This is a genomic window from Mesorhizobium sp. M0016 (assembly GCF_040324035.1).
Taxonomy (GTDB): Bacteria; Pseudomonadota; Alphaproteobacteria; order Rhizobiales; family Rhizobiaceae; genus Mesorhizobium.
On record NZ_JAMYVM010000006.1, the window covers coordinates 1 to 55,475 of the forward strand.

The following is a 55,475-nucleotide window of genomic DNA, read 5'->3' on the forward strand; positions in this document are numbered from 1 at the left end:
GCGCGCCGATGTTGTCGCCGGCCTGGCCCTGATCGAGCAGCTTGCGGAACATCTCGACGCCCGTGCAGGTCGTCTTGGTCGTCGGGCGGATGCCGATGATTTCCAGTTCCTCGCCGACCTTGACGATGCCGCGCTCGACGCGGCCGGTCACGACCGTGCCACGGCCCGAGATCGAGAACACGTCTTCGATCGGCATCAGGAACGGCTTGTCCAGCGGACGAACCGGCGTCGGGATGTAAGCATCGACCGCAGCCATCAGCTCGCGGATCGCGTCTTCGCCGATGGTCTTGTTGGAATCTTCCAGAGCAGCCAGCGCCGAACCCTTGACGATCGGAATGTCGTCGCCGGGGAACTCGTTCTTCGACAGAAGCTCGCGAACCTCGAGCTCGACCAGTTCGAGCAGCTCGGCATCGTCGACCTGGTCGACCTTGTTCAGGAACACCACGATCGACGGCACGCCGACCTGACGGGCAAGCAGGATGTGCTCGCGGGTCTGCGGCATCGGGCCGTCGGCGGCCGACACCACCAGGATTGCGCCGTCCATCTGCGCAGCACCGGTGATCATGTTCTTCACATAGTCGGCGTGGCCGGGGCAGTCGACATGGGCGTAGTGGCGCGCAGCCGTCTCGTATTCGACGTGCGCCGTCGAAATGGTGATGCCGCGGGCCTTCTCTTCGGGCGCCGCATCGATCTGGTCGTAGCGCTTGTATTCGCCAAAATACTTCGTGATCGCCGCCGTCAGCGACGTCTTGCCATGATCGACGTGGCCAATCGTGCCAATGTTCACATGAGGCTTGTTACGCTCGAATTTACCTTTTGCCATAGTCTCTTTCCTTGGACGGCCTTGACCTTCAGTTCAGTCGAATGCGGGGCGATTAGCGACTACGGCCGAAAAACACAAGTGCCTTGTGGCCGGGTGCGCTGTCCACTCGGTGCGAACCGATGATCCGATTGCGGGGATGTGGCACTGATATAGGAACGCGCGAACGGAAATGAAATGGGGGCTGCGGGCTCCAGCACCTGTTTGCTATTCCCGCTCATGTCCTGTCCCGCCCATGTCCTGGCCTTTGCCTGCCGGATGTGCAGCCGGCGCCTGGCCCATTGCCGCTGCGGCGGCGGTCTGATTTGGTTGCCCCATGCAATTCATACCGACCTCCATACGCGGCCCGCTGTTCATGATCGTTTCGACGGGGTCGTACCTCGTCAACGACACGATGATGAAGCTCGCCACAGCGGGATTGCCGTCCTATGAAGTGCTGTTCCTGCGCGGGGTCGCGGCCACGCTATGGGGCATGCCGCTGCTGTTCCTGCTGGGCTATGGCAGGCAGATCCCATTGATCTTCGACAAACGCGTGCTGCGCCGCAACCTGCTCGAGCTGGCGGCCATCCTTTGCTACGTCGTGGCGCTGGCCAACATGCAGATCGCCGATTCGACCGCGCTCGGGCAGATCACCCCGCTTTTGATGCTGGTCGGCTCCTCCATCCTGTTCGGCGAACGGATCGGCGGCGTGCGCATGGCGCTGATCGGGCTCGGCTTCATCGGTGCGCTTATGGTGGCCCAGCCGACCATGCAGGGCATCTCGGTCTATGCGTTGCTGGCGATCGGCAACGCGGCATTGGCGGCGGCGCGCGATCTTGCCGGCAGGCGGGTCGCGGCCGAGGTGCCGGGCATGATCGTCGCCATTTCCGCCGTCGTGGTGGTGCTGATCGGCGCGGGCGCCGCGCATCTCGTTTCCGAGCGCTGGGTGATGCCGGAAGCCCGGCACCTGCTGCTCATGGCCGGCGCCGGATTCTTCCTGATCTTCGGCCATTTCTTCATCTTCATGGCCTATCGCGTCGGTCCGACCGGCGTGGTGGCGCCGTTCTACTACTGCTTTACCGTCTGGGCGGTCATCTCAGGCGTGCTGGTATTCGGGCAGTTCCCGAATGCCCTGGCGGTCTGCGGCATCCTGCTGGTGGTCGCGAGCGGGCTGACCATCGTCTCGCTTGATGAACGCAAACGCAGGCTGACCGTCGTCGCCTGACCTTCAAGTCAACGCGTCGAAGCAGGTTTGGCCGTCCTGCGGTCAGCCAGTCGGCAGACTGGCGCCTAAAGCGTTCGCTTGCCGGAGAACTGGTGATAGGCCCACAGCACGACCACCGCGCCGATGACGGCGACGATCAGGCTCCAGATGTTGAGGCCGGTCACGCCCGTGGCGCCAAAGGCGCTGAAGATCAGCCCGCCGACGATGGCGCCGACAATGCCGAGCACGATATCCATGATCAGGCCCTGGCCGGTCTTATTGACGATCTTGCTGCCGATAAAGCCGGCGATGACGCCGAGGATAATCCAGCTGATAATGCCCATTTTTCCTCTCCATTCCCCCGCCGGCCGATCATGGTCACATGATTGTCAAAAGCTCAAGCCAACTTGAATTTCCGCCCGCATGCTCCATTGTAGCCGGCGGGACGGGCTTGGCCGTTATGGAGGATTGACCTATGGGACTTTTTGACAACGCCGTACCCGGCGGCAACATCACCAAACCGCTGATGATCGCGCTCGGCGCGCTGCTGGTGGGAAAGATGCTGAGCGGCAGAAGCGCCGAACAGACGAGTGCCGAAGAGACGGGCGAGCCCGCCCAGCCTCAAACGCCAGCCCCCACCGGAACCACGGCCTCAGGGGATGGCGGCCTGCTTGGCGGACTGGGCGGACTGCTCGACAAGCTCAAGACTGCCGGCCAAGGCAATGTCGCTGACTCCTGGGTCGGCACCGGACAGAACCAGCCGATCAACGCCAATGATCTCGGCAAGGCGATCGGCCCGCAGGTCATTCGAGAGATCGCGCAAAGGACCGGACTGGACGAGCAGGAGTTGCTCAAGCAATTGTCCACAGCCCTGCCCGGCATTGTCGACAGACTGACGCCGAACGGACAGGTGCCGCAGCAACACCAGGTCGCGTCCGCTTTCAACAGCTAGACTTCTGCGCCTGCATCACGCGCAAACACGCCCGGCACCGCCTTGCGGCTGTCGGGCGTTGCTGCGACCAGCGCCGCGAACCGCCTGGCAGTCGACGCATCGACCGGCGTGTAGACGGAAACCGAGAAATCACTGTCGCGGCCGCCCGGCTGCAGCGTGGCGAAATCGAACGACATCGCGCCGGCGACAGGGTGCCGGATGGATTTCCGCCAGATCGGTGGCTCGGCGATGTCGCGGCTGTTCCAGCACGCGACGAACGCTTCGCTTGCCGCTTCCAGTGACGAAAGCAGCGCGGCCAGCACCGGATCGCGAGGCATGGCGACTGTGGCAAGCCGGAACTGCGCGACCGCCGAGCGCGAAACCTCCGGCCAGTCGACAAAGCGCTGCCGCCATTCCAGGTCGAGAAACAGCCGGGCGAGCAGGCTGCCGGACCACTCATCATCCGTCTCGAAATCCCCGAGCAGCACCGCCGCCGGGTGGTTCCAGGCGACGACCTGCCAGTAGCGGTTGACGACATATGCCGGGTGCGGCGCCAGCCCGTCGAGCAGGCTTAGCAGCGGCGCGCTGGGCAGGCCTTGCTCGCCGAGCCGGTTTCGCCAATCGAGATCGGGCCGCGCCAATTGGAAGAGATAGGCCTGCTCCGACCGGCTCAGTCTCAGCACCCGCGCCAGCGAGCGAAGCACCTGCGGCGACGCGTTCACCTCCCGTCCCTGCTCGAGCCAGGTGTACCAGGTGGTGCTGATCCCCGCCTCGGCGGCGACCTCTTCGCGCCTGAGGCCCGGCGGCGGCCATTGGCGCCATCGATCCGCGGCAAGCGGCCCCGCCGCTCGCGCAGGAAGCGGGCAAGCTCATCGCGCCGTGGGCCGTCGTATGGCATGCAGTCACCTCCGATACCAGTATAAGCTATAGTCTTGTACTACTTTAAAGGAAAGCTAGGTTGCGGGCGACCGAACATCAGCCCACGGGACTTCGACAATGAACGCGCTCAATGAAATCCGTCAGATCGACTACACCGTCATCTTCGCCCGCGACATGGCCGCCATGCGGCACTTCTACGGGGATGTGATGGAATTTGATCTGCAGCGCGAACTCGGCGACAGGTGGATCGAATATCGGGTCGGCCCGAACACGCTGGCCTTGACCAGCCTCGGCATGATGTTCAACGACACGCCGCAGCAGCGGGATGCGCTGTCGCTGCAGCTGGCATTCCGGGTGGCGCCGGAGATGGTCGCTGCCTGCGCCGAGGCGCTTCAGGCCAAGGGCGTGCAGCCGGTCCTGCCGCTCACCGACCAGGAATGGGGCCACAGAACAGTGTTCTTCCGCGATCCGGACGGCAACGTTGTCGAGATATTCGCTGAGATCTGATGCGGAGTGGGGAGTTTGGAGCGGGTAGCGGGAATCGAACCCGCATATTCAGCTTGGAAGGCTGCTGCTCTACCACTGAGCTATACCCGCATCGTCCTCAAGGTTCGCGGGCTGGCAGTGGTGGAGAGGGTTGGATTCGAACCAACGTAAGCTAAGCTAACGGATTTACAGTCCGTCCCCTTTAACCACTCGGGCACCTCTCCAGCCTGCCGTCGAAGCCTTGCAACGAGGCATTCTCGCCGATCAGGTCGAAACCAGGGTTTTGTCCGAAATCAGCGAAGCGCCTTATGGCGGCAAGGCCAGTGGGTGTCAACCGCACCCCAAGGCAAAATGCGCTGAATTTGACAGCCTGCCCGGCAAGCTGGGTTTCTGCCTGTATCCACAGCCCGGCGACGCGGCTATAGAAGCCGGCCATGAGCAATGACAACACGCCCAAGACCGCCAAAGACACCCATTACGCCAAGCTGCGCCGCGCCCATCGCGACGAGAAGGCCGGCGGCGCGCCCGCCTTCCGGCCGCGCCAGCCGGTGCCGCCGGGCGAGAACGCCGCCGACGGGCTGGTGCGGCTTTATGGCCTGCACACGGTGCGCGCCGCGCTCGACAATCCGCGCCGGCGGATCAGAAAGATGTTGGTGACGCGCAATGCCGCCGAGCGGCTGGCGATCGCCGACCTCGCCGCTTTGCCGTTCAAGGCCGAACTGGTCGAGCCGAAGGACATCGACAAGATCACCGGTTCGGACGCCGTCCACCAGGGCGTGCTGATCGAGGCCGAGCCGCTGAAGCCCAAGCGCCTTGACGCGCTCGGCGATACCAAACTGGTGCTGGTGCTCGACCAGGTCACCGACCCGCACAATGTCGGCGCCATCCTGCGCTCGGCGGTCGCCTTCGGCGCCGGTGCGCTGATCACCACGGCCCGCCACAGCCCGCAGGAATCCGGCGTGCTGGCCAAATCCGCCTCCGGCGCGCTGGAACATATCGACCAGATCGAGGTGAAGAACCTGGCCGACGCGCTGGAACAGCTGCACGAAGCCGGCTTCCAGACCATTGGCCTCGATTCCGATGGGCCGGCCGAACTCGAAACGAGTTTTTCAGGCGAAAAGATAGCGTTGGTGCTCGGCGCCGAAGGCAAGGGCCTGCGCCAGAAAACGCGCGAGACGGTGACGACACTCGCCCGCCTCGACATGCCCGGCGCCATCCGCTCGCTCAACGTGTCGAACGCCGCGGCGGTGAGCCTTTATGCGGCACGGAAATTCCTTGGAAAGTGAATAGTGAATGCTGAATGGAAAGCGTTCTTACCGTCACCGTTCACTATTCACCCACTTCATGCCCCGCCATCCGCTCCAGCGCCCGCACCAGCGCCGAATGATCCTCTTTCGCCCCGCCATTCGCCGCGCACGAGTTGAACAGCTGCTGCGTCGTCGAGGTGTTGGGCAATGAGACGCCGAGCGCCTTGGCGCCTTCCAGCGCCAGGCTGAGATCCTTCTGGTGCAGTTCGATGCGGAAGCCCGGCGCGAAGGTGCGCTTTATCATGCGCTCGCCATGCACCTCGAGGATGCGCGATGCCGCCAGCCCGCCCATCAGCGCCTGCCGGACCTTGGCGGGGTCGGCGCCGGCTTTTGCGGCAAAGACCAGCGCCTCGGCGACCGCCTCGATGGTCAGGGCTACGACGATCTGGTTGGCAACCTTGGTGGTCTGGCCGACGCCGTTCGGGCCGACAAGCGTGACGTTCTTGCCCATCTTTTCGAACACGGGCTTGGCGCGCTCGAACGCCTTGTCCTCGCCGCCGACCATGATGGTCAGGGACGCCGCCTTTGCGCCGACCTCGCCGCCCGACACCGGCGCGTCAAGATAGTCGCAGCCGAGATCGTTGATTTTCTTGGCGAAAACCTTGGTCTCGATCGGCGAGATCGAGCTCATGTCGATGACCAGCTTGCCCTTGCTCAGGCCGGAAGCGACACCGTTCTCGCCGAACAGCACCTCGGCTACCTGCGGGGTGTCGGGAACCATGGTGATGATGATATCCGCGGCCTTCGCCACTGCCGCGTGGCCGGTGATGCTTCTCAAGCCCTTGGCGACGAGATCGGCCGGCGGCTTCGAGCGGTGGTCGCTGGCAATGACGGCGTAGCCGGCATCCAGGAGATGCCCCGCCATCGGCGCGCCCATGATGCCAAGGCCGATGAAGCCGATGGTTTCCATTGTTTTCTCCTTTGTTGAGGCTGAGTTCCTTCGCGCCCCCTCTGGCCTGCCGGCCATCTCCCCCACTTGTGGGGAGATTGGCAGTTTCGGCGCCTCGCTCACCCTGCAATGTTGGGGAGCGAAAGCCGGGATGACGTCCGATCTCCCCACCTGTGGGGGAGATGGCCGGCAGGCCAGAGGGGGGCGCGAAGGAACGCGACTTCAATCGTAACAGCTAAGCCGCGGCACTCCCCTGCCCGTTAAGCTCCCGAAACCACCCCAGCCCAGCCTCCGTCCCCGCCTTCGGTTTGTATTCCGCTCCGACCCAGCCGGAATAGCCGATCCTGTCGATATGCTCGTAGAGGAAGGGATAATTGATCTCGCCCGTCCCCGGCTCGTGACGGCCGGGATTGTCCGCAAGCTGGATATGCGCGATGCGGCCGAGGTTGGCCTCGATGGTACGGGCGAGATCCCCCTCCATGATCTGCATGTGATAGATGTCGTATTGCAGGAACAGGTTCTTCGAACCGACGCGCTCGATCAGCGCCAGCGCCTGCTCCGAATAGTTCAGGAAAAAACCCGGTATGTCGCGCGTGTTGATCGGCTCGATCAAAAGCCGGATGCCGGCCTGCTCCAGTTTCTCGGCTGCAAACGCGAGGTTCTCGGCTAAAGTATTTTCCAGCACCGAACGATCCACGCCCTGCGGCGCGATGCCGGCGAGGCAATTGACCTGCTCGCAGCCGAGCGCATGGGCATAGCTGATCGCCTTGGCGATGCCTTGCCGGAATTCCGGCGCGCGGTCGGGCAAAACCGCGATGCCGCGCTCGCCGTTGCCCCAGTCGCCGGCCGGGAGGTTGAACAGCACCTGTGTCAGGCCGTTCTTCTTCAGCCGGGCCGCGACCACGTCAGGCGTATGATCATAGGGGCCGATATATTCGACGCCCTTGAAGCCGGCGCGGGCTGCGGCATCGAAGCGATCGAGGAACTCATGCTCGCCAAAGAGCATCGACAGATTGGCTGAAAAACGCGGCATTCTTTTTCTCCTTCTTCTGCTTGGCCCTAGGCGTGTTGAGATTCAGGTCGGGCAGAGTCGAAAACGGTGACTTTCGAAAACCGGAGCGGAACGTACTTTCTGTACGTGAGCACCGGAAGCGCAGGAAGGCGCCGTTTGCAGGCCTGTCTCACCTGAATATCGGCGCGCCTAATCGAGCAACACAATCGCCGTTGGCGCATCCTCATGGCTTTCGGCAAGGTCCTCGAATTCGGTGATCTTGTCGATTTCCGTGCCCATGGAAATGTTGGTGACGCGCTCGAGGATGAATTCGAGCACCACCGGCACCTGGTATTCCTTCATCAGCCGCTGCGCTTCCTTGAACGCGCCGGCGAACTCTTCCGGTTTGCGCACCCGGACCGCCTTGCAGCCCATCGCTTCTGCGACCGCGACATGATCGACGCCGTAGCCGGCCTCCGGATCGTTGGCGCGGTTGACGTTCTCGAAGGCCAGGCTCACCTCGAAATCCATCGCAAAACCGCGCTGCGCCTGGCGGATCAGGCCGAGATAGGCATTGTTCACGACGACATGGATATACGGCAGTTTGTGCTGTGCGCCGGCCGCCAGTTCCTCGATCATGAACTGGAAGTCGTAGTCGCCCGACAGCGCCACGATGGTGCGATCCGGATCGGCGGCGCGCACGCCAAGCGCTGCCGGCAGCGTCCAGCCGAGCGGGCCGGCCTGGCCGCAATTGATCCAGTTGCGCGGCTTGTAGACATGCAGGAACTGCGCCCCGGCGATCTGCGAGAGGCCGATCGTGGTGACGTAGGTGGTGTCACGGCCGAACGACTTGTTCATCTCCTCATAGACGCGCTGCGGCTTCAGCGGCACCTGCTCGAAATGCGTCTTGCGCTTCATCGTCTTCTTGCGGGTCTGGCATTCCTTCGCCCAGCCCGACCAGTCGCGCAGCTTTCCTGCCGTCTTCCATTCGGTGGCGACGTCGAGCAGCATCTTTAGTGCCGCACCGGCGTCCGAGACGACGCCGAGATCCGGCGCGAACACCCGGCCGATCTGGGTCGGTTCGATGTCGACATGGATGAATTTCTTGCCCTTGGTGTAGACATCGACCGAACCGGTGTGGCGGTTGGCCCAGCGATTGCCGATGCCAAAGACGAAGTCGGCTTCCAGCATGGTCGCATTGCCGTAGCGGTGCGAGGTCTGCAGCCCGCACATGCCGGCCATCAGCCGGTGATCGTCGGGGATCGTACCCCAGCCCATCAATGTCGGTATGACCGGAACGCCGGTGATCTCGGCGAATTCGATCAGGAGATCGGACGCATCGGCATTGATGATGCCACCGCCGGCAACGATCAGCGGCTTTTCCGCGGCATTGAGCATCGCCAAGGCCTTTTCGGCCTGGGCGCGCGACATTGCCGGCTTGAACGGGACAAGCGGCTCGTAGGCATCGATATCGAATTCGATCTCGGCCAGTTGCACATCGACCGGCAGGTCGATGAGCACCGGGCCCGGTCGCGACGAGCGCATGAGATGAAACGCCTTCTGCAGCGCCATCGGCACGAGATAGGGCTCCATGACCGTGACCGCCCATTTGGCGACGGGTGCGGCTATGGCGGCGATATCGACCGCCTGGAAATCCTCCTTGTTGAGCCGTGCCCGCGGCGCCTGACCGGTGATGCACAGGATCGGGATCGAGTCCGCCGCCGCCGAATAAAGCCCGGTGATCATATCGGTGCCGGCCGGGCCCGAGGTGCCGATGCACAGCCCGATATTGCCGGATTTGGCTCTCGTGTAGCCTTCGGCCATATGCGAGGCCGCCTCGACATGGCGCGCCAGGATGTGGCGGATCGAGCCCCTCGCCTTCAGCGCCGAATAGAACGGATTGATCGCCGCGCCCGGCACGCCGAAGCCGCAGGAAACGCCTTCCTTTTCGAGAACGAGAACCGCTGCATCTACAGCGCGCATCCTGGCCACGTCCAGCCTCCGCAAATTGTTGGTCGACCGACAATGCCAGTATGGTTTTCATTTTTCAATTTTTTCAGAATAATTTTTCATTTCTAGAAAACGGCTCCTGTCCACTGATTTCGCTGGCTTTTCCGTTTTTCATGAATCCGGGCACCAGAATCTGTGAAAAAGTTTTTCATTGCGATTTCGGCGAAACCGGCGACAATGCCGCCATGGAAACCAGCGAAAAACGCCAGCGCGGCCGGCCGCGCGCTTTCAACGGTCCGTCCGAGGCCGGTTCTGTACAGTCGCTGGACCGGGCCTTGCGCATCCTGGCCATCGTCGCTGAAGGCAGTGGCCTGTCGCTGAGCGAGATTTCGGCGCGTAGCGAGCTCGCGGCGTCCACCGCCTACCGCATGCTGACGACGCTACAGAACCACGGCATGGTCGAGTTCGATACATCGGACCAGCTGTGGTCGATCGGCGTCGAGACCTACCGCATGGGTGCCGCCTTCCTGCGCCGCCGCAAGCTTGTCGACCGGGCCCGCGTGGTCATGCAGGAATTGATGGAGAAGACCGGTGAAACCGCCAATCTCGGCGTCGCCGAGGACGATTGCGTCGTTTTCGTCAGCCAGGTCGAGACCCATCAGGCGATCCGCGCCTTCTTCCGCCCGGGCACGCGCAGCTCCTTCCATGCCTCGGGCATCGGCAAGGCGGTGCTGGCGCAGCTCGAGCCGGAACGCGTCGCCGCCATCCTGCGCAAGTCGGGCCTGCAGCGCTTCACCGACAAGACGCTGTCCGACATTTCGGCGCTGGCCCATGACCTGGCTGTCATCAAGCACCGCGGCTGGTCGGTCGACGACGAGGAGCGGCATCCCGGCATGCGCTGCGTAGCCGCCGCCATTTTCAACGAGTTCGGCGAGCCGATCGGCGGTGTCTCGGTCTCCGGACCGACGGTGCGGGTGACGATGGAGCGGCTGGACGAGATCGGGCCGCTGGTGCGCGACGCCGCCGCTGAGGTGACGAGGATGATCGGCGGGTTCCGATTATAATGCGGAGAACGCTTCAGCTTTTGCTCGCCGCTTCACTGTGCGGATGCGTGGCGACGGCGCCCGAACCCGCCCCTGTCTCCCAGCAAGTCAGCGAGATTCCGATCTCGCTCGCTTTGGAGGAGACAATCACGATCGGCATTCGCCAGCATTTGCAGGATCCTGTATCCGCCAGATTCGGGCAGATGCGTGCCGGCGAGCGAACGCTCGACGGCCGCCGCGAAATCCTGGTCTGCGGCCATGTCGCTGCAAAGACGTCGTCCGGTGGTCATACAACAGACCAACCGTTCGCCGCCAAGATCTATCCGGATGAAGGAAGCAGCTTCGAACTCATCGCCATGGGCGATCAATCGCAGAATGCGAGTGTTGCCCGCATCTGCCGTGCAGCGGGATTGCCGATCTCCGAACCGTAGCCCGCACCGCGGCGCGCTCAAATCAGGAAGGAGGGGCTGCGTACAGCCCCTCCTTTCCGTGTGGGGGTGCCTCCTCCTAAAGGCGGCAATAGTGGCGGTAGCCGTCATAGCCGACATAGGTGTCGGAGTACGGATCGTAACTGGCGTAGCGGTTGGCGCAGCGGCGGACGTGCCAGGAGCCACCCTCGTCGTCGACATAGACGGTGCGGGGCTGCTGGTTGAGCAGGCTGCCGAGCACGAACCCGCCGACGCCGGCGGCGATGCCGATGCCGATTTCGCGGTTGTGGTGATGGCTGTGGGCGGCCGACGGCTGGACGGTGCCGACCAGCGAGGTGGCGGCGACAGTGCTGGCGATAAGAGCGGAAGCGATTTTGCGCGTGAACATGACGATCTCCTTGTTTCGTTGCGAGAGGCGATCCATCCGCCTCTTGATGATGGGTCGTCGCGACGAGAAAAAAGGTTCGAAGGTTTTTGAGATTTCTTCTCGGGTCCGGCAAAAATCTGCTGCGTGCCGGTTTCATCGCTATCGAGGCCAAGCAAAAAAGGGCGGCCGAAGCCGCCCTTTCCGCGAGGCGGTCGTCTCGCTCAAAGGAAGATGATCACCTTGCCATGATGATGCTTGTGGTGGTGGTGCTTGTGGTGGTGGTTCCACCACCACCAAGGCTTGTCGTGGTGGTGGTGCTTGTGGTGGTGGTTCCACCACCACCAAGGCTTGTCGTGGTGCTTGTGATGATGGTGGTGGCTGTGAGCGGAGGACGACTGCACGGTGCCGGCGAGCGCGCCGGTGGCGACGAGAATGGCGACGAGGCCTGACGTAAGAGTGCGCTTCAACATGATGATCTCCCTGGTCGAGGCGACCATTCGCCTCTGGAGATCAGTCGTCGCGGTGCGGCGAAAGGTTCGAAGGTTTCAGCGAGTAGCGAGTAGCGAGTAGCGAGTAGCGAGTAGCGAAGTGGCTTTCGGGAGTTAAGACTTCCCTATTCGCTACTCCCTATTCGCTATTCGCTCCCGTCACCCCATGCCCGTAACGTGCCGCAGCCAGAAGGCCAGCACGATGAAGCCGATGATGGTGGCGACGCCGGTCCAGTCGATCTTGGCGCTCTTCACATCCTTGATGAGCTTCACCACGAGAAACCAGGCGATGACGACAAGCGGCAGGATGATGACAAGTCTGATCATGCGACACCCCGTTCGATGCGTTTGCACCTGAGAGATATGTAGGGATCGCATTGGCGGTTTTCAGCATGGCGGCCCGCCCACCTCGGCGGCGTCCATCAGCGATCGAAAACGGAGTTTTGTCTTTACTGGCGCACCAAATATGCTAACCGGAGCGCCGTGCCCTTGTAGCTCAGCTGGTAGAGCAGCGGTTTTGTAAACCGAAGGTCGGCGGTTCGATTCCGTCCGGGGGCACCACCCCTTCGCTCTTCGAGCTTCGGGTGGCAGGCCACCCAAAGCTCGTTAGACGAAGGAGGACTGCCGACGGATCTATTCGGCGGAGCTGGCAGCACGACATCAGGCCAACTCGCAGCCGTCGGACCTTCTAGGAAAATGTCGCGGCCTGTATGGCCGCCGTATCGCCGAACGTGTTTCTCACCCTAACCGACCTGTAGACGTAGGCGGCCCAGATCCCTGTGACTATGAAGGATGCCAAAGGTGTAACCAGAGCCCCTCCGGCAAGCAAACGGTTTACCGGGACACCAAGCACAATCGATATCCAAACTGCGTCCAGTATGAACAAGAGAGGGATCGCAAACCACAGACATATGAACAGCTGCGGGAAGCGGTGGCTTCGCCGCAGCATCGAAACAAGCACGACCAGCTGAAGCACCAGAAATGCCAGATTGAGGGCTGCCTCGCCATAGATGGCCAAGGCCCCGTTGGGCACTGTAACAAGCTGTTGGTAGGTTTTGACCAGACTGGCCATATCGATAAGTGTGCGCAACGGCGAAAGGGACAGACTGATCGCCAGCAGGATCAGCCAGCCGCCGAACCCCACGAGGTCATCTGGGCTCTGTGAGGATTTGCGCGACGACCGGACGGCGAAGAAAACCGGCACACCAATCAGCAACAGAAGTATCAGCCAATGCCACATCTACCCACCCTCGAATGCATCCTTAGGTTGTTTAAATCGCACCTCTGGATTGTGCAAGCATTTTTACAGAGATCAAGGCATCGTAGAGATTTTCGGGTTTAGGTTTGCAGAGGACGCTTTCCGTCGCTCGCAATGGCCGCATCTCACCCCAAGTCAAAAATGCCGCGGAAAGGCCTGGTGCAGCAGGAGCAGCATGGTCTTGCGCAGCACGTCGGTGTCGCGGCTGGACGGGTTGAGATGGTCCCAATACCAGGCGCCGTGAACCAGATAATTCAGGCTCTCCGACAGCGTGTCTATGTCGACGCCGGTGTAACCGCCGCTGCGCGAAATCTCGATCAGCAGTTCGCGCGCTTCGGCCGTGTAGGCGAGATCGCTCGGCAGGCCGATTTCATTGTAGATCTGCATGCTCTTGCGGTCGCTGGAAAAGACGACGAAGACCGAAACCCATTTTGGATGCTGCCGGGCAAAGCGCTGCGCGCAATCGACCGCGCCCAACACCCGCTCTACCGGCGACAGGCCGGGCGCCCGCACCAGCGTCAGCCACACCGCGTCATATTGGTCGCTGAGATATTGCAGGACGGCCCGAAACAGGTTCTCCTTGCTGCGAAAATGAAACACGACCAGTGCGTTGGACGAGCCGACATGCCCGGCAATGCGCTGCATGGTGACGCTGGCCAGCCCCTCCTCCGCGATGAGCTCGATGGTGGCGTCGATGATGCGCTGGACGCTCGCTTCGCCGCGCTCGCGCCGGCGGTCCTTGGGCGCGGCGTCGTTCGCCGCACCCTTGGCCGCCTTGCTTTTTCCCGCATCCGGAGTGGCTATGCGTTGCGCCATTGTCGTCAGGCCTTTCCCCGGCGGCCGAAACATCCCGCCGCTGCCTTGGCATGCCGGCGCCCTGCGGACTCACAGCGTCGGGCGTGTCCCGGCATTCGTGTACCACTGACCACGAGCCGTCTCATAGGCCATACCCGCCCGGAACACGTCAGCGTCGCTATAGGTGCGGCCGACAATCTGGATGCCTGTCGGCACGCCGTTGGCGGCGCGGCCCGACGGGATCGACAGAACCGGGCAGCGGCTCAGCATGTTGAACGGCGTCGTCATCACCCAGCCCAGCGACGGGTTCACCTCTCGTCCATTGATCTCGACCTTGCCTTTGGTCTGATCGAATTCCGCCGGCACTGCGGGAAGCGCATTGGTCGGGCAGATCAGCACATCGTATTTTTCCAGCAACGGCCCCAGCGTCTGGTACATCCTGGCCGCCACGTCCAAAGTTGCGACAAAGTCCGTGGCCTTCGACTTCTGGCCGTCCTGCGCAAACTGCCTGGCATAGCTGGTCATGTCCTTGCCGTGCTTGGCGAGCAGCGGCGACAGCGAGGCGCCGAAGAGATGTTCGAGATAGGCCATGCCGGCCTTGAGCACCTCGTCGCCCCAGCCGAGGTCCACCTCCTCGACGGTGGCGCCGAGCGAGCGGAACACATCGCAGGCAGCGAGCGTGTTCTTGCGCACGTCCGCATCCACCTCGAAGGACCCGAGATCCATGGAGAATGCGATCTTCCAACCCTTGATCGGCTTGTAGTCGAGCGGCAGGCGCAGTTTCGGGCGCAGCGTGGCGATGTCGAGCGGGCTCGGCCCGGCCATGACGTTCTGCAGCAGGATCGCATCCCCGACGTTTCGGGCCAAGGGCCCGGTGTGGCAGTAGAAATCGAGATTGAACGGCGGCTCATCGGGATTGCGGCCGTAAGGCGGCTTGAAGCCGACCAGGCCGCAGGCCGAGGCAGGGATGCGGATTGAGCCCGCTATGTCCGAGCCGGTTGCGATCGACGACGTGCCGGAGGCCAGCGTTGCCGCCGAACCTCCCGACGAACCGCCCGGCGTGAAATCCGGGTTCCAGGGGTTGCGCGTGACGCCCCAGCGCTTCGACCAGGTATAACCGGCGCAGCTGAATTCGGGCGTCGCCGTGCGGGCGTGGACGATGCCGCCGGCCTTCATGACACGCTCGTTCATCGTCGAGGTATGGCCGCCAAGCGCGTCCCCGGACAGCAGCGAGCCATGCGAGGTCGGCTTGCCCTTGATGTAGCTCTCATCCTTGATGCCGATCGGCAGGCCCTCGAGCGCGCCGGTCCTGGCGCCTCTGGCGTATTTCGCCTCGGCTTTTCTGGCGAGATCCATCGCCTCGTCGAAATGCGTGAAGGTGAGGCAATTGATCGTTTCTTTCGTCGCCTCGGCGCGGCGGATGGTGGCCTGCATCAGTTCCACAGGCGACAGTTTCTTCGCCTTGAACAGCCGCAACGCCTCGCTGGCCGGCATGTAGCAAAGGTCGAGATCGGACATCGAAAATCTCCCGCGGCGGCTTTACGGCATCTGGCATTGGCGATGGCAGGGCCGCGATCCGCGGCCCGATGTTTGGTGGTCAGCTTCGGCTGGCGGGGCCGCTATTTCTGCAGATCGGTCCAGATCCTGGTGTAGAGCGCCTGGACGTCTGCGGGACAGGCCGGCATGAATTGGCCCTTGTCGGCAAATTCGGCCGGAACATCCACTTCGGGCGCGCCCTTCATATCGGCCGGCAGGAAGGGCTCGGAGCCCTTGATGCCGTTGGCGTAGTGCGCGAAGGCCGAGATCATCGCTGCATTCCTGGGGTCCATGATGAAATTCTGGAAGAGCTTGGCGTTCTCGACGTTCTTGGCATCCTTGAGCACCGCGACATTGTCCATCCAGATTGGAAAGCCCTCCTTGGGATAGCCGTAGACGATCTTGTCGTTCTCCAGCCGCTCGCGCAGCGATATGCCGTTCCAGTTGACGCCGGCGGCAATGTCGCCCCTGCCGAGACCGTCAACGGCAGCGTAATCGAGCGACAGCCATTTCGCTTTCGCCTCGATGAGCTTGTCATGCACCTTCTTCAAAAGCACCTTGTCGTCGGTGCAGTACTTGCCACCCTCATAGGCGATGGCGAGGAACATGATGTCTCCCATTTCGGGCACGACATTGATCTTGCCGACGAGTTCCGGCGGCGGATCGAGGAAAATCGCCGAGGTGTTCGGATCGCCCGCATAGACCGATTTGTTGACCGAGATGCCGGTCGTGCCCCATTGCCACGGCACCGAATATTTGCGGCCGGGGTCGAACGGCACGTCGACCCATCTCGGATCGACGTTTCTAAAGTTCTCCATCGTGTTGGGATCGGTTTCCAAGAGCAGGCCTTCGCTGATCCAGATCGGCATCACGCTGGCCGATGGAACGACGATGTCATAGCCGGAAGCGCCCTGGCGGACCTTGGCCAGAGCCGTGTCGTTGGAGTCGTAGTCGGTGACGGTAACCTTGACCTTGTAGGTTTCCTCGAACTTCTTGATCAGGTCCGGGCTGGTGTAGTTGCCCCAATTGTAGACTTGGAGTTCGCCCTCGGCGCGGGCAATGCCGGTCATCGCCAGCAGCGACAGGCCGAGCGCCGTCGCGGTCGATTTCAACTGCATGCTTGTGTCTCCCATTGTTGGGACCGGCGGGATTGCGCCTCGAGTCCCTAAGTTCCCTTCGTCCTGGTGATCATTCACCGGCGAATGCCGGCTGACCAACTCGGTATGTCGGGCAACGGTATTAATTACTAAACATACAGTCAATATCTTTTAGCGACACAACTGCATCATCGGCACCGGCAGTGCGCCGGCGAAGCCGACATGATATGGTCAAGGTTGGGCCATTGATGAATTGGGCAAGCCGTGGCGTGAGCGCCGCAGCCTGCAGGGCTTGGATCACGGTCATGCGCCTTTTTCTGGCGGTCGTGCTGCTGATGACCATGGCGCTCTTCTCCGCTGCGCGCGGCGAAGAGCGGATAGCGCTGGTTGTCGCCAATCCGGCCTCTGAGGGCTCACCGGCAATCGCCAACGCCGACCTCAGTGCCGAACTCGTTGCAGCGACACTACGATCGCTTGGCTTCACCGTCCGGCAGGTGTCGGATGGCGACCGCGCCGATGTCGCGCGCGCCATGCATGATTTCGCCCAATCCCTGGCCAAACCGGACTCCGTCGGCATCTTCTACTATGTCGGCCACACCGCGCAGGCCAACGGCAGGAACTATTTACTGACGCGCGGCACCCGGATCGATTCAAAGGAAACGGTCGACCAGACGGCATTGCCCCTCGATCTGTTCATGCAGGCGCTCGAGGCAACCCCGACATTGAAGGTGGTTCTGCTCGACAATCCCGGCGATGGCCACAACCCTACTTCCGGCGTGATGCAGGGTCTGGCGGCGGTCGATCCCCTCACCCACGCCATCGTCGCTCTGTCGGCCAAACCCGGAACCGTTGCACTGGACGAAGCCCGCCCCGTCACCGTATTTGCCGATGCGCTCACCGCTGCGCTGGTCAAGCGCGGCGCGGACATAGCCATCATCCTCGCCTCGGTCAGGCAAACCACTATCGACAAAACGTCAGGCGCCCAGTGGCCATGGATGGCATATGGCCGCTCGGCAGACGCTGCCTTTGTGCTGACGCCGGACCAGGTGGCCGGCGCGGCACCGGCGCTGCCGCTTGTGCCGGAACCGGCACCGCCGGCGATGGCGAGCGGCGGCTACATCTCCGGGAGTGGCGGTTGGGAGCCTGATGGCAGCGACTACGCCGATGGCAGCGGTCAGGAGCCCTACCCCATGGACGTTGTACGGGGCTCCGGCAGTCCCGATGCCGCGATGGGCGACAGCGCCAAGGAGGCGGCGCTCTACGAGGAATACAAACGCCAGGAACAGCAGCGCCAATTGCAGGAAGAGCAGGCTCGGCAACGATACGAAGAGGAAAAGCAACGTCTTGAAGACGCAGCTGTGGCCGCTGCCCAGAACAATCTCGGCGGGACCTATCCGCAGGATGGCGGAGCCACCGGCGCCGAACCGCCCCCCGATAAGGCAGGGATCCCCCCTGAGGACGGCATGACATCGGCCCCGCCACCCGCGACCGGCGCCGAAAGTCCGCCGGAGGCGCAGGCGCCACCGAAACCAGCGCCGCCGCCCATCGACCAGGCGCAAAGCCCTCCTTCCGGCGGCGCCCTTCCACAACCCGAGACGGGCGCTGTCGAGGTGGTGCGCCATCCAACCATCGATGCGCCGGATGAGATTGTCGCCGGCGAGACGGTGACCGTTTCGATCGCCCTTACCGAAGAGCAATTCACGCCCGAAGTGAAGGTGAAGGCAGCGCCGGGCTCGTCGGTGACGGAAGATGGCGCCCTGGCCATGGCGATGCCGGCGGGAACCGAGCAATGGCCGATCGATATCGATCTGTTCGCCTCCGGCTTCGATCTCGCTGACGGCGGCAAATGGAGCCGACGGACGACGCTCTACCGCCAGGGCGACAGCGACTTCGTCCGCTTCGACGTCAAGGCGCGGCCGATCGCCAAGGACAGCAAGCCGGCCCAGTTCATCGCGCGCATCTACAGCGCCGGGAGGTTCCTGGGATCGGCATCGCGGTCGGTTATCATTCGCCGCACCGCGCCTGTCGAGGCAGCCGCTCTGAGCGCCACAGCCGAACGCTCCGCAGCACCTGCCATGCTGATGCTGGCCGCAGCGGCGCCGCAGCCGGCGGTAACTGGCAATGTGACGCTCGGCGGCGCAGCCGGCGATGACGTCCCCGATCTCGACGTGACCATCCTCTATGACGATCCGAGCGGGCTGGGTTCGGGGCAGATCATCATCCATTCGCCGCATCTGGCCGGTCCGGTGACCGATACGTTCTCGACGCCACCTGAGATGGCGGCATGGCTGGACTCCGAATACCGCCGCCTGCTGCAGCTCGGATTGAGCCTGCGCGGCGCCGTTTCGCTGCAGCAGCCTGCCGCAAGCAGCGATACGGGGGCGCAAAAGCGCTTTGTCACGCTCGCCGCCGAAGGTTTTGGCGATGCGCTCTACCGCGACTATGTGCCGAAACCGTTCAAGGACGTGTTCTGGTCGCTGCGCGGCAAAGGCGAACTCCATTCGATCCAGATCACCTCGAACAGCCCGACGCTGCCCTGGGAATTGATCCGCCCGCGCAGCGCCGACGGCGCCGTCGCCGACGGTTTTCTCGGCATGGGCTACCGGCTGGCGCGCTGGGCTCCGCGCAGCAGTGCCTCACAGGTCGACAACCCGCTCGACCGCATGACCTTCACCGGCGTCGCGGCCGTCGCGCCCTCCTATCTCGACAAGCGCTCGCTGCGCTTTCAGCAGGACGAGATCGCGGCGCTGAGCAAGCTTTACGGCTACCGCCGCTTCGATGGCGATTTCACCCTCTTTCGAGAAACTGGTCGGTGAAGTCTCGACCGGTTTCATTCATTTCTCCGGTCATGGCGAGGTCAACCAGCCGAGCAGTGGCCGGCCGGTCTTTGCCATCGATCTCGTCGACCAGTCGCTCGACCCCGATACATGGGCCGCGCTGGTCGCGGCCGCGCATGGCAAGGGCAATCCGTTCTACTTTTTCAACGCCTGCGACACCGGCCGTTCGCAGATGCTCGGCGGCTTCGTGCAGGGCTGGGGTCCGGCAGTGCTGGCGGGCGGCGCTTCCGGCTTCATCGGCGGCATGTGGCCACTGACCGACCGCGCGGCAGCGGCCTTCTCGACCGATTTCTATGGCGGCATCAGCACGCGGATCAAGGACGGGCCGGTCTATCTGGCCGAGATCCTGCAGGATGTCCGCAGAGAATTCTACCAGACCGGCGATCCGACCTATCTCGCCTACACATTCTACGGCAACGCCAACCTGAGGATTGTCGCGCAGTAGGCGACGGATCGTCGTTGGCAGATTGGCTTCAGCCTACAACGCGTTTTGGGGGCATGGCACGCCGGCGCCGCCGCAGCGTGAGGCCATCGGCCTGGAGCTCATGTCTTCGGACTGCCGCACAAGCTCCGCAAAGAGAAGGGCGAAACTTCCCATCACAAGGAAGACGATAATCAGGCGTGTCACCGGCAATAGACAGGTCTCGACTGGCTAGCCCCCCAGCCACCCATCCTCTGTCGGCTAACATGATCGATCAGGCTTTACGAGTGTTTAAGCTCGCTCTTAACCATCACATTCGCCGTTCCGGCGACATGAAGCGCGAGCCGCCGATTTCGTTTCGCCGCGGCCGCAACTGGCCCGGACGATGCCTCCCTTTGCAGATGCGCTTGCCCATGCTACCCCACGCAACCGCCGCCGACCGCCATCGGCCGACCGCCATCGGAATGTCATGAGCAAAGCCAATCTCGCCTTCGTCTCCTCCGACACTGCCGATGCCAAGGCGGCGATGGAGAGCCTGTCGGCCCGCTATGGCCAGGCATCCTTCGACGACGCCCAGGTGGTGGTGGCGCTGGGTGGCGACGGCTTCCTGCTGCAGACCTTGCGCGACACGATGAGCACGGGAAAGAAGGTCTACGGTATGAACCGTGGCACCATCGGCTTCCTGATGAACGAGTACCGCGTCGGGGGCCTCACCGAGCGCATCGCGGCCGCCGTCGCCGAAACGATCCGCCCGCTGGAAATGCTGGCGTTGACGCATGAGGGCGAGACGGTTTCGGCACTCGCCATCAACGAGGTGGCGCTGTGGCGTCAGTCCTACCAGACGGCAAAGATCCGCATCACCGTCGACGAGCAGGTCCGCATCGAGGAACTGAACTGCGACGGCGTGATGATCGCGACGCCGGCCGGCTCCACCGCGTACAATCTTTCGGCGCACGGGCCGATCCTGCCGCTGGATGCGCCGTTGCTCGCGCTGACCCCGGTCAGCCCGTTCCGGCCGCGCCGTTGGCGGGGTGCCTTGTTGTCAAACAAGGCGACCGTACGCTTCGATATTCTGGAGTCGGAAAAGCGCCCGGTGAACACCGCCGCCGACCACACCGAGGTCAAGGCGGTGGCTTCCGTAACGGTCCGCGAATCGCCGACTGCGACGGCAACGCTGCTGTTTGATCCCAACCATTCGTGGAACGAACGCATTCTCGCCGAGCAGTTTCGCTATTGAGCCGGCGCAAAGAGTGACTACCTAATTAAGCATCGCGATTAAGCTTACGTTTTCACAATCGTGCCAATCCCGCCCGTTTCTGTTGACAAATCGCGGGCTTGCGCCTAATCGCAATACCAATCTTGCAGGCACGCTGTGCTTGCCGCGACGGATGCCGTTGCGCTTCCCCGAACCAGCCAAAGACAGCAACTCTTGTCCTCAGACACCACGACCGCTCTAGAAGCGTTGACCTTTTCAGACCTCGGCCTGTCGCCCAAGGTCCTTTCCGCAGTCACCGATGCGGGCTACACCGTGCCGACGCCGATCCAGGCTGGCGCCATCCCGCATGCCTTGCTCGGCAAGGATATTCTGGGCATAGCACAGACCGGCACCGGCAAGACGGCTTCCTTCGTGCTGCCGATGCTGACCCGCCTCGAAAAAGGCAGGGCCCGTGCCCGCATGCCGCGCACGCTGATCCTCGAGCCGACGCGCGAGCTCGCCGCGCAGGTCGAAGAGAATTTCATCAGATACGGCAAGAACCACAAGCTCAACATCGCGCTGCTGATCGGCGGCGTCTCCTTCGACGAGCAGGACAAGAAGCTGGAGCGCGGCGCCGACGTGCTGATCGCCACGCCCGGCCGTCTGCTCGATCACCGCGAGCGCGGCAAGCTGTTGCTCAACGGCGTCGAGATCCTCGTCATCGACGAGGCCGACCGCATGCTGGACATGGGCTTCATCCCCGACATCGAGCGCATCTGCGAGATGATCCCGTTCACCAGGCAGACGCTGTTCTTCTCAGCGACCATGCCGCCGGAGATCACCAAGCTCACCGAGAAGTTCCTGCATGCGCCGGTGCGCGTCGAGGTTTCCAAGGCGGCATCCGCTGCCACCAACATCATCCAGCGCCTGGTCAAGTCCGGCTCCAAGCCGTGGGACAAGCGCGAGACGCTTCGCAATCTGATAAAGGCCGAAGACGCCGAGCTGAAGAACGCTATCATTTTCTGCAACCGCAAGGTCGAGGTCGCGGAGCTGTTCCGCTCGCTGCTGAAGTATGATTTCGACGCCGGCGCCCTGCATGGCGACATGGACCAGCGCGCCCGCATGCAGATGCTGGCCAATTTCCGCGATGGCAAATTGCGCTATCTCGTGGCGTCCGACGTCGCCGCGCGCGGCCTCGACATTCCCGACGTCAGCCACGTCTTCAACTACGACGTGCCGATCCACGCCGAAGACTATGTCCACCGCATCGGCCGCACCGGCCGCGCCGGACGCTCGGGCAAATCCTTCACCATCGCCACCAAGTCCGACACCAAATACATCGACGCCATCGAGCGGCTGATCGGCAACAAGATCGAGTGGCATGACGGCGACCTGTCGACCGTGGTCGCCAGCGAAGGCGGCGAGGACGAAGCGCCCCGCCGTGGCCGTGGCGCTCCGCGCCGCGCCGGCCGCAAGGACGAGGACCGCAAGGCCCATGATCGCAAGGAGGGTGGCGAGCGCAAGCCGCGCGAACGCCATGCCAAGCGCAGCGACGACGCGCCAGCGGCAGATGCCGCGCGCGAGGAACAGCCGGTGGTAGCCGAGGCCGCGGTCGCCGACATCGGCGAACGGCATCAGCGCAAGGAAGCGATCCGCTCCGAAAACAGCGACCGCAAGGTCTCCGATCGCAACAACGAGAACCGCGCCCCGGAACGCGGCGACACAAGGCCGCAGCGCGCCAGCAACAGCCGCCCTGCCCGCGGCAACAACCGCGGTGAAGACAATGACGGCACCGTCGGCTTCGGCGACGACATGCCGGCCTTCATGAAGATCGTCGCCAAGGTCTGATTCCATGAGCCGCGGCGTCCCGAGGACGCGCGGCTTTCCTGGACGCGATTGGGATGCGAGATCTGGAGCCCGCTCAGGATCAATCAGCGCCATGCGCGGTAATCGCAAGACAGGCTCGATCTGCCCGATCTCTTCCGGCCTGGAGCGCTTCAAATACCCGTCGATGCTACAGGCTTTTGAGTTCCAGGCGGGATGCCAATAAATCCAGAAATGCCCGAACCTTGGCCGAAGATGACCGGCCTTCCTGCCACAAGGCATGGATCGGCACCGGTGCCGGCTCGAATTCCGTCAAAACCAGTTCGACGAGACCGTCGTCGACCAAATGTCTTATCTGCCACAGAGGCGAGAAGCCCAAACCCAGTCCGTGGATTGCGGCGGCATAGACCGAGGTCATCAGATTGGAGCGAAAAGCGCCTGCGACCTTCACGGTCCGGGGTTTCCCGTCGATCTGAAACGTCCATTCACCTGGACGCTCGTTAGCGGTTCTGATGATGCAACTGTGCTCACTCAGCTGGAAGGGATGGGCCGGCCGGTCGCACCGCGCGAAATAGGAAGGCGCGCCGAACACAACGCGCCGCAACGCTCCCAGGCGTTTGGCTTTCAAGTTGGAATCCGGCAAATCGCCGATGCGTATTGCCAGGTCGAGACCTTCGGCGCCAAGATCGGCAAATCCATCGGAAAGTTGAAGATCGACCTCGACCCGGGGAAATGTCCGCATGTATTCCGCGATGACAGGCATCAGGACGTTCGGGCCAAACAGAACCGGCGCCCCGATGCGCAGGACGCCTGCCGGCTCCGATCGTTGATTGATCGCCTGAAGTCTTGCGTCGTTTATTTCGTCGACCGCGGGTTTGATCCGGTTGAAAAAGGCTGCTCCGACTTCACTTGGTGTCGAGCGACGCGTTGTCCTGTGGATCAGCTCGACGCCGACTGATTGCTCCAGTGCCGCCAGGGACCGGCTGACCGACTGCAGCGAGCGGTTCAGCCGATGTGCGGCAGTCGTCAGACTTCCATGCTCGACGATCGCGATGAAAGCCTCGAAATCGTCCATCCGGCTCATGCATTCTCCCGACATTCGACATAATATATCGCAAAAACGGGTAATTGTAACGACAATTGCGACGTCGTACCTCTCTGCAAGTTGTCCCGCGAGGACAGGCTTGATGGAAGGAAATCGTCATGCAAGTAGCCAATCCAACTGTTCTGGTTGTTGGTGCCACAGGCCGAGTTGCGGGACTTGTCGTGCCTGAACTTGTCCGCCGCAATGCCAATGTTCGAGCGCTCGTTCGCGACCCTGCGAATGCCGAAAAGGCCCGGAAGGTGGGGGCATCCGAGGTTGCGACAGGAGATTTGCGAAATCGTCAGAGCCTCGAAAGGGCGGTCGCGGGCGTCGACGGCGTCTTTCACATTGGGCCGGCTTTTGCTCCCGATGAAGCAGCCATGGGCGTTGCCATGGTTGAGGCCGCCACGCGAGCAGGAGTTCGAAAGTTCGTCTTCTCGTCGGTGATCCAGCCTACCAATACGCGACTGAAGAACCATGCCAGCAAGGTGCCTGTCGAGGCTGCTCTCTACTCGACGACGATGGAATATACGATTCTGCACCCTGCCAATTTCATGCAGAACCTCGCAGCGGCCTGGCCGTCCGTCGTTGAACATGGTGTTTTCTCGGAACCGTTTCCAAAGACGGCGAAGCTGGCCCGCGTCGACTACCGCGATGTCGCTGAGGTGGCGGCGATCGCCCTAACCGAAGCGCGATTGTCCTACGCGACCCTCGATCTGTGCGCTGACGGCATGCACAGCCGGGAAGACATCGTTGCGATGATGAGTGAGGAACTTGGCAGACCCATCTCTTCTGGTGAGCCGACATTTGGCGAGTGGGCGGCCGAGGCACGCCTTCCCTACAATGACCGCCAAATGCAGGTGCTGGCCAAAATATACGCCCACTATGCCCACTATGGCCTTGGCGGAAACAGTCTGACATTGCGCGCCGCCCTGGGCCGCGAACCGCGTTCGTTGCGCGGCTTTATTCGAAACCTTGCCCAGCAAATGGCGCAGGCCGCCTGACTGCGCCCAGCCGCGCATACTTCCACTTTTCGAGAAGGAGATAGGTGATGCGACCGTCATCCCACAAGGTTTTGAAATCGAGGAAGCTACCGGCCTCCTACAATGCGCTGGTAATGCCATTCGTACTTTCCATCCTGATGTCGTGCATTGTTTCCGCGGTAGCGACGCTGATCAATGCGGGCTGGACAACCGGTTTCGTGGCGACCTGGCCGTATGCATGGGGAGCATCATGGCTAGTGGGCTTTCCAAGTCTGCTGCTGGTCTTGCCGATCGTGCGCCGTATCGTTGCGGCAATTGTCGATCAGCCGACCTCGTAGGCCTTGATTACGGAGTCCGACATGCCAAACAAGAACGGCCCTTGCGGGCCGCTTTTACCTTCGACTGACGGCTCGCAGCGCCATTGTCGACTGCCGCGACCAGATACCTGTCTTCATGCGGGCAGCCTTCATGCGCGCCGGCCCTCATGCCGATCGTCGTCCGAGCCTGACTCCCGAGCGCTCTCAAATGCAGCCGGCCAGCTTGCACTCTTGGCACGCTCCTATCCTGGCCCGTCCGTCACATCGGGCCGGGCATCATCTTGGTCGGGTTTTCCAGCATCGGAAACTCTGCCTTGCTGCATTTCACGTTCGGGTTGGTCGGACTGAACATGCCGTTCGGATTGTCTCTGAACAGCCAGGCATGAAGGTCGTAGTGGACGAACTCCCTCGGAATGAGCGGATAGTGCCCTTCCATCGGTCCCATGAAGGTCTGGCCAAATAGTTTTGGAGGTTCCTTGGTGTCTGGCGTCAGGGGCACCAGCCATTCCACGCCAACCAATTTCAAGCCTTTCTTGGTCGGCTCGTAGATCAGCACATTGGGGCGCATCGGATCGAGTTTCTGACCGACACTCGGGACGTTGACGAAATGGATGCCCATAGCGCCCTTCGGATAGTCCATTGCGCCCTCGATCCTGTCCCCGCTGTAATAGACGCACCCGACAGTCGACAGATAAAGGTCGCGGACGGCGACCGTGTAGTCTTCATATTTGGCGAGCGATTTCTTCAACGCTTCGATGTCGGCTTTGTTGGCGTCCTCGGCTCGAGCCGTGGCCGCCGCGCACCAAGCAGAGACCAGACCTGTCAAAATGAGGACGCCGCAACGCCCAAGACGAGCTGTTCTTGTCATGCATTCCTCCCAGATTTCCTTATCTGGCCGTGCAGGACCGGGGCCGACTAAGTGACTGCGCGGCCGTTTGTACCGCCCCATCCCCTCTGGAACCGCACCAATGCTAATCCCTTCCAAGGCCTCCGGAAAGGGATTATTAGAAATCTCTAATGCGTTAGACCTTTTGGCGGACCACAGGAGCCCAAAAAGAAAGCGGCCCTTGCGGGGCCGCCTTCGCATTTCGATGCCGAACAATTCAGGTCAGCGGCGAAAGCTGGATCTCGACGCGCCGGTTCTGCGCACGGCCGGCCGCCGTTCCATTGGACGCGATCGGACGGGTCTTGCCGAAACCGGTGACGGCGAAGCGGCGCGAATCGACACCTTGGCCCGAGAGATAGTTGGCGACCGCCAATGCACGGCGCTGCGACAGATCGAAATTGTGTTCGTCGCCGCCGGTCGAATCGGTATGGCCGAACACATCGACCGTGGTCTGCTTGAACTTCTTCAGCACCAGCGCAACCGAGTTCAGCACCTGGTAGAAGCCAGGCTTCACCGCATCCTGGTCGACGTTGAAAGTAATGTCGGACGGCATGTTGAGGATGATCTGGTCGCCGGTGCGGGTGACGCTGACGCCGGTGCCTTCGAGCTGGCGGCGCAGTTCAGCCTCGTTCTGGTCCATGGTCGCGCCGATGGCGCCGCCGGCCAGCGCGCCGATACCGGCGCCGATCAGCGCGTTGCGGCGGTCATTGCCGCCGGCAAGCAGGCCGAGGCCCGCGCCCGCCAGGGCGCCAAGGCCGGCGCCGGCTGCGGTGTTCGAAACCTTCTGCTCCCCGGTGTACGGATCGGTCGTGGTGCAGGCACTCACCAGCACAGCCGTCGCAACGGCGACGAGCACAGTCTTTTTCATAAGGATCGTCCCTCTCCAAAGCGCGGCCTTTGCGGCTCGCGCATATAAGCCCTTCTCCGGTCTTGTAACATGAAATGCGGCGAAAAACCGAGCGGCGAAAGCGGCTTCTCCCCGCTCGCGCCACACTTCCGCTTCGGTGGCTGGTGCTGGCCTACCAGAGGTTCTTGCCGTCAATGACGACCACCTCGACCTTGTCGAGGTCGAAATCGTCGAACAGCCGCGAATTGACTGAGATCTTGGGATTGTCGAAGTCCGGTTTTCCGGTCGACCAGTCCGGCGTTTCGGTGAAGGTGCCGCAGCCGCAAATGGCGCAAAACCCGTGTTTGACGGTCTTCGATCCCCATTGATAGAAGGAAACGTTTTCCGGCGAGCTGGTGAGCTTGAATTGCGACGGAACGTAGTAAGCCCACAGCGAACCGCGCTTGGAGCAGAACGAGCAGGTGCATTGTGTTACCGTCTCGGGCGCCTGCGAAACCTCGAACGTCGTCGCCTTGCAATGACAGCTGGCCTTGATGGTCATGAAAAGCTTTCCTCTCCGTTGCCCGCCACCCATGCGGCAAGGCACCATAAAGGAAGGCTCCTGACAACTGTCTGTCAGCAGGCTCCGGTCGATCGAGCCGAGCGGCGCTCTGGCTGAAGCAGGCCCGTCGTCACCTCCCAATCGTCGTCACCTGCCGATATAGGCGGCCAGTTCGTCCGGCGTCCCGTTTGGGAAAGCCTGTTTCAGAAAATCCAGGAACGCCGACACGCGCGCGCTGAGCAGCCGCCGGGAGGGGTAGAGCGTCCATAGAGAAATTTCGGGGCCGTCAATATCCCCCCAATTCACCAGTGTGCCGTCAGCCAGGTCGTGGGCCACCAACGAAATGGGAAGCCGTCCTGCGCCGATGCCGGCTCGCACCGCATCCCGGACCATGATGAGCGTCGACAAGGCGAGGACCGGCTCGATTCTAAGTGTTGCCCGGCCACCTGGTGTCTTCACCTGCCATGTTTGCCGCTCGCCTGTCCCGCGCGCAACGCCAGGAGCGGCGAGCCCATCGGCCGGGCGAGGAAGGTCCGGGCTCGCCACAACGACCAGGCGGTCGCGGAGAAACGCCCGTCCGACCAGGCTTTCATCGGGATCCGGATTGACCCGGATTACCAGATCGTAGCCTTCCTCGATCATGTCGACATGCCGGTCTTCGGTGGTCACTTCAAGCCTCACCTCAGGATACCTCAGGGCAAATCCCGCGGCGATCCTCCCCATTGCAGTCTGCGAAAAATGCAAAGGCGCGCTGATCCGCAATCTGCCCTTGGGTCTCTGGCCGCCCGAGGCAATCGCCGATGCCGTCTCGTCCAGCTCGGCAAGCAACGCCCCCGTCCGCTCGAAGAGCGCCCGTCCTTCTTCGGTCAGCTTCAGGTTACGCGCACCCCGTTCGAACAGACGCAGATCGAGACTGCTTTCCAATTCGCCAACGCGCCGGGACAATGTTGCCTTGGGCCGGCCGGTGGACCTTGCCGCTTTGCCGAAGCCGCCATGGCGAGCCACGAGGTTAAAATCGGCAAGGGCTAAAAGATCCATGACTGTCCCACCAGTGAGACGACGTGTCTAAAATTGCCGTCTACTGGGCTCTTTGTGAGCCACACATATTGGGGCTGTCAAGCAACCCAACAGGAGAAATTCCATGACCATTCTCGTTACCGGCGCCACCGGCAATATCGGCCGCCAAGTCGTCGAACAGCTCGCCAAGCGCGGCGCCGATGTGCGTGCTCTCGTGCGCGATCCGTCGAAAACCAGTTTTCCGGCAGGCGTATCCGTCGTGCAAGGCGACTTTCTCGATGTCGATTCGCTGCGCAAAGCCATGTCTGGCGTTTCCACGCTGTTCCTCTTGAACGCCGTGGTGCCGGACGAATTCACCCAGGCTTTGATCGCCTTGAATGTCGCCCGATCGGCCGGCATCGAGCGGATCGTCTATCTCTCGGTGATCCACGCTGACGTCTATGTGAACGTGCCGCATTTCGCGGGCAAGTTCGGCGTGGAGCGAATGATCGAACAGATGGACTTCAAAGCTACGATCTTGCGCCCGGCCTACTTCATCCAGAACGATCTGACGGTCGAAGACGTCATCACCGGCTACGGCACCTACCCAATGCCGATCGGCCCCAAGGGTCTCGCCATGATCGATGCCCGCGATATCGCCGAGATCGCCGCTCTTGAGCTGCTGCGTCGCGAACGGTCCAAGGAGCCGCTTGCGTTCGAGAGGATCAACCTCGTCGGTCCGCAGACACTGACCGGGACGGACATTGCCGCAATCTGGTCAGACGTACTCGCCCGCCCGATCAGCTACAGCGGCGACAATACGGAGGGTTTTGAGCAAAATCTCAAGCAGTTCCTGCCCGCCTGGATGGCCTACGACATGCGCCTGATGGGCGAGCGTTTCTTTACCGACGGGATGCTGCCCGAGACCGGCGACGTCGAGCGCCTGACGGCACTTCTGGGTCGCCCACTGCGGCCGTATCGCGACTTCGCCTCAGCACTCGCTGCTTCCGTCTGACGCAAGCGCCTTCAGCACCAAGGCCGGCCTTCCGATGAGAACTGCCAACAGAACTCAGTAGGAACGCGGTGGCACGAACAGGCAGATCGTCTTGCCTGCGTCGAGGCCGGCCTGGTGCGCGCACCAGTGGAAATCGCCGTCGGGTGAGTCCTTGACCCGCTTGTCGCTCATCGGCACGACCTCCCCCGTTCCGGCGATGACATAGCCCTCCGGCTTTTCCAGCACCTCGCCGGTATGGGTGGTACGGCAGTCGTAGTTTGCGCAGCAGGCGAAGGGATAACTCCAGCCTTGCGGCTTCGCCGCCGTAGGCTTGGCGTCATGGGCGAAGGCGGGTGCGGTCAGCACCGCAGCAAGCATCGCGATTGCAAAGATCGGGGTCACGAACAAGGAAAACAGGAGTCGGCCAGCCGGTTGAACGGCTCTGGCCGATCGGAGAGTGGCAGCAGACATGGAAGCGTTCCTTTCAAACGAGCATCAAGCGTTTCGCTTGCCCGTTCCCGGAACGTGTCTTCCCAGTGGCCGGATCGTCAGGTCGCAGATATGCCGCGTCCGGCCATAAATGCTTTTTCTCTTCCAGCCCTCGGATGCTGGGCTGATTCCTAGGCTGGCGCAAGAAGTTGCTGCGCGAGGCCGCCACATCTACGCCGCTATCTGCAACCGCTGACGAGATCCAAGGCCAGGCTCAACTCCCGGCAGACGGGCATCGAAACAACGGGATTGGCCGAATGTGGTTCCAGCCTATACTTCGCCTGGACCGGCGACCACATGCCCTTCATATTGCGGCAAGTCGTCGGCGATGGTGAACCATGGCGCTTTGGAGCCGACGAAGATGTGCGCGGTCGGCCGGATCGTCGGATCGTCGACCAGCGTGCCCATGGCGACATGGACATAGGCGCCGTCGCGGACCAGCGAATACAGCAACGAGCCGCAGCGGCTGCAATGCGCATCGTGGCCGCTGTCATCGCCGAAATGGATGAGCCCGTGATGCCCTTCGGCAAGGGCAAGTTTCTCGCGCTCGATGCCGGCGAAGGGCTTGAAGGCGGAACCTGTGGTGCGCCGGCAGTTCGAACAATGGCAGATCGCGGCATAGACGAACTCGTCCGCCACTTCATACTGAACCGTGCCGCAAAAGCATTTGCCGGTGAGCCTGCGAGTCATGGTTCCTCCTTCGCTCCCCCGCCAAGGGATGTTCTTATTCAAGAAAGTGGCGGAAGCGCAGGTATCATCCATTCGCAGGCCGGCCTCAGCTGAATATGAACATATCCTAGTCGAGGTCGGCCACGGCTTCACCGGCACCGCCCTCGATGCGCTGCGACAACGAGGCTTCCATGAAGTCGTCGAGGTCGCCGTCGAGCACGCTCGACGGGCTGGTGCTCTCGACGCCGGTGCGCAGGTCCTTCACCAACTGGTAGGGCTGCAGCACATAGGAACGAATCTGGTGACCCCAGCCGATGTCGCTCTTCGACGCTTCTGTGGCATTGGCCACCGCTTCGCGCTTCTTCAGCTCTTCCTCGTAAAGGCGCGAGCGCAGCATTTCCCAGGCCTTCGCCTTGTTCTTGTGCTGCGAGCGTTCGGCCTGGCAGGCAACCGCGATGCCGGTGGCGATATGGGTGATGCGAACCGCCGAGTCCGTGGTGTTGACGTGCTGGCCGCCCGAACCGGATGAGCGGTAGGTGTCGATGCGTACATCGGATTCCGAGACGTCGATCTCGATCCTGTCATCGACGACCGGGTAGACCCAGACGCTGGAGAAGGACGTGTGGCGGCGCGCATTGCTGTCATAGGGTGAAATGCGGACCAGGCGATGAACGCCCGACTCGGTCTTCAGCCAGCCATAGGCATTGTGGCCCTTGATCAGGAGCGTGGCGGACTTGATGCCGGCCTCTTCGCCGTCATGGACTTCCAGCACTTCGACCTTGAAACGGCGACGCTCGGCCCAGCGCGTGTACATGCGCAGAAGCATCGAGGCCCAGTCCTGGCTCTCGGTGCCGCCGGCGCCGGCATGGACTTCGAGATAGGTGTCGTTGGCGTCGGCCTCGCCCGACAGCAGCGTCTCGACCTGGCGGGCCTTGGCCTCGCCCTGCATCGAGCGGAGGGCTGCTTCCGCCTCGGCGATCACGCTCTGGTCGCCCTCTTCCTCACCCAGTTCGATCAGGCCGATATTGTCTTCCAGCGCCTGAGTCAGGCTTTTGACGCCGGCGATCCCGTCTTCGAGGCCCTGGCGCTCGCGCATCAGCTTTTGCGCTTCCAGCGGATCATTCCAGAGGCTGGAATCCTCGGCGCGCACGTTCAGGTATTCAAGCCGCTTTATAGCCTGATCCCAGTCAAAGATGCCTCCTCAGCAGGGTGATCGCCTGCCTGATCTCGTCGACAATATTCTGCGTTTCCGCGCGCATGGCTGGTTGTTCTGTCCTGTTTTTGAAGTGGCGCTTGGGTCGGCGCGATACATAGGCACGGCATTGCTGCCTGTAAAGCGAAATGGGCCGGCTCAACAAGCCAGCCCACTCGACGTAAAAAATCAGGTCGTCAGTAGAGTCCGCCGCCGGGTGCCTGGATGGCTTCCGTAGCCTGCGGCGATAGCGGTCCGCCGGCGCCGTTGGACCCGTCGGCGCCCATGCCGATCACCCAATAGCTGTCGGCTGGGCCGGTGCCGGGCTTGAAGGCTTCGATGATGGTGCCGGGATCGCCCGACGCGGCACGCATGCCGGTCTTGCGGTTGATCGCGACCAGGTTCATGCCTTCCGGCACCTTGAAGTCGACATTGGGCGTGCCGTCCAGCGCAACGCGCATGAAGTCCTTGAAGATAGGCGCCGCCAGACCACCGCCGGTGGCGCCATGGCCGAGACCGCGTGGCGTGTCGTAACCCATGTAGAGGCCGACGACGAGGTTCGGCGTATAGCCGATGAACCAGGCGTCTTTCTCGTCATTGGTCGTTCCGGTCTTGCCGGCGATGTGGCGGCCAAGCTCGGCGATGGTGGCGCCGGTGCCGCGCTGGACGACGCCTTCCATCATCGAGGTGATCTGGTAGGCGGTCATCGGATCGAGCACCTGCTCGGAATTGTCGACCAGTTCCGGTTCGGGCTGGTTGTTCCATTCGGGCGCATTGCAACCTTCGCAGCCGCGCTCGTCCTGCTTGAACACGGTCTTGCCGTAGCGGTCCTGGATGCGGTCGATGAGCGAGGGTTTGATCGACTTGCCGCCATTGGCCATGATCGAATAGGCCGACACCATGCGCATCACCGTCGTCTCGCCGGAACCCAGCGCCATCGGCAGATACGGCGCCAGATGGTCGTAGACGCCGAAACGCTCGGCATATTCCACCACCAGCTTCATGCCCATGTCGTTGGCGAGCCGCACCGTCATCAAATTGCGCGACTTTTCGATGCCGGAGCGCAAGGTCGCGGGGCCGGCCACCGTGCCGTCATAGTTCTTCGGCGTCCAGGTCGTGTTGCCGCTCTGGATGGTGATCGGTCCGTCCATGATAACCGAGGCCGGCGTATAGCCATTGTCGAGCGCGGCCGAATAGACGATCGGCTTGAAGGACGATCCCGGCTGGCGCATCGCCTGCGTGGCGCGGTTGAACTCCGACTGCGCATAGGAGAAGCCGCCGACCATGGCCAGCACGCGGCCGGTATGTGGATCCATGGCGATCAGGCCGCCCTCCACTTCCGGCACCTGGCGCAACGTGTAGGCGCCTTCCGACCCTTCGTTCTTCTGCACGAAGATGACGTCGCCGGGCTGCAGTACATCGGCCGGAGACTTGGCCTTGACCGTCTTGCCATCGACCACATGGCGCATGGCAAAGCTCATGTCTTCCTTGCTGACGGCGCCTTCGACGCGTTCCTTGACGATATCGCCCGAAATCTGCCGCGTCGGCTGCAGGCCGATGGAAAGGCCGGTCGCCGAGCTGTCGAGCACGACGGCAAGCGACCATTCCGGCACGTCTTCCAGCCCCTTGACGTTGCCCAGCGCCACGCCCCAGTCGCCGGAAGCATCGATATGCGTCACCGGTCCGCGATAGCCGCGCAGCGTGTCGTATTTGAGCAAGCCGTTCTGCATCGACTTGCGGGCGATGAGCTGGATCTTCGGATCGAGTGTTGTGCGCACCGAAAGGCCGCCCTCATAGAGCGCGTTCTCGCCATAGCGCGAGATGATCTGGCGGCGCACTTCCTCGGTGAAATATTCGCCCGCAAACAAATAAGAGCCATTGCGGCGCGGAGTCACGCCGAGCGGCTCGGCCTTGGCCTTGTCGCCTTCCTCGCGCGTCACGTAGCCGTTCTCGACCATCTGGTCGATGACCCAGTTGCGGCGCTCGATGGCGCGGTCGGCATGCTTGAAGGGATGGTAGTTGTTGGGCCCCTTCGGCAGCGACGCCAGATAGGCGGCTTCCGCGACGGTGAGTTCGTTGACCGACTTGTCGAAATAGGTCAGTGCCGCGCCCGCAACGCCATAGGCGCCGAAACCGAAGAAGATTTCGTTGAGATAGAGCTCAAGGATGCGGTCCTTCGAATAAGCCTGCTCGATGCGGAAGGCCAGGATCATCTCCTTGATCTTGCGCTCGTAGGTCTGGTCCGAGGACAAGAGGAAGTTCTTCGCCACCTGCTGGGTGATGGTCGAGGCGCCGACCTGGCGCCTGCCCGAACCCAGATTCTGCAGGTTGACGTAGATGGCGCGGCCAAGCCCGGTGATGTCGATGCCGGGATGGTTGTAGAAATTCTTGTCCTCGGCCGACAGGAACGCCGCCTTGACCCGGTCCGGAACCGCCTGGATCGGCAGATAGAGCCGCCGTTCGCGCGCATATTCGGCCATCAGCGAGCCGTCGGAAGCATGGATGCGGGTCGTCACCGGCGGCTCGTACTTGGCCAGAACCTCGTAGTCGGGCAGGTCTTTCGATAGATGGCTGATGTATATCGCCACGCCCGCGGCGACGATAAGCGCCAGCGTCGTGCCGATACCAAAGAAATAGCCGATAAGACGAATCATGCCCGCTCCAGTCCGAGGTCCGGGAATTTCCTAGACGAAGCCGCCTTTCGCGCAAGCCTTCGCAACTGTCCCGATCCGTGATGGAAAACCCATGTCGCCACCATGTGGGCAAAATACGGCAGTGCCCGGTTTCGGCATCCCCCACCGGAAATAAAAGCGCCTGGTGTTGTCGGCGTGCAACGCTGCCTCCGGTTGTGGGCGGCGGCGACCATCTCAGCCTCCGGTTCCCGTTCCCATCTTGGCGGAGGCAAACAGGGCGACGGCATTGGTGATGCTCTGCGCCGCCTTGCCGCGCCAGTCGGCGTCGAGCAGTTGCGCCTCATCCTTGGCGTTGGAGAGATAGCCGAGTTCGACCAGCACCGACGGAACATCGGGCGCTTTCAGCACTTTGAAGCCGGCTGAGCGCTGCGGATTGTTGATCAGGCCGACGCTGGTGGACAACTGGCCGACCAGAGTGTGGGCAAAGCTCATCGAGAAATTATGCGTCTCGCGGCGGATCAGGTCGATCAGTATGTCGGTGACTTCCTTGTTGTCGTCCTTGATCACCATGCCGGCGAACTGGTCGGAGAGGTTTTCGCGGTCGGCAAGCGCCTGCGCTTCCGGGTCGGATGCCTTGTCGGAGACGGTATAGACGGTGGCGCCTCTGATACCCTTGACGCTGATCGTGTCGGCATGGATCGAGATCAAAAGGTCGGCCTCGTGCTGACGGGCGATGCGCACGCGGTCATCGAGCCGCAGGAACTCGTCGGCATCGCGCGTCATGAACACGTCGTAGTTGCCGACGGCGGCGAGCTTGTCGCGCAGTTCGGTGGCGAAGGCCAGCGTCACGTTCTTCTCGATGGTGCCGTTGAGGCCTTCGGCGCCACCGTCGATGCCGCCATGGCCGGGATCGATGACGATGGTGAAGCGATGCCCGGGATTGGAGATCGGCCCTGTGCCGACCCTGGAGCCCTTGTCGGTGGAGACGGTCGAGCCAGTGGTCAGCGCCTGGTTGGCAAGGGCTTCGTCGAACTCGCGGTCGGAGGCTGCCGACATGTCGATGGCGATGCGATAGCCTGCGCCGTCCTCGTTCTTGAGCACCTCGAGCTTGTCGACCGAGAACGGTCCCTTGCCGGTCAGGATCAGCCGCGATCCCTCGCCCTGATCGCCATAACGCACCGCCTTGACCAGGCCGCGGGCCTTGGCGTCCTTCGCGCTAATGGCGAATCGGGTGCGCGGGAGGTCCACGACCAGCCGGTTGGGGCCGCGCAGCAGGAACCATTTGATGTCGGGCTCGCGGTCGAAATCGATGACGATGCGCATCTTGGTTGCGTCGCCGGCCATCTTGTAGGCGGTGGCGCCGAGTGGCGCATCGGCGGCGCGTGAAACCGGCGCAAAAGCAAGGCAAAGCGCCAGCAGCAACAGCACACCGGCAGCGCGCAGGAAACGGCCTGCACGGCCATGGCCCTTGTCTGTGGTGCCCGCCAGTCCCATTTCTTTGCAGTCGCTCCCGGTTTGGCGCCTTGCGCCCGCGTGGTTGGTCGAAATGCCGGTCAGGCCGCAGACTCGATTAACGATTGGTATCCAGAGAAGGTTAACCAAGCCTTTTCATTGAGGATTAAGGCCTGTGCTTCCGTTACGGCACTGCTTTTTGCCGGCATCCGAAATCGGGGTTGCCTTCCACCCCGTCAAATCATAAAAGCGATGGTGGATCACTGCAATCCTGGAACCGCTTCTCCCGCAGCTTCCTGCTACAGGTCAGATGAAAGGCGGCTCCTTTCGCTTCCCGCGAAAAGGCTTCAGGTGATCGCGACGAATTTCGCAGGTGTGCGCCCGTGGCGGGGGAATCGCCTGCGTGAGGAAAACGGCCGGGTTTGTCCCCGTGCCGGCTCTGTATGAGCAAACAAGCTGGTCCGGTTCGTCCGGGCTTTGGTTCAAAAGGTTCTGCTGGTGACGTTGGCTTCAAGCGCAATCATGGAAAGGTCCGCATCAAACCGCGCCATTGTGGCTGCGGGCGGCACCGCCATGGCGCTCAAGCGGCGTCCGGCGGACATTCAGACATCCGGCACCCACATCCCAGACACGCAGCAGCGGGCTTTGCCTCGCAAGCTGCGGCTGACGGCTGCCGGGAGGAAACGAAATAATGCCCAACAAAATGCTGATAGACGCCTCCCACCCGGAGGAAACACGCGTTGTCGTTATCCGCGGTAACCGTATTGAAGAATTCGACTTTGAATCTCAGGACAAGAAGCAGCTCAAAGGAAACATCTATCTCGCCCGCGTAACGCGCGTCGAACCTTCCCTTCAGGCAGCCTTTGTCGAATATGGCGGCAACCGTCACGGTTTCCTCGCCTTCAGTGAAATTCACCCCGACTATTACCAGATCCCGGTCGCCGATCGTCAGGCTTTGCTGCGCGCTGAAGCGCAGGAAGCCGAGGACGAGGAGAACGAGGACAATGACGGCGACGACCGCCAGAGCCGCGATCGCGGCCGGCGCGGCCGCCGGCGCGGCGGCAAGGGTCGTGAGCGAGGCGAACACAAGCGCGACGCCGGCGCCGATGATGAAAACGGCGAACATGGCGATGCCGGCAGCGATGCCGTCTCCGAAGAGCCTGCTTCCGAGCATGCCGCGGCCGATACCGCCGGGCATGACGATCATGCCGGGCATGGCGACAGCGAAGCCTCCGACGCCGAGACATCCAGGAGCGAACCGTCGGAAGGCCGCCCGACATCGATCGCGGCAAGCGTCGAAGCGGATGTGATCTCCGAAGCTGTCCCTGCGGCGGAGCCGGGTGACGAAAGGTCGTCCAGCGAGGCAAGCGGCGAAGCCACCTCCGGGGACAATGACCGCGGCATGCTGGAAGAGGTGCAGTCCTCGCATCCGGACGACCACGAGATCGAATCCGTAGGCGCCGAGGATGCGCTGGAAGAGGTGCGCAGCCGCCGCAAGCCGGTGCGCCGCCAGTACAAGATTCAGGAAGTCATCAAGCGCCGGCAGATTCTACTGGTCCAGGTGGTCAAGGAGGAGCGCGGCAACAAGGGCGCGGCGCTCACCACCTATCTGTCGCTTGCCGGCCGCTATTCGGTGCTGATGCCCAACACCGCACGCGGCGGCGGCATTTCGCGCAAGATCACCAGTGCCGTCGACCGCAAGCGCCTTAAGGAGGTCGTTGCCGATCTCGAAGTGCCGCAGGGGATGGGCGTCATCCTGCGCACCGCCGGCGAAAGCCGCACCAAGGCGGAAATCAAGCGCGACTACGAATATCTGATGCGGCTTTGGGAAAACGTCCGCAATCTGACGCTGCAATCCACCGCCCCTGCCCTCGTCTATGAGGAAGGCAGCCTGATCAAGCGCTCGGTGCGCGACCTCTACAACAAGGATATCGACGAGATTCTTGTCTCCGGCGAGGAAGGCTATCGCGAGGCCAAGGATTTCATGCGCATGCTGATGCCGAGCCACGCCAAGGTGGTTCAGCCGTTCCGCGACACGACGCCGATCTTCGTGCGCAACGGCATCGAGGCGCAGCTCGACCGCATGCTGCAGCCGCAGGTGACGCTGAAGAGCGGCGGCTACATCATCATCAACCAGACCGAGGCGCTGGTCGCCATCGACGTCAATTCGGGCCGCTCCACCAAGGAGCACTCGATCGAGGACACCGCTCTCCACACCAACCTTGAAGCGGCGGAAGAAGTCGCCAGGCAATTGAGGCTGCGCGATCTCGCCGGCCTGATCGTCATCGACTTCATCGACATGGAGGAGAACCGCAACAACCGCTCCGTCGAGAAGCGGCTGAAGGATCACCTCAAGAACGACCGAGCCCGCATCCAGGTCGGCCGCATCTCGCATTTCGGCCTGATGGAGATGTCTCGCCAGCGCATCCGCGCCAGCGTGCTGGAATCGACCATGAAGCCCTGCCCGCATTGCGGCGGCACCGGCCATGTGCGCTCCGATTCGTCGGTGGCGCTGATGGTGGTGCGGGCGATCGAGGAATTCCTGCTCAAGGATTCGCGCAGCCACATCACGGTGCGGACCCCGGCGGCGACCGCTCTCTATGTGCTCAACCACAAGCGCGGCACGCTGGTGGAACTCGAAAGCCGCTTTGGCCTGACCATCACCGTCGAGGCCGATGATACGGTCGGTGTGCAGCACTACGCGATCTTCCGCGGCGCCATTGCCGAAAAGCCGGAAGGCTTTGTCGAAGCGCGAACCTTCCCGGCCTATGTCGAGCCGGAAGAGCCCGAGGACGAGATCGTCATCGAGGAGGAAGACGACGAGGTTGTGGTACAGGCAGAGCAGCCGCGTCAGGCGCAGCCGCAGTCGCAGCAGCAGCAGCCGAGATCGGCTGAGGACGGCGAAGGCCGCGATCGCAAGCGTCGCAAGCGCCGCAGGCGGCGCGGCGGCAAGGATCGCGAACGCGAACATGGCGATCGCGAGCATGGCGCCGAAGGTGCTTCGGTTTCGGCGGCAAGCGACGACTTTGCCGCTGAACCAGGCGATGACGATGCAACACAGCAAGACGAAGCCCAGGTTGGCGCCGTCGAAACGGTGGAAGCATCAGATGACGCCCAGGGCAAGAAGCGCCGTCGCGGCAAGCGCGGCGGCAAGCGCAATCGTCGCGAAGACGGCACGGAGACCGAAGCCGGCGAAACCGCCTCGGTGGCCGAGGCCGCTGAAGTCGGAACGGCCGCAAGCGAGCCCGTAGCAGCCGTAGCGGTTGAAGAAGCAGCGGCTCCCGCCGCGGCGAACGACGACGCTCCAGCCGAAAAGCCGAAGAAGAAGCGCGCTTCAAGGGCAAAGAAGGCTGTGGTGGAAGTCGCCGATGAGACGGCGGCCGAGGCTGCACCGGAAGCTGCCGTCGAAGCTGCCGCCCCCGCTGCGGCCGATGCCGCCACGGAAACGACCGTCGACGACGAGCCCGCCAAGGCTCGCCCGTCACGGCGCAAAGCCGTGGCCGCGGATACCTCCGCGGTGCCGGTGGTTTCCTCCAGCGTTGCCGACGAGGCAAAGGCCGAGGAAAAGCCGAAGCGCGCCGGCTGGTGGCAGCGGAAGGGCTTTTTCTAAGCTATTCAGCCGATTAAGATAGGTTCCTGACAAAAATCCCGCGCCCTTCAAACCACGGCGCGGGATTTTTGCATGCGCGAATGACGGAAGGCGTCAGGGGGCGAAAATCGACCAGTTCATCATCCTGGCCAGTTTTTCCAAGGCGATCGACCCCAGCTTGGAATTGCCGTTGGCGTTCAAGCCCGGCGACCATACGGCGAGCGAAGCAACACCCGGCACGATCCCCAATATGCCACCGCCGACGCCGCTTTTGCCGGGAATGCCGACACGGAAGGCGAAATCGCCGGAACCGTCATAGTGGCCGCAGGTCAGCATCATGGCGCCGATGCGCCGCGCCCGCTCGGCAGACACCACGGAGTGCCCGGTTGCCGGGTTTCTGCCGCCATTGGCGAGGAAGCGGCCGGCCAGCGCCAATTGCCGGCAGCTCATGGCGATGGCGCAATGGTGGAAGTACACGCCCAGCGCCAGCTCCGGTGCATGGTTGAGATTGCCGAAGGATTTCATGTAGTTGGCAAGCGCGAAGTTGCGATAGCCGGTGGCGCGTTCGGAAGCCGCGACCTCGCGGTCGATGATGATGGTTTCGTCATCGGCAAGGAACTGGATGAAGCGCAGGATTTCGCCGATCGCCTCGCGCGGCTGGTGGCCGGCAAGCAGTATGTCGGACACGACGATGGCGCCGGCATTGATGAACGGATTGCGCGGAATGCCGTTCTCATGCTCGAGTTGCACGATCGAGTTGAACGGATTGCCCGACGGCTCGCGTCCGACACGCTGCCACAGCGCGTCGCCGACATTGCCGAGCGCCAACGTAAGCGTAAACACCTTGGAGATGGACTGGATCGAAAACGCCTGGTCGGCGTCGCCGGCGACCAGCACGCGGCCGTCATTGGTCACGGCGGCAATGCCGAATTTCTTCGGATCGACCTTGCCGAGCTGCGGAATGTAGGTGGCGACGTCACCGCGATCGGTGCGCTCGGCCATCTCGGCGGCGACATCGGCCAGCGCTTGTTCAAGATCCGGCATGCTCGTCCCCGCTATTTCAGCCAGCGCTCGATGCGCGCCATCGCCTCGACCATGTCGTCATGGCTGCCGGCATAGGAAAAGCGCATCGTGCGGTGGCCCTGAAGTGGATCGAAATCGCGGCCGGGCGTAGCCGCCACATGCGCCTCGGCCAGCATCTTGCGCGCAAAGGCCATGCTGTCATTGGTATGCCGGGTAACATCGCAGAAAGCGTAGAAGGCGCCGTCCATCGGCGCCGCCAAGGGAAATCCGAGTTCCGGCAGGCGCCGCATCAACAGCTCGCGGTTCCAGGCGTAGCGCGCCTTTACCGCTTCCAGCTCTTGCGTCGCCTTGAAGGCTTCGATCGCCGCGATCTGCGACAGTTCCGGCGGCGAGATGTAGAGGCTCTGGGCGATGCGCTCGATCGGCCTCACCAGAGCTTCCGGCAGCACCATCCAGCCAATGCGCCAGCCGGTCATGCAATAATATTTCGAGAAGGAATTGATCACCGTCACGCCTGAGCCATGGGCCAGCGCAGTGGTGTCGGGCGCGGCATAGGCCAGCCGATGATAGATTTCGTCCGATATCACCGCGATGCCGAGTTCTTCGGCTGTCCTCACCAGTGCGGACAACTCGTCGACGGGAATGACCGCACCTGTCGGATTGGCCGGGCTGGCGAACAACACGCCCTTCAGCGGTTTTTCCTGGTGCGCCGATTTCAAATGCTCGGCGTGCAGGTAGGCGTCCGTGCCGAGCTCGATCTCGACGATCTCGATGCCGAGCGCGGCCATGATGTTGCGGTAGGCCGGATAGCCGGGTGATGCGATGGCGACGCGGTCGCCGGGATCGAACATCGCCAGGAAGGCCAGATTGAAGGCGGCCGACGATCCCGTGGTCACGGCGATCCGGTTCGGCGAGACATCGATCCCGTAGTGGTCGCCATAATGCGCGGCGATCGCCTTGCGCAGATCCGCCAGACCGAGCGTGTCGGTATAGCCGATGCGTCCGATCCTCAGCGCATTTGCGGCTGCTTCCCTCGCGCCCACGGGCGCCGGATCGGATGGCTGGCCGACGGCCATGGAGACGACAGGCACGCCCGTCGCCTTCAGCCGGTTGGCTTCGGCCAGAATGTCCATGGCGTGAAACGGCTCGACTTCACCGCGGCGCGACAGCGAAACTACCATTTGACCTCCGTCCGGCCCGCCGCTCGAAGCCATGAACCGGCGGCAGCGCCGCACAAATGCCCGATTGATGTGAGGATCACAAGTTCGCCTAGTTTCGGTGCCGTGACTTTTCATCGTTCGCCCGCTCGTTTACCAGTGGACCTCATGCTGAGCCGACCCAAATCGACGATGTCCAAATCTTCCATCGGGAAGACAGCGCGCGGCTTCGCGACGCTTTTGCTTGCCGCCGCCGTCGCTGTCACCGGCTCGGTGACGGCCTTCGCGCAGGCGGTGCCGGTCGTGCGCGATGCCGAGATCGAGGCGCTGGTGCGCGACTATGCGCGGCCGATCTTCAAGGCGGCCGGTCTTGCCAATGACGGTGTCGATATCGTTCTGGTCAACGATCAGAGCTTCAACGCCTTCGTCACCGGGCGCCGGCTGTTCATCAACACCGGCGCGCTGATGCAGGCAGAAACGCCCAACGAGATCATCGGCGTCATCGCCCATGAGGCCGGCCACATCGCAGGCGGCCATCAGCAGAAATTGCGCGACCAGCTCGAGCGCGCCAAGACCATGGCCATCATCGCCACGCTGCTTGGCGCCGGCGCCATCGTTGCCGGCGCCACCACCAACAGCCGCGGCCTTGCCGGCGCCGGCATGGGTGTCGCCGCGGGCGGCGGCGAGATGGCGCAGCGCAGCATTCTTGCCTACCAGCGCACCGAAGAGTCGACCGCCGACCGCTCTGCCATCACCTATCTCAATGCCACCGGCCAGTCCGGCATGGGCATGCTGAAGACCTTCGCCCGCTTCCAGAGCGCGCTGTCGCTTTCCGGCACGCAGGTCGATCCCTACCGCATCAGCCACCCGATGCCGCAGGAGCGCATCGCCAATCTCGAAGTGCTGGTCAAGCAGAGCCCTAACGTCGACAAGGTCGATCCCCCGGCACTGCAGCAGCGGCACGACATGATGCGCATCAAGATCGCCGCCTATATGGGCGGCCAGGCCGCCGCCATGCGGCTGATCCGCAAGGCCCCAGGCAGCCTCGCCTCGCGCTATGGCGAAGCGCAGATGGCCTATCTCTACGGCAATCTGGGTGCAGCACTGACCAAGGCCAATGCATTGATCAAGGAACAGCCGAAGAACCCCTATTTCCAGGAAATGCGCGGCGACATCCTGATGAAGGCCAACAAGCCCAAGGACGCCGCGGACGCCTATGCCAAGGCGGTCAGCCTCGATCCGGTGAGGTCGGGCCTGTTGCCCGTTTCTCTCGGCCAGGCGCTGATGGCCATCGGCACGCCCGACTCGCTGAAGAAGGCGGTGGTGCAGATCAACAACGGTCTCGGGCGCGACAAGGAAAACACGGTCGGATACCGCTATCTCGCCCAGGCCTATGGCGAGCTTGGCAACATTCCGGCGGCGGAACTCGCCACCGCCGAGGGCCACTTTTATTCCGGCGATTACACGAATGCGAAAATTTTCGCCATGCGCGCGCAAAAGGACTTGAAGCGTGGCGAACCCGGCTGGATTCGGGCGCAGGACATCATAAACTACAACCCTTCAGGCAAACTCAAGAAATGAACCTTCCGGTCGCCCGCGGCGACTAGGATAGACCGGAACCGGTAAAGAGGATGAGACGATGAACAAGGCAATATTGCTCGGCACGACGGGAATGGCGGCTGCTCTTGCCATGCTGGCTTTCGGGTTCGTCGCCGGCAGTCCGCAGGTGGCCAAGGCCGGCACGGCGCAGACCGTGCAGACCGCCTCTTCCGACACCAAGATCGATCGCACCGAGGTCGAGGGCATCATCCGCGACTATCTCCTGAAGAACCCCGAAGTGCTGCTCGAAGTGCAGGAGGCGCTCGAGGCCAAGCAGAAGGAAGAGCAGCGCATAGCCAGCCTCGGCGTCATCGAGAAGGCCAAGTCCGAGATTTTCAACTCGACCTTCGACGGCGTCGTCGGCAATCCGAAGGGCAAGGTCACCATCGTCGAATTCTACGACTACAATTGCGGCTTCTGCAAACGCGCCATCGACGACATGCAGGCTCTGACAAAGGCCGATCCGGAGCTGCGCTTCGTGCTCAAGGAATTCCCGATCCTCGGGCCGGATTCGCAAAAGGCCAGCGTCGTCTCGATGGCTTTCCACCTCATGCATCCGGAGAAATACGGCGAGTTCCACAACGCCCTGCTCGGCGGCCAGGGCCGCGCCACCGAGGCGGCGGCCATCAAGGTTGCGCTGTCGCTAGGCGCCGATGAGGCGAAATTGCGCGAGAAGATGAAGGACCCGACCATCACCGAGGCCTTCTCAAAGACCTTCGACCTCGCCAACAAGCTGGCCATCACCGGAACGCCGTCCTACGTGGTCGGCAATGAAGTGGTGTTCGGGGCGCTCGGCCAGGAAGTGCTGGCTGAAAAGATCGAGGCGGCGAAAGCCGCGCTCTGATCTTGCACGCGAGCCTATTTCTCACGGGCACATTTCCGCCTGTTGTGGACAGTGAAAGATCGCACTTGTGCTCTTTCCGCGGGCAGCTATGCCCATTATAGAAGGCCCTGCGCGCCGGCTTGAGGCCGGCGTCGGAAAAGGTCGGCATTTTTGAAAACGATTTTCGTCCTGAACGGCCCCAACCTGAACGCGCTCGGCAAGCGCGAGCCGGGCATCTATGGCGGCAAGACGCTTGCCGCGATCGCCGACGACTGCAAGCAGGCGGGCGCCGCGCTTGGCCTCGAGATTGATTTTCGCCAGTCGAACCATGAGGGCGACCTCGTCGACTGGATCCAGGAAGCCGGCGACAAGGCAGCCGGCATCGTCATCAATCCGGGTGCCTACAGCCACACCTCGATTGCCATTCACGACGCCATCCGCGCTGTCGCGCCGCTGCCCGTCGCCGAAGTTCACCTCTCCAACATCCACGCGCGGGAACCATTCCGCCACGTCTCCATGGTCGCGCCGGTCGCTGTCGGCATGATCTGCGGGTTCGGGCCGCTTGGCTACTCGCTGGCGCTGCAGGCGCTGGCGGCACGCCTATGACCGGCCCACAAACAGAAGGCTCGAAAATGTCGATAAAGAAGACCGGTGTTGACCAGCAACTGATCCGCGATCTCGCGGGCATACTGAACGACACCAATCTCACCGAGATCGAAGTCGAGCTCGGCGACCTGAAGGTGCGCGTGTCGCGCCAGGCGCCGGCCGTCCACGCCATCGCCGCCCCGCAGGCCGGTTATGCTCCGGCAGCGCAGCAGCCCGCGGCGGGCGCGGCTGCCGCACCAGCAGTGGCCGACCCGTCCAAGAACGCGGTCCCCTCGCCGATGGTCGGCACCGCCTATCTCGCGCCCTCGCCCGACGCCAAGGCCTTCATCGAAGTCGGCCAGAAGGTCAAGGAAGGCCAGACGCTGCTGATCATCGAAGCGATGAAGACGATGAACCAGATCCCTTCGCCGCGCGCCGGCACGGTGACGGCGATCCTGTTCGAGGACGGCCAGCCGGTCGAGTACGGCATGCCGCTCGTCGTGATCGAGTAGAGCGGGCCAGATGTTCCAGAAGATCCTCATCGCCAACCGCGGCGAAATCGCGCTTCGGGTGCTGCGCGCCTGCAAGGAACTCGGCATCCAGACCGTGGTCGTGCATTCGACCGCCGACGCTGACGCCATGCATGTCAGGCTCGCCGACGAAAGCGTGTGCATCGGTCCGCCGCCGTCGCGCGACAGCTATCTCAACATCCACCAGATCGTCGCAGCCTGCGAGATCACAGGCGCCGATGCCGTGCATCCGGGCTATGGCTTCCTGTCGGAAAACGCCAAGTTCGCCGACATTCTCGCCGCCCACAACATCACCTTCATCGGCCCGTCGGGCGACCACATCCGCATCATGGGCGACAAGATCGAGGCCAAGCGCACCGCAAAGCGGCTCGGCATTCCGGTTGTGCCGGGCTCCGACGGCGCCGTCACCGATCAAAAGGAAGCCAGGCGCATTGCCGCCGAGATCGGCTATCCCGTGATCATCAAGGCATCGGCAGGCGGTGGCGGGCGCGGTATGAAGGTCGCCCTTACCGAGGCTGACCTTGAGATCGCCTTGCAGACAGCGAGCACGGAAGCGGGAGCCGCCTTCGGCGACGATGCCGTCTACATCGAGAAATACTTGGAAAAGCCGCGCCACATCGAGGTGCAGGTATTCGGCGACGGCGCCGGCCGCGGCGTGCATTTCGGCGAGCGCGACTGTTCGCTGCAACGCCGCCACCAGAAAGTCTGGGAAGAGGCGCCCTCGCCGGCCCTCAACGCCGAGGAGCGCGCCCGCATCGGCAATATCTGTGCCAAGGCCATCGCCGACCTCGGCTACTCCGGCGCAGGCACCATCGAATTCCTGTACGAGAATGGCGAGTTCTACTTCATCGAGATGAACACGCGTCTGCAGGTCGAGCATCCGGTGACGGAAGCGATTACCGGCATCGATCTCGTGCACGAACAGATCCGCGTCGCCTCCGGCGGCGGGCTTTCAGTGCGCCAGGAGGACATAAAGTTCAACGGCCACGCCATCGAATGCCGCATCAATGCCGAGGATCCGCGTACCTTCACGCCTTCGCCCGGCACGATCACGCATTTCCACACGCCTGGCGGTCTCGGCATTCGCGTCGATTCCGGTGTCTATTCCGGCTACAAGATCCCGCCCTATTATGACAGCCTGATCGGCAAGCTGATCGTGCACGGCCGCAACCGCGTCGAATGCATGATGCGGCTGCGCCGGGCGCTCGACGAATTCGTCGTAGACGGCATCAAAACGACGCTGCCGCTGTTTCGCGACCTGGTCGGCAATGCCGATATCGCCAATGGCGACTACGACATCCACTGGCTGGAAAAGTATCTGGCCAAAGAGGAATAGCGCCCGAATTGCCGCTATGATGCCGCGATGACCCGCCCTTACGCACCCGGCTATCGCATTCCGACCGACCTCTTGCTCAAGGCCTATGCCTCGGGCGTCTTCCCGATGGCGGAGAGCGCTTCCGACCCGGAAGTGTTCTGGGTGCGGCCGGAGACGCGCGGCATCATCCCGCTCGACGGCTTCCACACGCCGAAGAGCCTGCGGAAGACGATCCGCAAGCACCCGTTCGACATCCGCTTCGATTTCGATTTCGAGGCGACGATCGACGGCTGCGCCGAAAAGCGCGAGGAGCGCCGCTCGACCTGGATCAACGCGCCGATCCGCGAAGCCTATATCGAGCTGCACCGTCTTGGGCACTGCCATTCGGTCGAGGCATGGCGCGAGGAACGGCTGGTCGGCGGCCTCTATGGCGTCTCGCTCGGTCGCGTGTTCTTCGGCGAAAGCATGTTCGCCCGGGAAACCGACGCGTCCAAGACCTGCCTGTATCATCTGGTCGAGCGGCTGAAGGCGCGCGGCTTTGCCCTGCTCGACACGCAATTCACCACCGAGCATCTCAAACGCTTCGGCGCGGTCGACGTGCCGCGCGTCAAATACGAGAAGATGTTGGCCGACGCGCTGAAGGGCGAAGCCGTTTTTTATCCCTGACCGGAGACCGAGCGGCCGAGCCGGCTCGACCGGTGAAAGGGGTCAGCCCTTCGCGGTTTCCATCGGCGTCTGCGAATGGAACATCATCTTCCAGCCGTTGACACGATGAACATAGCCGGTGCTGACCAACGCGGCGTAGGGCTCGCCGTTTTCTCGTGTCGCATGAGCCTCATAGGTCAGCATGATAATGTCGCTGCCGGGCTCGATGATACCCTTGAGGTCGATCTGAAGGTCGCGCCAGCGGTTGGGCTTGGTCGCGGTCTTGGCCAGATCGGCATTGTCCATTGCCTGTGCCATCTCAGGAAATGCTACCAGGCATTCTGTGTCGACATTGGCGGCGTAGTAAGCTTCGTCGCCCGTCCAGAACCCCTTTTCGAGTTCGAGCAGGTCGTCTTTGCTGGCCGTGATCCGTTTGCTGTCCGACATCAGAATATCCTCCAAGCGCGCAAATGCGCGGTCGTCCATGGCCCAACGCATGGTGGCCATGACGGTTCCGGAGGATCAGTTGGTGTTGGTCGCGTCAGGCTCCGTGGGGTCCGGCTGTTCGGCGGCCGGAGCAGCGGCGGGCTTTGGCTTGGACGTGTCGACCTTGGGCGTCTCGGCATTGGCCGCGTCGGGCGGCGGCACATCCGACTTCTGCTTGCAGCCCTTTAGCCAGACGTCATAGACGGCGTGCTCGACGGCGTTTAGGCCGGGGCTCTCGGCGAACATCCAGCCGGTGAAGATGCGGCGGATCTTGCGGTCGAGCGTGATTTCGTCGACTTCGACGAAGGAATCGGTCTTCGGCTCTTCATTCTCCGGCCGCGAATAGCAGATGCGCGGCGTCACCTGCAAAGCGCCGAACTGCACGGTTTCGTCGATGTAGACATCGAAGGTGATGATACGGCCGGTGATCTTGTCGATGCCGGCAAATTCGGCGACCGGATTGGTGATGCGATCGGAGATTGCGGGTGCTGCCGCAGGCGCCTGCGCCGCGGCAAACGCTGTCGGGAACATGGCGATAGCGCCAATTGCCGCCAGTCCGGCCATCGATGTCAGGCTGAAAATGTTCATGCGGAGATACCGGTGGTTTGGGCCCGGGTGATTCTGTTCACGCCCAAGGCTATTCGCCGTTGTCATATCAGCAAGCAGCTAAACGCCAATTGTGGCGACAAAGGACCGGCCGGCGGTCAAGAACCAGGCGTCCACGCATCGTAGTCGCCCGTCACCTGCGGACGGTGCTGATTGGTGAGCACGGAACCCTTTGGGCGATAAGCCGCCGGTGTTCCCGTGAGGTTCGGCTCATGCGCCTTTTCCCATTCGCGCGGCCGATAGTCATCGCTTGGCGGCGCCACATCGACGCGGTGATGCATCCAGCCGTGCCAGCCCGGGGGGATCGCCGACGCCTCCGAATAATTGGCGTAGATGACCCAGCGGCGGGTGCGGCCTTCCGAATCGACGCCGCCTTCGTAGTAGACGTTGCCGGCCCCATCCTGGCCGACCTTGTTGCCGTGGCGCCAGGTGTGAAAACGGGTTCCCAGCGTCTGGCGGTTCCACCAGGTGAAAAACTGCAGAAGGAAAGTTTTCATTCAGATCCTCGCGGGCGCGCGGCGGTGGCTGTTCCCTGCTTATGGCGTCAGGCCTTGGCGAAGGCAAGGGTTTTGCGGCGCCTGCGGCACTGACGGCATGCCGAAACGCTCGGTCATTGGCCGATCCATTTCGCACCTGCGAACCGACGCTTGCCAAGCCGGCTGCGTCTTCCTAAAGCTCTCATCGCCCGGCGCTGCCGCATGACCCCGAAAATCGAGATCGATTTTCGGAAAGGATCATGCGCAAACCAAAGTGCTACAGCGTCCTTTGCGCGTCCACGGGACGCGCGGCGCTGTAGTCAACGCCGGCTGCGGGAGGTGAGGAATGGCCCCAGCTGTCGCCAGGATCAGTGCGGAGACAATACGCGCCCGCAAGGGCGGCGTGCCGGTCGTATGCCTTACCGCTTACACCTATCCCGTCGCCCGCCTGCTCGACGATCATGTCGACCTTCTCCTGGTCGGCGACAGCGTTGCCATGGTGCTGCATGGCCACAAGACCACGCTCGGCGCCTCGCTGGAGATGATGATCGCCCATGGCCAGGCCGTGATGCGCGGTTCATCAAAGGCCTGCGTGGTGGTCGATATGCCGGCCGGCAGCTACGAGACTTCGGCCGCGCAAGCCCTTGCCTCGGCGCGCCGCATCTCTGAGGAAACCGGCTGCCAGGCGGTGAAGCTGGAAGGCGGCGTCGAAGTCGCCCTCCAGATCGCGGCAATCGTCGCGGCCGGCATTCCAGTGATGGGCCATATCGGCTTGCAGCCGCAATCGGTGGAAAAGGACGGTGGCTACAAGATCAAGGGCCGCACGCCGGAGAATGTTGCCGCGCTCATGCGCGACGCCGACGCGGTCGAGAAAGCCGGCGCGTTTTCGCTGGTCATCGAAGGCACGGTCGAGACCGTTGCCGCCGACCTCACCCGGCGCATTGCCATTCCAACCATCGGCATCGGCGCCAGCCGCGATTGCAACGGCCAGATCCTGGTCATCGACGACATGGTCGGCCTGACGGTCGACCGGGTGCCGAAATTCGTCAAGGAATACGCCGATTTGCGCAGCGTGGTCGCCAATGCCGCAGCGCGCTACGCAGCGGAGGTGCGCAGCCGCACCTTCCCCGGGCCGGGCCACGTCTTTTCAGCCGCAAGCGACAAGGACAAGGCATGAACCGGCCCCCCATCAGCCAGCCGCTCGTCGTCGACACCGTGCTCGGCCTTCGCGCGCAGATCCGCGAATGGCGGCGCGAAGGCCTGAGCGTCGCCATGGTGCCGACCATGGGCGCTTTGCATGACGGCCATATCTCGCTGGTCGGGGCCGCGCTCGCAACGGCCGATCGCTGCGTCGTCTCCATCTTCGTCAACCCGGCCCAGTTCGCCCCCACTGAAGATCTCGACAAGTATCCGCGGCAGCTGGCCCGCGATCTCGACCGGCTGACCGAGGCCGGCGCACAGCTTGCCTTCACCCCTACGGTTTCCGAAATGTATCCGGCAGGCTTTGCCACAAAAATTTCGGTGAGCGGCCCGTCTTCTGGCCTGGAATCGGATTTCAGGCCGACCTTCTTCGAGGGCGTCGCCACGGTCGTGGCCAAGCTCTTTCTGCAAGCCCTGCCCGACTACGCCATCTTCGGCGAAAAAGACTACCAGCAGCTTTGTGTCGTCCGAAAGCTCTGCCGCGATCTCGAACTTCCGGTGCACATCGTCGGCGCGCCCACCGTGCGCGATGCGCATGGCCTGGCAATGTCGTCGCGCAACGCCTATCTCGACGCCGCCGAACTCGACGTCGCGCGACAGCTCAATGTCATCTTGCGCCAGACGGCGGCAGCGCTCGCGGCCGGTGCCGATGAAAACGGCGTTACCGGTAAAGCCACTGCCGCGCTTCTCGAGGCAGGCTTCGACAGCGTCGACTACGTCGCCGCGCGCAAGAGCCTGACGCTCACCTCGTGGCGGCGTGACGGCGATGGCCGCCTGCTTGCCGCGGCGTGGCTTGGCAGAACCAGGTTGATCGACAATGTGGAAGTTTCCTCATTTATTCCCTGAAAAATTGCAATTCCGTTCACTTTGATTTGTATCGCAGAGCGGCCCGAGTGCTCTTAGACAACGGCTCATCAGGCACGTTCTGGCCAGCCCGTAAGCGCTCACAATACACCGAACGCCGCTGTGAGACGTTTCACAGACGTAACCAAGCCGGCTATGTTGTGTGCGACCTCAGGCGGAGACAATGTGTGACCTGCCACTACGCTGCAATCCTTACGAGGCTCTACGTGTCTGTCCAGGCCAACATATTCGGTCGCGCCCTGCCGCAGATCGTCGAAGCGATTTACGATTCGATTGCCGATGTCGGCCGTTGGCCATCGACGCTTGAATCAATCTGCAAATTGGCGCTCGGCCGGCTTGCCATGCTGGCGGTCGTCGATACGGCGAGAAACTCGGCCCGGTTTTCGACTTCCTGCGGCGATCCGGTCCTGCTTGAGCCGCTGCAGCGCGACTACGCCTGCGAGGTGCCCTTCTTCAAGGCGGTGCCGAAGATGGAAATCGACATGCCGTTCACCGTCGATAGCGTCTACGCCCTGCAAGGCCCTGACGCCCGCCAGAACTGGCTCGAAAGCCGCATCGTGCGCGAGTGGGTGGAACCCAACCGTCTCGACGATTTCTTCTGGGTGGCGCTGATGAAGCAGCCGGCGCGCACCGGCACGCTGATGGTGGTTACCGACAAGGACAGGCCCCAGATTTCAGCCAGGGATATCGACCTGATGTCCAGGCTCGCCCCCCATGTCCGGCGTGCGGTGACCATCGGCGACCTGTTCGAGGCCGAGCGGCGCAAGGCCGACATCTTTCGCTCGATCCTTGAGAGCCTCGACCATCCAGTGCTGATCGTTTCCGACGACATGCAGATCATTTTCGCCAATCCGGCAGCCGAAGCCCTGCTCACCGAAACCGCCTCAGTGTCCTCGGTGCGCGGCCAGCTGTCCTTCGCTTATGCCAACGCCAACACCGCCATCGGCCGCGCCGTCCAGCTCGGCACGCGCGACGAATTCGCGCTCGGACCGTCCGGCATCAACATTCCGCTGGTGAAGGCCATGTCTCCGGCGGTGGCGCATGTCATGCCTCTGGCGCGACGCGACATTTCGGCCCGCATATCGCCGCGCGCCGCCGCGGCCATTTTCATTGCCGCCGCCGGCGCCGCATCAGTGCCGGCGCTGGAAGCGATCGCTGCGCTGTTCGGACTGACCGCAGCGGAAAAGCGTGTCGCCGGCCATGTCGCCGCCGGGCTGACACGGCGTGAAATCGCGGCTGCCAGCGGCGTCTCGGACGGCACCGTCAAATCACAGCTGGCAACCATCTTCGACAAGACCGCCACCGGCGACCAGCGAGAGCTGGAACTCCTGATGCGCGAATTGACGCCGCCGCTGCGCTCGGCCTGAAGCCATACTCGGAGCCAATCGTCAAATTTTTCAACTATTTGCCGGTACGCAGGCGTAATCCACAATACCAAGCCGGCATCGTTGCAATTCGGCCCAAATCATGGTGCGGTTCTGCTTCGGTCCGGAGACGGTGCATCGTGCACGACCGGACGTGGAAACCATTTCCTGGGCGGTCCCCGAACTTGATACCGACACGAATTGAACGGCTGCTGCCTTACCTCTTCCTGCTGGCCCTGCTTTGCATCGCGCTCGCTTTCCGTCCGCTACTGCCGGTCGATGAGACGCGTTATCTCAGCGTCGCCTGGGAGATGTATCTCGGTGGACATGTCTTCGTACCGACGATGAACTTTGCGCCCTATCTGCAGAAGCCGCCGCTGTTGTTCTGGCTCATCGATCTCGTCTGGAACATCTTCGGTGTGAGCCGCGCGGCGGCGATGCTCGTCATCTTCGCCGCCTCGTCGCTGGTCATCTGGCTGACGACACTTCTGGCCAAAACCCTGTTTCCCGAGCGCCCGGACATCGCCAGTCGCATCCCCTGGCTGGTGGCCGGCAGCACCGTCTTTGTCATCTATTCGACCCTGATCCTGTTCGACATGCTTTTGACGGCTTGTGTGGTCGCCGCACTGCTGTCGTTGCTGGCCTTCGCCAGGACCGGCAACCGGTGGCAGGCGGTGCTGGCGGGTCTGTTTATCGGGCTCGGCGTGCTGGCCAAAGGCCCGGTCGTGCTCATTCACATCGGCGCGCCCGTCCTGCTCTATCCTCTCTGGCGTGACCGGCGAGCCGGCCTTGCCCCTTTGCAGTTCTTTGCCGGAGCCGGCCTGGCAATTCTCGCCGCCCTTGTCCCGGTCGCCATATGGCTGGCGCCCGCGACCATCCTGACCAAGGGCAGTTTCGTCTACGATCTCGTGTGGAACCAGTCGGCAGGTCGGGTTACCGGAAGCCTGCACAATTCGCATGGCCGGCCGTTTTACTTTTACCTGATGCTGTTGCCGCTCATGTTCGTGCCCTGGGCCTTTATCCCCCCGGTGTGGCGGCTGAAGCCGGCTGCCCGGATACGCAGCCTGATCGGCACGAAATCCCCGGATCTGCGTGCCCTGCGCCTGCTGTCGTTCTCGTTCATTGCGGTGCTGCTGGTCTTCAGCGCCATATCCGGCAAGCAGCCGCACTATGTCGTGCCGGCACTACCATTCGCGACCATTCTGCTGGGCTACTTCATGGCCGAGATTTCAGTCGCCAGGCTGAGGGCTACGGCCTTTGTCATGCTTGCCCTTTTCGCCATCGGCCACGCCGCCGCCTCGGCAACCGTGTTCAAACGCTACGATCTCACGCCGCTGGCGAGCTTCATCGACGAACGAAAGGACGCGGACTGGGCCGTCGCTTACGACTATCAGGGCGAGGTCGGTTTCCTTGGGCGAATAGAGAAGCCATTCGAGAACGCCGACAAGCCTGAGGAATGGCTCAAGTCTCATCCCGGCGGCTACGTCATCGAAAAGCAATCGAAAGATCCGGGCACACCCGAACAGATCGCCTTCCGGCAGCCGGTGGAACGCGGCTATCTGGTCGTGCTGAAGGGACAGCACTGAACGTTTCGTCGGACGCCTATCCCAGCGGCTTCTCGAAGATCAGCGCCGGCAACCCCGAACCGCCGCCGCAATCGGCGGTGCTGCCGACCGGCAAAAATCCCTTCGAACGGTAGAAGGCGATGGCCGGCACGTTGGCCTCTTCCACCTCGACGCGCAACCTGTTCGCCTCGGGAAAGCTGGCTTCGACCTCGTCCAGCAAGGCCTGGCCGATGCCTTGCCGCTGGCAGGCCGGCAGTACATAGAGCTGGTTCAGCAGCACGATCTTCGTATCCGTCGTTGCGGCGGCAAAAGCCATGCCGCCGATACGCTTGCCGTCATCGGCGACCAGGAATTCCGAGTTCGGCCTTGTCAGCCGCGCCTTGAGCGAGGCGATCGAATGCCAGTCGTCGGTAATTTCGGTCACCCGCTCGGCGCCATAGATCGTGTCGTACGTTGCGTGCCAGGTTTCGACCAGCAGCGCGCGGACGGCAGCAAGGTCACGTTCGCTGGCGGTGCGGACGAACATTCTATTCGATACCGAGCTTGGCCTTGACCAGATCGTTAACCGCTTGCGGGTTGGCCTTGCCGCCGGTGGCCTTCATCACCTGGCCGACGAACCAGCCGGCCATGGTCGGCTTGGCGCGAGCCTGCTCGACCTTGTCGGGGTTGGCGGCGATGACTTCGTCGACCGCCTTCTCGATGGCGCCGGTGTCGGTGACCTGCTTCATGCCGCGGCTTTCCACCAGCTGGCGCGGATCGCCGCCCTCGTTCCAAACAATCTCGAACAGATCCTTGGCGATCTTGCCGGAGATGGTGCCTTCCTTGATCAGGTCGATCACGGCACCGAGCTGCTCCGGTGTTACAGGAGCATTTTCAATGTCCTTGCCGGCCTTGTTAAGCTGGCCGAGCAGGTCATTGATGACCCAGTTGGCGGCAAGCTTGCCGTCGCGGCCCGAGGCCACCTGCTCGAAATAGTCGGCGATCGGCTTTTCCGACACCAGGATCGAGGCGTCGTAGGTCGACAGGCCAAGTGAAGAGATCAGGCGCGCCTTCTTGTCGTCGGGCAGTTCCGGCAACTCCTTGGCCAGCGCGTCGACATAGGCCTGATCGAATTCCAGCGGCAAAAGGTCGGGATCGGGGAAGTACCGGTAGTCATGCGCCTCTTCCTTGCTGCGCATCGAGCGCGTCTCGCCTTTGACGGCGTCGAACAGCCTGGTTTCCTGATCGATCTTGCCGCCATCCTCGAGGATGGCGATCTGGCGGCGCGCCTCGAACTCGATGGCCTGGCCGATGAAGCGGATCGAATTGACGTTCTTGATCTCACAGCGCGTACCGAATTCGCCGCCGGGCTTGCGAACGGAGACGTTGACGTCGGCGCGCATCGAGCCTTCGTCCATGTTGCCGTCGCAAGTGCCGAGATAGCGCACGATGGTGCGCAGCTTGGTGACATACGCCTTGGCCTCGTCGGCGGAGCGCATGTCCGGCTTGGAGACAATCTCCATCAGCGCCACGCCGGAGCGGTTGAGATCGACATAGGACATGGTCGGATGCTGGTCGTGCATCGACTTGCCGGCGTCCTGCTCCAGGTGCAGGCGCTCGATGCCGATCTCGATGTCCTCGAACTCGCCCTGCCGGTCGGGACCGACCGAAATGACGATCGTGCCTTCGCCAACGATCGGCTGCTTGAACTGCGATATCTGGTAGCCCTGCGGCAGGTCGGGATAGAAATAGTTTTTCCGGTCGAACACCGACTTGTGGTTGATCTGCGCCTTCAATCCGAGGCCGGTGCGGATCGCCTGCTTGACGCATTCCTCATTGATGACCGGCAGCATGCCGGGCA

Annotated in this window: 55 protein-coding genes, 3 tRNA genes and 1 pseudogene (1 of these 59 running past the window's edge); 25 read left to right on the top strand and 34 right to left on the bottom strand. The window is 62.6% G+C overall.

What is annotated here, in order from left to right; genetic code table 11:
* On the bottom strand, positions 1-823 hold an 823-nt coding region (locus NKJ88_RS10750; protein WP_352444045.1), incomplete at its 3' end, for an elongation factor Tu.
* Positions 824-1,136: 313 nt separating this feature from the next.
* Here NKJ88_RS10750 and NKJ88_RS10755 point away from each other — a divergent pair.
* Positions 1,137-2,024, top strand: a complete 888-nt coding sequence (locus tag NKJ88_RS10755) for a DMT family transporter (RefSeq protein ID WP_023713250.1) — start codon at positions 1,137-1,139, stop codon at positions 2,022-2,024.
* 65 nt (positions 2,025-2,089) lie between these two features.
* Here NKJ88_RS10755 and NKJ88_RS10760 read toward each other — a convergent pair whose 3' ends face one another.
* Positions 2,090-2,347, bottom strand: coding sequence for a GlsB/YeaQ/YmgE family stress response membrane protein (locus NKJ88_RS10760; RefSeq protein WP_023667446.1), 258 nt, complete (start codon positions 2,345-2,347; stop codon positions 2,090-2,092).
* Between the two features lie 131 nt (positions 2,348-2,478).
* Here NKJ88_RS10760 and NKJ88_RS10765 point away from each other — a divergent pair, with 131 nt between their 5' ends.
* On the top strand, positions 2,479-2,955 hold the full coding sequence (locus tag NKJ88_RS10765) for a YidB family protein (RefSeq protein WP_023681465.1): 477 nt from the start codon (positions 2,479-2,481) through the stop codon (positions 2,953-2,955).
* Here the strand turns inward: NKJ88_RS10765 and NKJ88_RS10770 are convergent.
* Positions 2,952-3,617: an MmyB family transcriptional regulator gene (locus NKJ88_RS10770; RefSeq protein WP_352444148.1), complete on the bottom strand. Its 666-nt coding sequence runs from the start codon at positions 3,615-3,617 to the stop codon at positions 2,952-2,954. The two genes, NKJ88_RS10765 and NKJ88_RS10770, sit on opposite strands and share 4 nt — an antisense overlap.
* Positions 3,600-3,722 (bottom strand): annotated as a pseudogene (locus NKJ88_RS10775) (helix-turn-helix domain-containing protein); the annotation flags it as partial. The pseudogene NKJ88_RS10775 and the gene NKJ88_RS10770, both read right to left, overlap by 18 nt.
* A 208-nt stretch (positions 3,723-3,930) precedes the next feature.
* Here NKJ88_RS10775 and NKJ88_RS10780 point away from each other — a divergent pair.
* Complete coding sequence (locus NKJ88_RS10780) at positions 3,931-4,320, top strand: VOC family protein (protein ID WP_023688409.1); 390 nt, start codon at positions 3,931-3,933, stop codon at positions 4,318-4,320.
* 16 nt (positions 4,321-4,336) lie between these two features.
* On the opposite strand, the gene NKJ88_RS10785 is transcribed toward NKJ88_RS10780, so the two are convergent.
* The 3 genes from NKJ88_RS10785 to NKJ88_RS10795 all read right to left on the bottom strand — a co-directional run bounded on the left by NKJ88_RS10785 (position 4,337) and on the right by NKJ88_RS10795 (position 4,735).
* A tRNA-Gly gene (locus NKJ88_RS10785) sits at positions 4,337-4,410 on the bottom strand.
* Positions 4,411-4,438: 28 nt separating this feature from the next.
* A tRNA-Tyr gene (locus tag NKJ88_RS10790) sits at positions 4,439-4,523 on the bottom strand.
* The gene (locus NKJ88_RS10795) at positions 4,502-4,735 is read right to left on the bottom strand and encodes a hypothetical protein (RefSeq protein WP_023710560.1); all 234 of its coding nucleotides are present in this window, start codon (positions 4,733-4,735) and stop codon (positions 4,502-4,504) included. Before NKJ88_RS10795 ends, NKJ88_RS10790 begins: the two co-directional genes overlap by 22 nt.
* Here NKJ88_RS10795 and rlmB point away from each other — a divergent pair.
* Positions 4,734-5,585, top strand: coding sequence for a 23S rRNA (guanosine(2251)-2'-O)-methyltransferase RlmB (rlmB, locus tag NKJ88_RS10800; RefSeq protein ID WP_023833710.1), 852 nt, complete (start codon positions 4,734-4,736; stop codon positions 5,583-5,585). The two genes, NKJ88_RS10795 and rlmB, sit on opposite strands and share 2 nt — an antisense overlap.
* Positions 5,586-5,628: 43 nt before the next feature.
* Here the strand turns inward: rlmB and NKJ88_RS10805 are convergent, their stop codons facing one another.
* The 3 genes from NKJ88_RS10805 to gcl all read right to left on the bottom strand — a co-directional run bounded on the left by NKJ88_RS10805 (position 5,629) and on the right by gcl (position 9,478).
* Entirely contained in the window at positions 5,629-6,516 is an 888-nt protein-coding gene (locus NKJ88_RS10805) for a 2-hydroxy-3-oxopropionate reductase (protein WP_023715772.1), read from the bottom strand.
* A 214-nt stretch (positions 6,517-6,730) separates the two neighbouring features.
* Positions 6,731-7,528 (bottom strand): hydroxypyruvate isomerase, encoded by a 798-nt coding sequence (gene hyi / locus NKJ88_RS10810; protein ID WP_023715773.1) that lies wholly within the window; start codon positions 7,526-7,528, stop codon positions 6,731-6,733.
* 168 nt (positions 7,529-7,696) lie between these two features.
* Positions 7,697-9,478: a glyoxylate carboligase gene (gene gcl, locus NKJ88_RS10815; RefSeq protein WP_352444046.1), complete on the bottom strand. Its 1,782-nt coding sequence runs from the start codon at positions 9,476-9,478 to the stop codon at positions 7,697-7,699.
* Positions 9,479-9,681: 203 nt separating this feature from the next.
* Here gcl and bhcR point away from each other — a divergent pair, with 203 nt between their 5' ends.
* Together bhcR and NKJ88_RS10825 are read left to right on the top strand one after the other, a co-directional pair.
* Positions 9,682-10,500, top strand: a complete 819-nt coding sequence (gene bhcR, locus NKJ88_RS10820) for an HTH-type transcriptional regulator BhcR (RefSeq protein ID WP_023681470.1) — start codon at positions 9,682-9,684, stop codon at positions 10,498-10,500.
* 47 nt (positions 10,501-10,547) lie between these two features.
* Entirely contained in the window at positions 10,548-10,910 is a 363-nt protein-coding gene (locus NKJ88_RS10825; RefSeq protein ID WP_245263552.1) for a hypothetical protein, read from the top strand.
* 76 nt (positions 10,911-10,986) lie between these two features.
* Here the strand turns inward: NKJ88_RS10825 and NKJ88_RS10830 are convergent, their stop codons facing one another.
* From NKJ88_RS10830 to NKJ88_RS10840, 3 genes are all read right to left on the bottom strand, one after another.
* The gene (locus NKJ88_RS10830) at positions 10,987-11,295 is read right to left on the bottom strand and encodes a BA14K family protein (RefSeq protein WP_023667455.1); all 309 of its coding nucleotides are present in this window, start codon (positions 11,293-11,295) and stop codon (positions 10,987-10,989) included.
* 200 nt (positions 11,296-11,495) lie between these two features.
* Positions 11,496-11,744, bottom strand: coding sequence for a hypothetical protein (locus NKJ88_RS10835; protein WP_023702462.1), 249 nt, complete (start codon positions 11,742-11,744; stop codon positions 11,496-11,498).
* Positions 11,745-11,921: 177 nt separating this feature from the next.
* A complete protein-coding gene (locus tag NKJ88_RS10840) occupies positions 11,922-12,089 on the bottom strand; it encodes a hypothetical protein (RefSeq protein ID WP_023710564.1) in 168 nt (55 codons plus the stop codon).
* Between the two features lie 158 nt (positions 12,090-12,247).
* Between NKJ88_RS10840 and NKJ88_RS10845 the strand changes: the two genes are divergently transcribed.
* Positions 12,248-12,323: transfer RNA gene (locus tag NKJ88_RS10845), tRNA-Thr, on the top strand.
* A 127-nt stretch (positions 12,324-12,450) separates the two neighbouring features.
* On the opposite strand, the gene NKJ88_RS10850 is transcribed toward NKJ88_RS10845, so the two are convergent.
* The 4 genes from NKJ88_RS10850 to NKJ88_RS10865 all read right to left on the bottom strand — a co-directional run bounded on the left by NKJ88_RS10850 (position 12,451) and on the right by NKJ88_RS10865 (position 16,469).
* On the bottom strand, positions 12,451-13,002 hold the full coding sequence (locus NKJ88_RS10850) for a DUF2569 family protein (RefSeq protein WP_023822925.1): 552 nt from the start codon (positions 13,000-13,002) through the stop codon (positions 12,451-12,453).
* A 153-nt stretch (positions 13,003-13,155) separates the two neighbouring features.
* Positions 13,156-13,836 (bottom strand): TetR/AcrR family transcriptional regulator, encoded by a 681-nt coding sequence (locus NKJ88_RS10855; RefSeq protein ID WP_031199020.1) that lies wholly within the window; start codon positions 13,834-13,836, stop codon positions 13,156-13,158.
* 69 nt (positions 13,837-13,905) lie between these two features.
* Entirely contained in the window at positions 13,906-15,333 is a 1,428-nt protein-coding gene (locus NKJ88_RS10860; protein ID WP_023822926.1) for an amidase, read from the bottom strand.
* 101 nt (positions 15,334-15,434) lie between these two features.
* A complete protein-coding gene (locus NKJ88_RS10865) occupies positions 15,435-16,469 on the bottom strand; it encodes an extracellular solute-binding protein (protein ID WP_352444047.1) in 1,035 nt (344 codons plus the stop codon).
* A 284-nt stretch (positions 16,470-16,753) separates the two neighbouring features.
* On the opposite strand from NKJ88_RS10865, the gene NKJ88_RS10870 reads away from it, so the two are divergent.
* The 4 genes from NKJ88_RS10870 (at position 16,754) to NKJ88_RS10885 (ending at position 22,749) form a co-directional block, all read left to right on the top strand.
* Positions 16,754-19,264, top strand: a complete 2,511-nt coding sequence (locus NKJ88_RS10870) for a caspase family protein (RefSeq protein ID WP_023707001.1) — start codon at positions 16,754-16,756, stop codon at positions 19,262-19,264.
* On the top strand, positions 19,227-19,730 hold the full coding sequence (locus tag NKJ88_RS10875) for a CHAT domain-containing protein (RefSeq protein WP_023707002.1): 504 nt from the start codon (positions 19,227-19,229) through the stop codon (positions 19,728-19,730). The genes NKJ88_RS10870 and NKJ88_RS10875 overlap by 38 nt, the downstream gene beginning before the upstream one ends.
* Before the next feature lie 445 nt (positions 19,731-20,175).
* Complete coding sequence (locus NKJ88_RS10880; RefSeq protein ID WP_023681482.1) at positions 20,176-20,943, top strand: NAD kinase; 768 nt, start codon at positions 20,176-20,178, stop codon at positions 20,941-20,943.
* A 192-nt stretch (positions 20,944-21,135) separates the two neighbouring features.
* Positions 21,136-22,749 carry a DEAD/DEAH box helicase gene (locus NKJ88_RS10885; RefSeq protein ID WP_031196539.1) on the top strand — a complete coding sequence of 538 codons (1,614 nt, stop codon included), beginning with the start codon at positions 21,136-21,138 and terminating at the stop codon, positions 22,747-22,749.
* 166 nt (positions 22,750-22,915) lie between these two features.
* Here the strand turns inward: NKJ88_RS10885 and NKJ88_RS10890 are convergent, their stop codons facing one another.
* The gene (locus NKJ88_RS10890) at positions 22,916-23,809 is read right to left on the bottom strand and encodes a LysR family transcriptional regulator (protein ID WP_023691233.1); all 894 of its coding nucleotides are present in this window, start codon (positions 23,807-23,809) and stop codon (positions 22,916-22,918) included.
* Between the two features lie 119 nt (positions 23,810-23,928).
* On the opposite strand from NKJ88_RS10890, the gene NKJ88_RS10895 reads away from it, so the two are divergent.
* Together NKJ88_RS10895 and NKJ88_RS10900 are read left to right on the top strand one after the other, a co-directional pair.
* Positions 23,929-24,813, top strand: coding sequence for an NmrA/HSCARG family protein (locus tag NKJ88_RS10895; RefSeq protein WP_023691232.1), 885 nt, complete (start codon positions 23,929-23,931; stop codon positions 24,811-24,813).
* Positions 24,814-24,860: 47 nt separating this feature from the next.
* Positions 24,861-25,130, top strand: coding sequence for a DUF2798 domain-containing protein (locus tag NKJ88_RS10900; protein ID WP_023667468.1), 270 nt, complete (start codon positions 24,861-24,863; stop codon positions 25,128-25,130).
* 238 nt (positions 25,131-25,368) lie between these two features.
* Here NKJ88_RS10900 and NKJ88_RS10905 read toward each other — a convergent pair whose 3' ends face one another.
* The 4 genes from NKJ88_RS10905 to NKJ88_RS10920 all read right to left on the bottom strand — a co-directional run bounded on the left by NKJ88_RS10905 (position 25,369) and on the right by NKJ88_RS10920 (position 28,421).
* The gene (locus tag NKJ88_RS10905; RefSeq protein WP_023691231.1) at positions 25,369-25,977 is read right to left on the bottom strand and encodes a hypothetical protein; all 609 of its coding nucleotides are present in this window, start codon (positions 25,975-25,977) and stop codon (positions 25,369-25,371) included.
* Positions 25,978-26,212: 235 nt separating this feature from the next.
* Entirely contained in the window at positions 26,213-26,863 is a 651-nt protein-coding gene (locus NKJ88_RS10910) for a YiaD family glycine zipper/OmpA-like lipoprotein (protein WP_023667470.1), read from the bottom strand.
* A gap of 151 nt (positions 26,864-27,014) precedes the next feature.
* Entirely contained in the window at positions 27,015-27,383 is a 369-nt protein-coding gene (locus NKJ88_RS10915) for a GFA family protein (RefSeq protein ID WP_023667471.1), read from the bottom strand.
* A 147-nt stretch (positions 27,384-27,530) separates the two neighbouring features.
* Positions 27,531-28,421: a LysR family transcriptional regulator gene (locus NKJ88_RS10920; RefSeq protein WP_023681487.1), complete on the bottom strand. Its 891-nt coding sequence runs from the start codon at positions 28,419-28,421 to the stop codon at positions 27,531-27,533.
* Between the two features lie 103 nt (positions 28,422-28,524).
* Here NKJ88_RS10920 and NKJ88_RS10925 point away from each other — a divergent pair, with 103 nt between their 5' ends.
* Complete coding sequence (locus tag NKJ88_RS10925; protein ID WP_023667473.1) at positions 28,525-29,394, top strand: NmrA/HSCARG family protein; 870 nt, start codon at positions 28,525-28,527, stop codon at positions 29,392-29,394.
* A gap of 54 nt (positions 29,395-29,448) precedes the next feature.
* Here NKJ88_RS10925 and NKJ88_RS10930 read toward each other — a convergent pair whose 3' ends face one another.
* From NKJ88_RS10930 to NKJ88_RS10950, 5 genes are all read right to left on the bottom strand, one after another.
* On the bottom strand, positions 29,449-29,844 hold the full coding sequence (locus NKJ88_RS10930; protein ID WP_023667474.1) for a hypothetical protein: 396 nt from the start codon (positions 29,842-29,844) through the stop codon (positions 29,449-29,451).
* A gap of 288 nt (positions 29,845-30,132) precedes the next feature.
* Complete coding sequence (locus tag NKJ88_RS10935) at positions 30,133-30,552, bottom strand: GFA family protein (protein WP_023667475.1); 420 nt, start codon at positions 30,550-30,552, stop codon at positions 30,133-30,135.
* Between the two features lie 106 nt (positions 30,553-30,658).
* Positions 30,659-31,790 (bottom strand): peptide chain release factor 2 gene (gene prfB, locus NKJ88_RS10940; RefSeq protein WP_155922402.1). Its coding sequence is split into 2 segments (ribosomal slippage): positions 30,659-31,723 and positions 31,725-31,790, totalling 1,131 coding nucleotides; the frame shifts between segments, so codons are not numbered across the junction.
* A 130-nt stretch (positions 31,791-31,920) separates the two neighbouring features.
* Positions 31,921-34,377, bottom strand: coding sequence for a penicillin-binding protein 1A (locus tag NKJ88_RS10945; protein WP_023695364.1), 2,457 nt, complete (start codon positions 34,375-34,377; stop codon positions 31,921-31,923).
* Between the two features lie 213 nt (positions 34,378-34,590).
* Entirely contained in the window at positions 34,591-35,850 is a 1,260-nt protein-coding gene (locus NKJ88_RS10950) for an N-acetylmuramoyl-L-alanine amidase (protein WP_023822931.1), read from the bottom strand.
* A 649-nt stretch (positions 35,851-36,499) separates the two neighbouring features.
* On the opposite strand from NKJ88_RS10950, the gene NKJ88_RS10955 reads away from it, so the two are divergent.
* Positions 36,500-39,418 carry an Rne/Rng family ribonuclease gene (locus NKJ88_RS10955; protein ID WP_352444048.1) on the top strand — a complete coding sequence of 973 codons (2,919 nt, stop codon included), beginning with the start codon at positions 36,500-36,502 and terminating at the stop codon, positions 39,416-39,418.
* A gap of 93 nt (positions 39,419-39,511) precedes the next feature.
* On the opposite strand, the gene NKJ88_RS10960 is transcribed toward NKJ88_RS10955, so the two are convergent.
* Together NKJ88_RS10960 and NKJ88_RS10965 are read right to left on the bottom strand one after the other, a co-directional pair.
* Positions 39,512-40,441, bottom strand: coding sequence for a glutaminase (locus tag NKJ88_RS10960; protein ID WP_023667481.1), 930 nt, complete (start codon positions 40,439-40,441; stop codon positions 39,512-39,514).
* A gap of 11 nt (positions 40,442-40,452) precedes the next feature.
* Positions 40,453-41,601, bottom strand: coding sequence for a pyridoxal phosphate-dependent aminotransferase (locus tag NKJ88_RS10965; RefSeq protein WP_023805263.1), 1,149 nt, complete (start codon positions 41,599-41,601; stop codon positions 40,453-40,455).
* 144 nt (positions 41,602-41,745) lie between these two features.
* On the opposite strand from NKJ88_RS10965, the gene NKJ88_RS10970 reads away from it, so the two are divergent.
* From NKJ88_RS10970 to aat, 6 genes are all read left to right on the top strand, one after another.
* Positions 41,746-43,158 (top strand): M48 family metalloprotease, encoded by a 1,413-nt coding sequence (locus NKJ88_RS10970; protein ID WP_352444049.1) that lies wholly within the window; start codon positions 41,746-41,748, stop codon positions 43,156-43,158.
* Between the two features lie 58 nt (positions 43,159-43,216).
* Positions 43,217-44,020: a DsbA family protein gene (locus NKJ88_RS10975; RefSeq protein WP_023688382.1), complete on the top strand. Its 804-nt coding sequence runs from the start codon at positions 43,217-43,219 to the stop codon at positions 44,018-44,020.
* Between the two features lie 150 nt (positions 44,021-44,170).
* Positions 44,171-44,605, top strand: coding sequence for a type II 3-dehydroquinate dehydratase (gene aroQ / locus NKJ88_RS10980; RefSeq protein WP_023667485.1), 435 nt, complete (start codon positions 44,171-44,173; stop codon positions 44,603-44,605).
* 26 nt (positions 44,606-44,631) lie between these two features.
* Positions 44,632-45,096 (top strand): acetyl-CoA carboxylase biotin carboxyl carrier protein, encoded by a 465-nt coding sequence (gene accB, locus NKJ88_RS10985; RefSeq protein WP_023681496.1) that lies wholly within the window; start codon positions 44,632-44,634, stop codon positions 45,094-45,096.
* A 10-nt stretch (positions 45,097-45,106) separates the two neighbouring features.
* Positions 45,107-46,450 carry an acetyl-CoA carboxylase biotin carboxylase subunit gene (gene accC / locus NKJ88_RS10990; RefSeq protein ID WP_023681497.1) on the top strand — a complete coding sequence of 448 codons (1,344 nt, stop codon included), beginning with the start codon at positions 45,107-45,109 and terminating at the stop codon, positions 46,448-46,450.
* A 27-nt stretch (positions 46,451-46,477) separates the two neighbouring features.
* Positions 46,478-47,095 (top strand): leucyl/phenylalanyl-tRNA--protein transferase, encoded by a 618-nt coding sequence (gene aat, locus NKJ88_RS10995; RefSeq protein WP_023681498.1) that lies wholly within the window; start codon positions 46,478-46,480, stop codon positions 47,093-47,095.
* A 42-nt stretch (positions 47,096-47,137) separates the two neighbouring features.
* Here aat and NKJ88_RS11000 read toward each other — a convergent pair whose 3' ends face one another.
* From NKJ88_RS11000 to NKJ88_RS11010, 3 genes are all read right to left on the bottom strand, one after another.
* Positions 47,138-47,521 (bottom strand): hypothetical protein, encoded by a 384-nt coding sequence (locus tag NKJ88_RS11000; RefSeq protein WP_023667489.1) that lies wholly within the window; start codon positions 47,519-47,521, stop codon positions 47,138-47,140.
* Between the two features lie 75 nt (positions 47,522-47,596).
* Entirely contained in the window at positions 47,597-48,148 is a 552-nt protein-coding gene (locus NKJ88_RS11005; protein ID WP_023667490.1) for a DUF2155 domain-containing protein, read from the bottom strand.
* Between the two features lie 116 nt (positions 48,149-48,264).
* Entirely contained in the window at positions 48,265-48,663 is a 399-nt protein-coding gene (locus NKJ88_RS11010) for an NADH:ubiquinone oxidoreductase subunit NDUFA12 (protein WP_023667491.1), read from the bottom strand.
* Positions 48,664-48,988: 325 nt separating this feature from the next.
* On the opposite strand from NKJ88_RS11010, the gene panB reads away from it, so the two are divergent.
* The 4 genes from panB to NKJ88_RS11030 all read left to right on the top strand — a co-directional run bounded on the left by panB (position 48,989) and on the right by NKJ88_RS11030 (position 53,656).
* Complete coding sequence (panB, locus tag NKJ88_RS11015) at positions 48,989-49,819, top strand: 3-methyl-2-oxobutanoate hydroxymethyltransferase (protein ID WP_352444050.1); 831 nt, start codon at positions 48,989-48,991, stop codon at positions 49,817-49,819.
* Between the two features lie 11 nt (positions 49,820-49,830).
* Complete coding sequence (gene panC, locus NKJ88_RS11020; protein ID WP_352444150.1) at positions 49,831-50,688, top strand: pantoate--beta-alanine ligase; 858 nt, start codon at positions 49,831-49,833, stop codon at positions 50,686-50,688.
* A gap of 185 nt (positions 50,689-50,873) precedes the next feature.
* Positions 50,874-52,073, top strand: a complete 1,200-nt coding sequence (locus tag NKJ88_RS11025) for a helix-turn-helix transcriptional regulator (protein WP_352444051.1) — start codon at positions 50,874-50,876, stop codon at positions 52,071-52,073.
* 182 nt (positions 52,074-52,255) lie between these two features.
* On the top strand, positions 52,256-53,656 hold the full coding sequence (locus tag NKJ88_RS11030) for an ArnT family glycosyltransferase (RefSeq protein WP_352444052.1): 1,401 nt from the start codon (positions 52,256-52,258) through the stop codon (positions 53,654-53,656).
* Between the two features lie 16 nt (positions 53,657-53,672).
* Here the strand turns inward: NKJ88_RS11030 and NKJ88_RS11035 are convergent, their stop codons facing one another.
* Both NKJ88_RS11035 and gatB read right to left on the bottom strand, forming a co-directional pair.
* Positions 53,673-54,161, bottom strand: coding sequence for a GNAT family N-acetyltransferase (locus NKJ88_RS11035; protein ID WP_023702477.1), 489 nt, complete (start codon positions 54,159-54,161; stop codon positions 53,673-53,675).
* A gap of 1 nt (position 54,162) precedes the next feature.
* Positions 54,163-55,475 carry the 3' portion of an Asp-tRNA(Asn)/Glu-tRNA(Gln) amidotransferase subunit GatB gene (gene gatB / locus NKJ88_RS11040; RefSeq protein WP_023715796.1) on the bottom strand. 187 nt of this gene lie beyond the right edge of the window, so 1,313 of the gene's 1,500 nt are visible here — the last part of the coding sequence; its start codon lies off the right edge, out of view — the gene reads right to left on this strand; the stop codon is at positions 54,163-54,165.

Bases quoted from the DNA above. Each gene is read 5' to 3' on its own strand.
- NKJ88_RS10960 (WP_023667481.1), bottom strand. From the start codon at position 40,441: ATGCCGGATCTTGAACAAGCGCTGGCCGATGTCGCCGCCGAGATGGCC.
- bhcR (WP_023681470.1), top strand. From the start codon at position 9,682: ATGGAAACCAGCGAAAAACGCCAGCGCGGCCGGCCGCGCGCTTTCAAC.
- NKJ88_RS10840 (WP_023710564.1), bottom strand. From the start codon at position 12,089: ATGATCAGACTTGTCATCATCCTGCCGCTTGTCGTCATCGCCTGGTTT.
- NKJ88_RS10830 (WP_023667455.1), bottom strand. From the start codon at position 11,295: ATGTTCACGCGCAAAATCGCTTCCGCTCTTATCGCCAGCACTGTCGCC.
- NKJ88_RS10945 (WP_023695364.1), bottom strand. From the start codon at position 34,377: ATGATTCGTCTTATCGGCTATTTCTTTGGTATCGGCACGACGCTGGCG.
- panB (WP_352444050.1), top strand. From the start codon at position 48,989: ATGGCCCCAGCTGTCGCCAGGATCAGTGCGGAGACAATACGCGCCCGC.
- NKJ88_RS10835 (WP_023702462.1), bottom strand. From the start codon at position 11,744: ATGTTGAAGCGCACTCTTACGTCAGGCCTCGTCGCCATTCTCGTCGCC.
- accC (WP_023681497.1), top strand. From the start codon at position 45,107: ATGTTCCAGAAGATCCTCATCGCCAACCGCGGCGAAATCGCGCTTCGG.
- NKJ88_RS10780 (WP_023688409.1), top strand. From the start codon at position 3,931: ATGAACGCGCTCAATGAAATCCGTCAGATCGACTACACCGTCATCTTC.
- NKJ88_RS10855 (WP_031199020.1), bottom strand. From the start codon at position 13,836: ATGGCGCAACGCATAGCCACTCCGGATGCGGGAAAAAGCAAGGCGGCC.
- NKJ88_RS10805 (WP_023715772.1), bottom strand. From the start codon at position 6,516: ATGGAAACCATCGGCTTCATCGGCCTTGGCATCATGGGCGCGCCGATG.
- NKJ88_RS10880 (WP_023681482.1), top strand. From the start codon at position 20,176: ATGAGCAAAGCCAATCTCGCCTTCGTCTCCTCCGACACTGCCGATGCC.
- NKJ88_RS10765 (WP_023681465.1), top strand. From the start codon at position 2,479: ATGGGACTTTTTGACAACGCCGTACCCGGCGGCAACATCACCAAACCG.
- NKJ88_RS10890 (WP_023691233.1), bottom strand. From the start codon at position 23,809: ATGAGCCGGATGGACGATTTCGAGGCTTTCATCGCGATCGTCGAGCAT.
- accB (WP_023681496.1), top strand. From the start codon at position 44,632: ATGTCGATAAAGAAGACCGGTGTTGACCAGCAACTGATCCGCGATCTC.
- NKJ88_RS10925 (WP_023667473.1), top strand. From the start codon at position 28,525: ATGACCATTCTCGTTACCGGCGCCACCGGCAATATCGGCCGCCAAGTC.
- NKJ88_RS10860 (WP_023822926.1), bottom strand. From the start codon at position 15,333: ATGTCCGATCTCGACCTTTGCTACATGCCGGCCAGCGAGGCGTTGCGG.
- NKJ88_RS10965 (WP_023805263.1), bottom strand. From the start codon at position 41,601: ATGGTAGTTTCGCTGTCGCGCCGCGGTGAAGTCGAGCCGTTTCACGCC.
- NKJ88_RS11000 (WP_023667489.1), bottom strand. From the start codon at position 47,521: ATGTCGGACAGCAAACGGATCACGGCCAGCAAAGACGACCTGCTCGAA.
- NKJ88_RS10975 (WP_023688382.1), top strand. From the start codon at position 43,217: ATGAACAAGGCAATATTGCTCGGCACGACGGGAATGGCGGCTGCTCTT.
- NKJ88_RS11005 (WP_023667490.1), bottom strand. From the start codon at position 48,148: ATGAACATTTTCAGCCTGACATCGATGGCCGGACTGGCGGCAATTGGC.
- NKJ88_RS10910 (WP_023667470.1), bottom strand. From the start codon at position 26,863: ATGAAAAAGACTGTGCTCGTCGCCGTTGCGACGGCTGTGCTGGTGAGT.
- NKJ88_RS11010 (WP_023667491.1), bottom strand. From the start codon at position 48,663: ATGAAAACTTTCCTTCTGCAGTTTTTCACCTGGTGGAACCGCCAGACG.
- NKJ88_RS10905 (WP_023691231.1), bottom strand. From the start codon at position 25,977: ATGACAAGAACAGCTCGTCTTGGGCGTTGCGGCGTCCTCATTTTGACA.
- NKJ88_RS10895 (WP_023691232.1), top strand. From the start codon at position 23,929: ATGCAAGTAGCCAATCCAACTGTTCTGGTTGTTGGTGCCACAGGCCGA.
- NKJ88_RS10900 (WP_023667468.1), top strand. From the start codon at position 24,861: ATGCGACCGTCATCCCACAAGGTTTTGAAATCGAGGAAGCTACCGGCC.
- hyi (WP_023715773.1), bottom strand. From the start codon at position 7,528: ATGCCGCGTTTTTCAGCCAATCTGTCGATGCTCTTTGGCGAGCATGAG.
- NKJ88_RS10970 (WP_352444049.1), top strand. From the start codon at position 41,746: ATGCTGAGCCGACCCAAATCGACGATGTCCAAATCTTCCATCGGGAAG.
- NKJ88_RS10755 (WP_023713250.1), top strand. From the start codon at position 1,137: ATGCAATTCATACCGACCTCCATACGCGGCCCGCTGTTCATGATCGTT.
- NKJ88_RS10950 (WP_023822931.1), bottom strand. From the start codon at position 35,850: ATGGGACTGGCGGGCACCACAGACAAGGGCCATGGCCGTGCAGGCCGT.
- rlmB (WP_023833710.1), top strand. From the start codon at position 4,734: ATGAGCAATGACAACACGCCCAAGACCGCCAAAGACACCCATTACGCC.
- NKJ88_RS10955 (WP_352444048.1), top strand. From the start codon at position 36,500: ATGCCCAACAAAATGCTGATAGACGCCTCCCACCCGGAGGAAACACGC.
- aat (WP_023681498.1), top strand. From the start codon at position 46,478: ATGACCCGCCCTTACGCACCCGGCTATCGCATTCCGACCGACCTCTTG.
- NKJ88_RS10760 (WP_023667446.1), bottom strand. From the start codon at position 2,347: ATGGGCATTATCAGCTGGATTATCCTCGGCGTCATCGCCGGCTTTATC.
- NKJ88_RS10870 (WP_023707001.1), top strand. From the start codon at position 16,754: ATGCGCCTTTTTCTGGCGGTCGTGCTGCTGATGACCATGGCGCTCTTC.
- NKJ88_RS10930 (WP_023667474.1), bottom strand. From the start codon at position 29,844: ATGTCTGCTGCCACTCTCCGATCGGCCAGAGCCGTTCAACCGGCTGGC.
- NKJ88_RS10920 (WP_023681487.1), bottom strand. From the start codon at position 28,421: ATGGATCTTTTAGCCCTTGCCGATTTTAACCTCGTGGCTCGCCATGGC.
- NKJ88_RS10850 (WP_023822925.1), bottom strand. From the start codon at position 13,002: ATGTGGCATTGGCTGATACTTCTGTTGCTGATTGGTGTGCCGGTTTTC.
- NKJ88_RS10915 (WP_023667471.1), bottom strand. From the start codon at position 27,383: ATGACCATCAAGGCCAGCTGTCATTGCAAGGCGACGACGTTCGAGGTT.
- NKJ88_RS11035 (WP_023702477.1), bottom strand. From the start codon at position 54,161: ATGTTCGTCCGCACCGCCAGCGAACGTGACCTTGCTGCCGTCCGCGCG.
- NKJ88_RS10875 (WP_023707002.1), top strand. From the start codon at position 19,227: ATGGCGATTTCACCCTCTTTCGAGAAACTGGTCGGTGAAGTCTCGACC.
- NKJ88_RS10935 (WP_023667475.1), bottom strand. From the start codon at position 30,552: ATGACTCGCAGGCTCACCGGCAAATGCTTTTGCGGCACGGTTCAGTAT.
- NKJ88_RS10865 (WP_352444047.1), bottom strand. From the start codon at position 16,469: ATGCAGTTGAAATCGACCGCGACGGCGCTCGGCCTGTCGCTGCTGGCG.
- NKJ88_RS10795 (WP_023710560.1), bottom strand. From the start codon at position 4,735: ATGGCCGGCTTCTATAGCCGCGTCGCCGGGCTGTGGATACAGGCAGAA.